51 protein-coding genes and 1 pseudogene (2 of these 52 cut by a window edge) are annotated in these 57,671 nt (G+C 58.3%); 27 read left to right on the top strand and 25 right to left on the bottom strand.

The genetic code is table 11. The annotated features are described in order from the left end of the window. Nucleotides 1–1,825 carry the 5' portion of a recombinase family protein gene (locus J2R78_RS08260; RefSeq protein ID WP_253603835.1) on the bottom strand. Its footprint begins 404 nt before the window's first position, so 1,825 of the gene's 2,229 nt are visible here — the first part of the coding sequence; its start codon is at nucleotides 1,823–1,825; its stop codon lies beyond the left edge, outside the window. Nucleotides 1,826–2,345: 520 nt separating this feature from the next. On the opposite strand from J2R78_RS08260, the gene J2R78_RS44965 reads away from it, so the two are divergent. Together J2R78_RS44965 and J2R78_RS08250 are read left to right on the top strand one after the other, a co-directional pair. Then, complete coding sequence (locus tag J2R78_RS44965; RefSeq protein ID WP_309145039.1) at nucleotides 2,346–3,161, top strand: reverse transcriptase domain-containing protein; 816 nt, start codon at nucleotides 2,346–2,348, stop codon at nucleotides 3,159–3,161. A 7-nt stretch (nucleotides 3,162–3,168) separates the two neighbouring features. Continuing rightward, nucleotides 3,169–3,429 (top strand): hypothetical protein, encoded by a 261-nt coding sequence (locus J2R78_RS08250; RefSeq protein WP_253603830.1) that lies wholly within the window; start codon nucleotides 3,169–3,171, stop codon nucleotides 3,427–3,429. Nucleotides 3,430–3,664: 235 nt separating this feature from the next. Here the strand turns inward: J2R78_RS08250 and J2R78_RS08245 are convergent, their stop codons facing one another. Genes J2R78_RS08245 through J2R78_RS08230 form a run of 4 tightly spaced genes read right to left on the bottom strand, consistent with a single transcriptional unit; the run spans nucleotide 3,665 to nucleotide 6,704 of the window. Then, nucleotides 3,665–5,218, bottom strand: coding sequence for an E2 ligase fold family C protein (locus J2R78_RS08245; RefSeq protein ID WP_253603827.1), 1,554 nt, complete (start codon nucleotides 5,216–5,218; stop codon nucleotides 3,665–3,667). Nucleotides 5,219–5,221: 3 nt separating this feature from the next. Further along, nucleotides 5,222–5,710 (bottom strand): Mov34/MPN/PAD-1 family protein, encoded by a 489-nt coding sequence (locus tag J2R78_RS08240; RefSeq protein ID WP_253603825.1) that lies wholly within the window; start codon nucleotides 5,708–5,710, stop codon nucleotides 5,222–5,224. After that, nucleotides 5,707–6,318 carry a putative metal-binding protein gene (locus J2R78_RS08235; RefSeq protein ID WP_253603821.1) on the bottom strand — a complete coding sequence of 204 codons (612 nt, stop codon included), beginning with the start codon at nucleotides 6,316–6,318 and terminating at the stop codon, nucleotides 5,707–5,709. Before J2R78_RS08235 ends, J2R78_RS08240 begins: the two co-directional genes overlap by 4 nt. Nucleotides 6,319–6,320: 2 nt before the next feature. Next, nucleotides 6,321–6,704, bottom strand: a complete 384-nt coding sequence (locus J2R78_RS08230) for a DUF2604 domain-containing protein (RefSeq protein WP_253603818.1) — start codon at nucleotides 6,702–6,704, stop codon at nucleotides 6,321–6,323. A gap of 218 nt (nucleotides 6,705–6,922) precedes the next feature. On the opposite strand from J2R78_RS08230, the gene J2R78_RS08225 reads away from it, so the two are divergent. Genes J2R78_RS08225 through J2R78_RS08215 form a run of 3 tightly spaced genes read left to right on the top strand, consistent with a single transcriptional unit; the run spans nucleotide 6,923 to nucleotide 8,707 of the window. Beyond that, nucleotides 6,923–7,528: a hypothetical protein gene (locus J2R78_RS08225; protein WP_253603816.1), complete on the top strand. Its 606-nt coding sequence runs from the start codon at nucleotides 6,923–6,925 to the stop codon at nucleotides 7,526–7,528. A gap of 10 nt (nucleotides 7,529–7,538) precedes the next feature. Further along, nucleotides 7,539–7,937: a hypothetical protein gene (locus tag J2R78_RS08220; RefSeq protein ID WP_253603814.1), complete on the top strand. Its 399-nt coding sequence runs from the start codon at nucleotides 7,539–7,541 to the stop codon at nucleotides 7,935–7,937. Further along, nucleotides 7,934–8,707: an ImmA/IrrE family metallo-endopeptidase gene (locus J2R78_RS08215; protein WP_253603812.1), complete on the top strand. Its 774-nt coding sequence runs from the start codon at nucleotides 7,934–7,936 to the stop codon at nucleotides 8,705–8,707. The genes J2R78_RS08220 and J2R78_RS08215 overlap by 4 nt, the downstream gene beginning before the upstream one ends. 331 nt (nucleotides 8,708–9,038) lie before the next feature. Here the strand turns inward: J2R78_RS08215 and J2R78_RS08210 are convergent, their stop codons facing one another. Together J2R78_RS08210 and J2R78_RS08205 are read right to left on the bottom strand one after the other, a co-directional pair. Next, entirely contained in the window at nucleotides 9,039–9,887 is an 849-nt protein-coding gene (locus J2R78_RS08210; RefSeq protein WP_253603810.1) for a sigma-70 family RNA polymerase sigma factor, read from the bottom strand. Between the two features lie 93 nt (nucleotides 9,888–9,980). After that, entirely contained in the window at nucleotides 9,981–10,169 is a 189-nt protein-coding gene (locus tag J2R78_RS08205; RefSeq protein ID WP_253603808.1) for a hypothetical protein, read from the bottom strand. A gap of 355 nt (nucleotides 10,170–10,524) precedes the next feature. Between J2R78_RS08205 and J2R78_RS08200 the strand changes: the two genes are divergently transcribed. Then, nucleotides 10,525–10,752, top strand: coding sequence for a hypothetical protein (locus J2R78_RS08200; RefSeq protein WP_253603806.1), 228 nt, complete (start codon nucleotides 10,525–10,527; stop codon nucleotides 10,750–10,752). Between the two features lie 361 nt (nucleotides 10,753–11,113). Here J2R78_RS08200 and J2R78_RS08195 read toward each other — a convergent pair whose 3' ends face one another. Continuing rightward, a complete protein-coding gene (locus J2R78_RS08195; protein ID WP_253603804.1) occupies nucleotides 11,114–11,320 on the bottom strand; it encodes a hypothetical protein in 207 nt (68 codons plus the stop codon). Nucleotides 11,321–11,327: 7 nt separating this feature from the next. Here J2R78_RS08195 and J2R78_RS08190 point away from each other — a divergent pair, with 7 nt between their 5' ends. Then, entirely contained in the window at nucleotides 11,328–11,690 is a 363-nt protein-coding gene (locus J2R78_RS08190; protein ID WP_253603802.1) for a hypothetical protein, read from the top strand. Nucleotides 11,691–12,202: 512 nt separating this feature from the next. On the opposite strand, the gene J2R78_RS08185 is transcribed toward J2R78_RS08190, so the two are convergent. The 4 genes from J2R78_RS08185 to J2R78_RS08170 form a co-directional block, all read right to left on the bottom strand. Further along, a complete protein-coding gene (locus J2R78_RS08185) occupies nucleotides 12,203–12,559 on the bottom strand; it encodes a hypothetical protein (RefSeq protein ID WP_253636002.1) in 357 nt (118 codons plus the stop codon). A 531-nt stretch (nucleotides 12,560–13,090) separates the two neighbouring features. Then, entirely contained in the window at nucleotides 13,091–13,549 is a 459-nt protein-coding gene (locus J2R78_RS08180) for a Mov34/MPN/PAD-1 family protein (RefSeq protein ID WP_253603798.1), read from the bottom strand. After that, a complete protein-coding gene (locus tag J2R78_RS08175; RefSeq protein ID WP_253603797.1) occupies nucleotides 13,524–15,251 on the bottom strand; it encodes a ThiF family adenylyltransferase in 1,728 nt (575 codons plus the stop codon). The genes J2R78_RS08180 and J2R78_RS08175 overlap by 26 nt, the downstream gene beginning before the upstream one ends. Beyond that, on the bottom strand, nucleotides 15,248–16,465 hold the full coding sequence (locus J2R78_RS08170) for a nucleotidyltransferase (RefSeq protein ID WP_253603795.1): 1,218 nt from the start codon (nucleotides 16,463–16,465) through the stop codon (nucleotides 15,248–15,250). Before J2R78_RS08170 ends, J2R78_RS08175 begins: the two co-directional genes overlap by 4 nt. Nucleotides 16,466–16,573: 108 nt before the next feature. Between J2R78_RS08170 and J2R78_RS08165 the strand changes: the two genes are divergently transcribed. Next, nucleotides 16,574–17,707, top strand: a complete 1,134-nt coding sequence (locus J2R78_RS08165) for an SAVED domain-containing protein (RefSeq protein WP_253603793.1) — start codon at nucleotides 16,574–16,576, stop codon at nucleotides 17,705–17,707. A gap of 187 nt (nucleotides 17,708–17,894) precedes the next feature. Then, a complete protein-coding gene (locus J2R78_RS08160; RefSeq protein ID WP_253603791.1) occupies nucleotides 17,895–20,636 on the top strand; it encodes a hypothetical protein in 2,742 nt (913 codons plus the stop codon). A 373-nt stretch (nucleotides 20,637–21,009) separates the two neighbouring features. On the opposite strand, the gene J2R78_RS08155 is transcribed toward J2R78_RS08160, so the two are convergent. Both J2R78_RS08155 and J2R78_RS08150 read right to left on the bottom strand, forming a co-directional pair. Continuing rightward, a complete protein-coding gene (locus J2R78_RS08155; RefSeq protein WP_253603789.1) occupies nucleotides 21,010–21,384 on the bottom strand; it encodes a type II toxin-antitoxin system HigA family antitoxin in 375 nt (124 codons plus the stop codon). Then, complete coding sequence (locus J2R78_RS08150) at nucleotides 21,384–21,695, bottom strand: type II toxin-antitoxin system HigB family toxin (RefSeq protein ID WP_253603788.1); 312 nt, start codon at nucleotides 21,693–21,695, stop codon at nucleotides 21,384–21,386. Before J2R78_RS08150 ends, J2R78_RS08155 begins: the two co-directional genes overlap by 1 nt. Between J2R78_RS08150 and J2R78_RS45305 the strand changes: the two genes are divergently transcribed. The 5 genes from J2R78_RS45305 (at nucleotide 21,639) to J2R78_RS08125 (ending at nucleotide 25,407) form a co-directional block, all read left to right on the top strand. Beyond that, nucleotides 21,639–22,121, top strand: a complete 483-nt coding sequence (locus tag J2R78_RS45305; RefSeq protein WP_375167001.1) for a Uma2 family endonuclease — start codon at nucleotides 21,639–21,641, stop codon at nucleotides 22,119–22,121. The two genes, J2R78_RS08150 and J2R78_RS45305, sit on opposite strands and share 57 nt — an antisense overlap. Nucleotides 22,122–22,173: 52 nt before the next feature. Further along, nucleotides 22,174–22,455 carry an MFS transporter gene (locus J2R78_RS08140; protein ID WP_253603785.1) on the top strand — a complete coding sequence of 94 codons (282 nt, stop codon included), beginning with the start codon at nucleotides 22,174–22,176 and terminating at the stop codon, nucleotides 22,453–22,455. Nucleotides 22,456–23,531: 1,076 nt separating this feature from the next. Then, a complete protein-coding gene (locus J2R78_RS08135; RefSeq protein ID WP_253603783.1) occupies nucleotides 23,532–24,041 on the top strand; it encodes a hypothetical protein in 510 nt (169 codons plus the stop codon). Between the two features lie 69 nt (nucleotides 24,042–24,110). Then, nucleotides 24,111–24,434 (top strand): hypothetical protein, encoded by a 324-nt coding sequence (locus J2R78_RS08130; RefSeq protein WP_253603778.1) that lies wholly within the window; start codon nucleotides 24,111–24,113, stop codon nucleotides 24,432–24,434. 691 nt (nucleotides 24,435–25,125) lie between these two features. Then, nucleotides 25,126–25,407: a hypothetical protein gene (locus J2R78_RS08125; RefSeq protein WP_253636001.1), complete on the top strand. Its 282-nt coding sequence runs from the start codon at nucleotides 25,126–25,128 to the stop codon at nucleotides 25,405–25,407. Here the strand turns inward: J2R78_RS08125 and J2R78_RS08120 are convergent. The 4 genes from J2R78_RS08120 to J2R78_RS08105 form a co-directional block, all read right to left on the bottom strand. Then, complete coding sequence (locus J2R78_RS08120) at nucleotides 25,404–26,546, bottom strand: hypothetical protein (protein WP_253603774.1); 1,143 nt, start codon at nucleotides 26,544–26,546, stop codon at nucleotides 25,404–25,406. The two genes, J2R78_RS08125 and J2R78_RS08120, sit on opposite strands and share 4 nt — an antisense overlap. 1,538 nt (nucleotides 26,547–28,084) lie before the next feature. After that, nucleotides 28,085–28,669, bottom strand: coding sequence for an aminodeoxychorismate/anthranilate synthase component II (locus tag J2R78_RS08115; RefSeq protein WP_253603773.1), 585 nt, complete (start codon nucleotides 28,667–28,669; stop codon nucleotides 28,085–28,087). After that, complete coding sequence (gene pabB / locus J2R78_RS08110) at nucleotides 28,666–30,060, bottom strand: aminodeoxychorismate synthase component I (RefSeq protein ID WP_253603772.1); 1,395 nt, start codon at nucleotides 30,058–30,060, stop codon at nucleotides 28,666–28,668. Before pabB ends, J2R78_RS08115 begins: the two co-directional genes overlap by 4 nt. A 109-nt stretch (nucleotides 30,061–30,169) precedes the next feature. Continuing rightward, entirely contained in the window at nucleotides 30,170–30,529 is a 360-nt protein-coding gene (locus J2R78_RS08105) for a Dabb family protein (protein ID WP_057019370.1), read from the bottom strand. A 931-nt stretch (nucleotides 30,530–31,460) separates the two neighbouring features. Between J2R78_RS08105 and J2R78_RS08100 the strand changes: the two genes are divergently transcribed. Both J2R78_RS08100 and J2R78_RS08095 read left to right on the top strand, forming a co-directional pair. Further along, nucleotides 31,461–32,129: a dethiobiotin synthase gene (locus tag J2R78_RS08100; protein ID WP_253603769.1), complete on the top strand. Its 669-nt coding sequence runs from the start codon at nucleotides 31,461–31,463 to the stop codon at nucleotides 32,127–32,129. 617 nt (nucleotides 32,130–32,746) lie between these two features. Then, nucleotides 32,747–33,337, top strand: a complete 591-nt coding sequence (locus J2R78_RS08095) for a hypothetical protein (RefSeq protein WP_253603767.1) — start codon at nucleotides 32,747–32,749, stop codon at nucleotides 33,335–33,337. A 568-nt stretch (nucleotides 33,338–33,905) separates the two neighbouring features. Here the strand turns inward: J2R78_RS08095 and J2R78_RS45300 are convergent. Then, nucleotides 33,906–34,067, bottom strand: coding sequence for a hypothetical protein (locus tag J2R78_RS45300; RefSeq protein ID WP_375167113.1), 162 nt, complete (start codon nucleotides 34,065–34,067; stop codon nucleotides 33,906–33,908). A 436-nt stretch (nucleotides 34,068–34,503) separates the two neighbouring features. Between J2R78_RS45300 and J2R78_RS08085 the strand changes: the two genes are divergently transcribed. The 4 genes and pseudogenes from J2R78_RS08085 to J2R78_RS08070 all read left to right on the top strand — a co-directional run. Then, a complete protein-coding gene (locus J2R78_RS08085) occupies nucleotides 34,504–37,758 on the top strand; it encodes an AMP-binding protein (protein WP_253603765.1) in 3,255 nt (1,084 codons plus the stop codon). Between the two features lie 1,160 nt (nucleotides 37,759–38,918). Further along, nucleotides 38,919–40,679 carry an adenylate/guanylate cyclase domain-containing protein gene (locus tag J2R78_RS08080; RefSeq protein WP_253603763.1) on the top strand — a complete coding sequence of 587 codons (1,761 nt, stop codon included), beginning with the start codon at nucleotides 38,919–38,921 and terminating at the stop codon, nucleotides 40,677–40,679. A gap of 1,084 nt (nucleotides 40,680–41,763) precedes the next feature. Continuing rightward, a complete protein-coding gene (locus J2R78_RS08075; RefSeq protein WP_253636000.1) occupies nucleotides 41,764–42,012 on the top strand; it encodes a hypothetical protein in 249 nt (82 codons plus the stop codon). A 326-nt stretch (nucleotides 42,013–42,338) separates the two neighbouring features. Further along, nucleotides 42,339–42,755: pseudogene (locus J2R78_RS08070) on the top strand (DDE-type integrase/transposase/recombinase); the annotation flags it as partial. 427 nt (nucleotides 42,756–43,182) lie between these two features. Here J2R78_RS08070 and J2R78_RS08065 read toward each other — a convergent pair. Both J2R78_RS08065 and J2R78_RS08060 read right to left on the bottom strand, forming a co-directional pair. Continuing rightward, nucleotides 43,183–43,683, bottom strand: a complete 501-nt coding sequence (locus J2R78_RS08065) for a transposase (protein WP_253603759.1) — start codon at nucleotides 43,681–43,683, stop codon at nucleotides 43,183–43,185. A 197-nt stretch (nucleotides 43,684–43,880) separates the two neighbouring features. After that, nucleotides 43,881–44,678: an IclR family transcriptional regulator gene (locus J2R78_RS08060; protein WP_069276422.1), complete on the bottom strand. Its 798-nt coding sequence runs from the start codon at nucleotides 44,676–44,678 to the stop codon at nucleotides 43,881–43,883. A gap of 210 nt (nucleotides 44,679–44,888) precedes the next feature. Between J2R78_RS08060 and J2R78_RS08055 the strand changes: the two genes are divergently transcribed. The 7 genes from J2R78_RS08055 (at nucleotide 44,889) to J2R78_RS45295 (ending at nucleotide 51,660) form a co-directional block, all read left to right on the top strand. Beyond that, the gene (locus J2R78_RS08055; protein WP_253603757.1) at nucleotides 44,889–46,088 is read left to right on the top strand and encodes an aminotransferase class V-fold PLP-dependent enzyme; all 1,200 of its coding nucleotides are present in this window, start codon (nucleotides 44,889–44,891) and stop codon (nucleotides 46,086–46,088) included. A 160-nt stretch (nucleotides 46,089–46,248) separates the two neighbouring features. After that, nucleotides 46,249–47,040: an amino acid ABC transporter permease gene (locus J2R78_RS08050; RefSeq protein ID WP_092089606.1), complete on the top strand. Its 792-nt coding sequence runs from the start codon at nucleotides 46,249–46,251 to the stop codon at nucleotides 47,038–47,040. Continuing rightward, a complete protein-coding gene (locus tag J2R78_RS08045; RefSeq protein WP_253603755.1) occupies nucleotides 47,037–47,732 on the top strand; it encodes an amino acid ABC transporter permease in 696 nt (231 codons plus the stop codon). The genes J2R78_RS08050 and J2R78_RS08045 overlap by 4 nt, the downstream gene beginning before the upstream one ends. Nucleotides 47,733–47,786: 54 nt before the next feature. Continuing rightward, nucleotides 47,787–48,554: an amino acid ABC transporter ATP-binding protein gene (locus tag J2R78_RS08040; RefSeq protein WP_069276425.1), complete on the top strand. Its 768-nt coding sequence runs from the start codon at nucleotides 47,787–47,789 to the stop codon at nucleotides 48,552–48,554. Nucleotides 48,555–48,582: 28 nt separating this feature from the next. Then, nucleotides 48,583–49,476: an amino acid ABC transporter substrate-binding protein gene (locus tag J2R78_RS08035; RefSeq protein ID WP_092089599.1), complete on the top strand. Its 894-nt coding sequence runs from the start codon at nucleotides 48,583–48,585 to the stop codon at nucleotides 49,474–49,476. A gap of 121 nt (nucleotides 49,477–49,597) precedes the next feature. Continuing rightward, nucleotides 49,598–50,950, top strand: a complete 1,353-nt coding sequence (locus tag J2R78_RS08030) for an amidohydrolase family protein (protein ID WP_081334905.1) — start codon at nucleotides 49,598–49,600, stop codon at nucleotides 50,948–50,950. A 590-nt stretch (nucleotides 50,951–51,540) separates the two neighbouring features. Beyond that, a complete protein-coding gene (locus J2R78_RS45295; protein WP_375166999.1) occupies nucleotides 51,541–51,660 on the top strand; it encodes a winged helix-turn-helix transcriptional regulator in 120 nt (39 codons plus the stop codon). A gap of 1,727 nt (nucleotides 51,661–53,387) precedes the next feature. Here the strand turns inward: J2R78_RS45295 and J2R78_RS44710 are convergent. The 4 genes from J2R78_RS44710 to J2R78_RS08010 form a co-directional block, all read right to left on the bottom strand. Next, complete coding sequence (locus J2R78_RS44710) at nucleotides 53,388–53,513, bottom strand: hypothetical protein (protein WP_256558537.1); 126 nt, start codon at nucleotides 53,511–53,513, stop codon at nucleotides 53,388–53,390. 171 nt (nucleotides 53,514–53,684) lie between these two features. After that, nucleotides 53,685–55,769 (bottom strand): DEAD/DEAH box helicase, encoded by a 2,085-nt coding sequence (locus J2R78_RS08020; RefSeq protein ID WP_253603753.1) that lies wholly within the window; start codon nucleotides 55,767–55,769, stop codon nucleotides 53,685–53,687. Then, nucleotides 55,766–56,617 (bottom strand): DUF1837 domain-containing protein, encoded by an 852-nt coding sequence (locus J2R78_RS08015; protein ID WP_069276431.1) that lies wholly within the window; start codon nucleotides 56,615–56,617, stop codon nucleotides 55,766–55,768. The genes J2R78_RS08020 and J2R78_RS08015 overlap by 4 nt, the downstream gene beginning before the upstream one ends. A gap of 684 nt (nucleotides 56,618–57,301) precedes the next feature. Beyond that, nucleotides 57,302–57,671, bottom strand: the 3' end of a protein-coding gene (locus J2R78_RS08010; RefSeq protein ID WP_253603751.1) for a hypothetical protein. It continues 575 nt past the right edge of the window; the window shows 370 of its 945 coding nt (coding positions 576–945); its start codon lies off the right edge, out of view; it ends in the stop codon at nucleotides 57,302–57,304.

Here is a 57,671-nt window from a genome sequence, read left to right as displayed (position 1 = left end):
CCCAGTGCGTCCGCAGGCTCGACACACGATTTGCCGTAAACGACAGTCCTGTGGCCGTTGTACGGCCTTGGCGATTGAGGAGGCCGGCGATCTTGGTGTCGGGATAATGTGCAGCCAGTCGCCGCAGCAGATCGATCGTATCGTCGGCGGTGCGGATCGGCGATGGATGCGAGTGCGGCAATGGGACATTAACTTCACAGAAGAGACCGCCGCGCCAACGCAGCGTCAGGTGAGCGTTGTATTTATCGCGCTCGACTCTCAAGGTGACATCGTCGAGCAACGTGCGGAGCAACTCCTTGCGATCGCGATCGCTCGTCGTGGGAGCGAACCAGATACGCTTGAGGTCTTTACCGAGTGCAAGGATCGCGTCGCGTTCTTCGTGCGTAAGCGAGCGCGGTCGGGCATGTTCGCGGTCCGAGAGTTCGGATTCGGCAGTCTTCAGTTCCAGCAGAGCGCTTTCCCATTCTGCTTCGAGTCCACGCGCGACGAGTCTATTCTCCGGGTCCACGGCGCGATAGCGTCGCTCGGCGCGCTGCGCGTTGTAGCGCGCACGCTCGACGTCGCGACGGAACTGCGCGAGAGTCGTCTCGTGATCGGCGTCGAATTGCTCGATCGCCTGGAGCGAGGCTTCCAAGCCTGCGGGCGCGAGAGCCGCAAGGAACGCTTCGGCGACAGCCGCATCGATCTGCACACCGCCGATGTTGAGGCAGTACTCGCCCCGGCCGTTGACGATGTTCTTGCCGGCGCAGTGATATCCGGGCGCCGACAACCGGCCGCTGTAGTGTACGGCCAGGCGCCGACCGCAGTGTCCGCATACGGCGAGGCCTTGCAGGAGTGCTGCGCCTTCTCTCACGGCACCCCCGCTCTGGTGCGGTCGAGGACGGATGTTCTGCGCCAGGCGCTTCTGGTTCGCCTCGAAGGTGTTCCAATCGATGTATCCGGCATGATGGTCACGAATGAACACCGGCCACTGCTCGCGGTCGCGTTGTCTGATGCGCTTTCGGATTCGACCGCCCGCATCGAGATAGCATGTCTGCTGGGTGCGGCCATACACATAAACGCCGGCATAGAACGGGTTGGTGAGGACCTGGTGGATCTTTGTGTAAGTGGGGGCGACCCAGCGGAGATCGACAAGGCTGTAGGAGTGCAGCGGAAAGCGCAGGCCTTGCGAGCGGAACCACAGCCATACGCGTCGTGCCGAGCCGAATTCGGCAAAGCGGTCGAAGACAGCATGGATCGCGGCTTGCACCGACTCGTCAGGATGCAACAGCACCTCCCCGTCGGCGTCGCCCCGTACCAGACCCACCGGCAGCCCGCGGTGCAGTTCTCCGCGTGCGGCCTTGTTGCGGATGCCACCGAGCAGCCGCGCACGCAGCACATGCAGCTCTGCCTCTGACATCGTACCTTTGAGCCCGAGCACCAGGCGGTCATTGAACAAGCCCGGATGATAAATCCCATCTCCATCACCGATGAGCGTGTGGGTCAGGCCACATAGATCGAGCAGACGGTACCAATCAGCATTATTGCGCGCTAGTCGCGAGACTTCCAAGCCGAGCACGATGCCCACCTGGCCGAGGCCGACCTCCGCGGTCATACGCGCGAAGCCGGTGCGCTCGGAAAGGCCGGAACCGGAAATACCGAGGTCCTCATCGATGACCTTCACCTGATCGCGTCGCCAACCAAGCCGCGCGGCGCGTTCGGCTAACTCGTACTGACGGGCAGTGGACTCGCGATTATGCTCGACCTGCGTCGTACTGGACTGACGCACGTAGACGATTGCGCATCGGCGTAGGTGCTCAGCGGTGATCTTGCTCAGTTCGTTCATCGTTGTGATCTCCGGCAGTGGCGATTGCTCGGGCGATTAGTCGGGCGAGTCGCAGCACGAGATGTGCGCGCTGTTCTTTATCGAGGGCCTCCCATACGGGTACGGCCCCGCGCTGAGGTGGTGGGTCGAGAAAGCTTAGCTGCTGCATAGCCGTCCTCCGATTCCGGTGGCAGGACAGTATGCGCGGCATCCAATTGCCGCAGCAAAGCGTCGACGATCGTCCGGGCGTGCAGCAGCTCGGCGTGGGAAGCCAGGAATGCCGCTCGAGCGCATTGCGGGCTTGCACGCGGTAGATGTTGTGCGATAGGCAGATCTGTCCACGCGGCCGGTACAAGGGCACGGGTACCATCGGGCAGTACAAGCGTCAGATGAAGTTCGCCGCGTCGATGACACCAGCCAAGCACATTAAGCGCAGATCCCTCAAAGGGATGGCGCGACCGAACGACGGTTACCTGATCGGGATAGTCGCCAAGATGATGAGCGCGGTGGTGGGTAGTCTGTCGAGTAGTCTTTTGACTCGATATCGCATGAGCTTTTGCTCAAGGCGATTCGGAAGCACACGGACTGCGCTTGGGTGTTGTTGTACATTGAACGGTGGCTTAAAGCTCCCGTTCAACTGGAAGACGGCACCCTTGAACCCCGTGAGAAGGGCACGCCGCAGGGCTCGGTGGTATCACCGCTGATGGCGAATCTCTTTCTCCACTATACGTTCGACGTGTGGATGCGAAGAAATCATCCGAGCATCCCGTTCGAGCGTTATGCCGATGATATTCTCTGCCATTGCGACAGTGAGCGGCAGGCACAACAACTGAAGGAGGCGCTTGCGAAGCGCTTTGCCGAATGCGGACTGGAGCTTCATCCGGACAAGACGAAGATAGTCTATTGTAAGGATGACGACCGGCGAGGTGATTATCCTGAACAGAAATTCGACTTTTTGGGCTACACGTTTCGTGCCCGTCGGTCGAAGAACCGTTGGGGAAAGCACTTCGTCAACTTCAGCCCCGGTGTCAGCAATGCCGCGACGAAGGCAATCCGACAGGAAATCCGTGCCTGGCAACTACGCTGCCGGGTGGATAAGAGGATCGACGACCTGGCGAGGATGTTCAACCCGATCATTCGAGGCTGGATGAACTACTATGGTCGGTACTACAAATCGGCGCTTTACCCGACACTACGCCATCTCGACCGATGTCTCGCGCGATGGGCGATGTCGAAATACAAACGTCTGCGGCGACATCGAAGACGGGCAGAGCACTGGGTACGGGACATTGCTTGCCGCACCCCCACGCTGTTGGCCCATTGGCCGATGCTGCACAAGACGGCGGCTGGACGGTAAGAGCCGGATGAGCGGAGACGTTCACGTCCGGATCTGTGAGCGCCTGGGGGTGAAACTCCCCCGGGCGACTCGACTCGTCGTGGGCTTCGACAGCAAGGCCGATGCGCAGGAAATGCTCTTGGCCCTCAAGGCGCGGCTGGCCAACTTCGGCCGGACGCTTCATGAGGACAAGACGCGGCTGATCGAGTTTGGCCGGTTCGCGGCCGTCTCACGTCAGCGGCGCGGCGAGCGGCGGCCAGAGACCGTGATGCGCCATTGCGCGATATGACGGGAGCCCTCGACCGGCTCACGATCGGGTCAAGGTCGCGGATTAGAGTGCGCTATCCTCCTCGCGGCCCGAGATCCGGATCGATTTCCTGACCATGAGCACATCTAAACGGTCCAACGCTCGGCCGGCAGATTGCTGCATCGAAAGGACGAGGGACACGCAAGCTTTCGAAGAGACCTAAGCAGATCGCGACATCGAAAGCCACTCGAGAAGATCGCATCGCTGCAACCCATCGTTATCGACCGCTTTTCCTGTTAGTCGTCCGGCCGCCGGCGTATTTTCGTCTGTAAGCCGCAAGGAAGTCCTGATCGCAACAGATGCACCTGCCGGAGGCATCGCGGGCGCGCGGATCGGCCAGAACGGGAGCCAATGGGCGCAATAGGTTGACCCGCGTACTGGTGGACGGCGGTATCGGTAAGCCCGCAGCATGCTTCACGAGATCGGCTGCCAGTCCCAGGCCGGCGAGCGCCGATTGAAACGCCATCGGAACGACTGCCGTGCCGGCGTTGCCGGTGCCTGTCAGACCGATCATCATCCCGCCGCAGATCGCCCTTTGATAGAAGTTGAGCAGTGGCTGACCGACGAACGGCTGCAGATCGGCATAAGGAATGGAGAAGGCGGTCGCGACACGCTGCACGAAGTCCTCCGAGACACGTTCACCTTTCTGTAGAAGGTCGCGGACCTCTTGTCTCGCCTCGGGCAACCTCAGTTCCTCGGCAACCCGTTCGTCTTCGTTCTTGACCAGGCCGGAGGGCAGATAGAGGCAGGCGAGACAAGCTTTGCCGTCGTCGAAGCCGTGTCTCGAAATCCCAAGATCGAGCTCCTGGGTCCATGCATTTACGATCCAGCGCGGCAAAGACGCTTGAAGGCTGATACGGTCTGCGGCGTTGTCGAGCGCGACTGCGACGCGTTCGAAGTTTCGATTCCCGCGCTTGGCGACGAAATCGCCCCATTTCAGCGGATGCGCGGTGATGCGCAGACCTTCCCGCTTCAGCAATTTGCGCGCCAGTTTGGATTTCGGTTTGTCGAGATCCTTCTGCAACGCCATGACGTAGCGCTGTAGGTTCGATAGGTCGACGATGTCGTGGTCTACCGTGTTCAGGGTTCCGACGAGGCCGGGCAGCCGGGCAAGCGCCCACATCGCACCGTGTCCGATCGCGCCGAGACCGGCGAGATATGCATCCCCTAGATTGATACAGTCGGGCAGGTTTGGACCTGAGCCGCTCTCGTGGTTGTAATCGAACAACGAAACGTCGATCTGTCGGTCCAGATCGCCGCACACAAGCTGAGACGCAAACACGAACCGAAACACGTTTGCAGTTGCAAAACAAGCGGCAGCGCCTGCGCCAAACGGATTCGGAGTCGATCCGGATCCGATCGGTGCGCCGCGAGAGAGGCGTGCCCGCCAGCCGTCCGAACCGATGAAAATTTTCGTCATCTCGCCGGCCAGGCCGCTCTTGCCGACAACGATCGCGACCGACGAACCCGAGATGTCAGTCGGCAAGTCTATGCGGTCGTTGATAGCAGCCGCGAGCACAGCCAGCTCCTTCGCGAGGGGCTGGGCTTCCCGTCCGACGCCGGAGATGACCATCGATGGGTATAGGCGTGCCAGGATCCTGACGCACAGGTCCAATGTCGCACGGCCTTCGGGTGACGTGGCTGCCTGCTCATCGAAGTAAAGGCCGACCGTATGCGCAGAGAGGGTCGCGTTGTACGACTCGACATTGAAGTTCGAGAGTACCTGTGACGCGGCCGTTACGGTGCGGTCGAAGAAATTGGCAAAGGCCATTATCTAGTCCTCGATCACGATGGTTCGCGCCGCGCGCGCGGCCGGAATTTCACGCCATCTTCCGGATGCGTCCAGTCGATATGACGCGAAGTGACCGATATCGAGCGGTCCGGCGCCAAAATCGGGCACGACGAGCGAGAAGCAGCCGACCGTCGTGGCGACCGCGAATTCGTCATCGGTGCTAGAGTGATAGGCGCGGCCGGGGTGGCTGTGGATCTGCGCGATCAGCACCAAGCCTTTTTTGTAGAGCCAGACATTGATGCGATGCAGTTCGTCGGCACCAGTGATGACGCAAACGCCGTCGGCGGTACGGATGTGGCGCTGGGCAGGTATGATCGCTTGATCCACCTGAAACACCGATCCGGACTGCCTGCCGGCCCATAGCCCTAAGCCCTCATATCCTTGGCGGCCGACGTCGCGAAGGTGGGCATGGACGAGTTGTGCGTCTCGCCGTTTGACGAGAACCTTCTCCACGTCGGCCAACCGGTTCATTCGGGAATTCCTTGCGCCTGTGGTAGGAGCCCGACGACTTTCGCTTGAATCTGCAGATTGTACGCCGAGAGCGGATCCACTCCGTACACCCAGATCTTCTCCAGAATGAAAACCAAAGAGCCTTCGCCAGAACCCCGGTGCAGCAACCATGAATCCCCCGTGTGCGCTGGATTGTCGTGATATTCCCGGACACCCGGCAAGCAGATGAAGGGAAAATCGTCTGCTTTGTTGGCCTGGATCATTTGCGTTACGGGCAAAGCGCCTTGTTGCACCATCGCTGCAATGGTTTCCGGCGGAACGCCCGGCATCGGTTGGCGCCGCAGCATTTGAAACTGGAGGTCCGAGGCGATTATCTTTTCCCGCGTGAAAGGGTCAACGAAACGCACCGACGGTGGCTGCAGATCGTAGTCAGTGAAGTCGACCACGACCCCGGCGACGATCGGCGCAGGGCGAATCTTCGTCGCTGCGAAGACGACGAAGATTTCAGGAAAATCGGCATCGAGCAGCAGCCATCCCCGCTTACGGTAGGCCGCCTCCATGCGACGGTAGGCCGCGACCTCTCGGTCGAACTTTGCGCGCGAAACCTCTGGATCGACGACTTGTGCCACGGTTAGCCGGCAGCCCCGGCCTTGAGGCTCAGGAAGAGGGTCACTTCTTTGCCGAAGTGATATTCGGCGACGCGCTTCTCCGGATCCAGTAGGGTCCCGGCTTCGTCCTTGATCTCCCAGTTCTCGGGCGGCTGAGCCAAATTCTGGGTTTCTTTCAGGGCCTTCTGCCGGACCTCGGCCAGCTTTTCCTGCGGTTCGGCCTCGACGACGACCGGCTGGCCGTTGACCACCATGGTGATCCGCACGAAATGGCCGTGACCATGATCGTGGTCGTGCTTCTCACGCTCGCGACGCGCCTCTTCCTCGAGTTCGTGCTTCTCGAGATCGTGCTTGATCTTTTCCTCGGACCGAATGACGTCTTCGACGCCCTCGATCTCCTTCTTCAAGAATTCGGCTTCGCGCTCGAGCTGCTCGGCCGATTTATTCCCCGATTCAGACATGTTAACTAACCTTTCCGGGCAATGCCCGCGGGTACGTGGACAGCTGACGCGCTGCCATCTACAACCTCATGCGCTTGCCGGCGCAGATTCGGACTTAAAAATATTGTTGTCCGAATCCGGGTTCGCCGACGCATTAATGAATAGGTTGCCCAACTGGGGGCCTTATGCGGTCCGACGATTCAGAGGAGTGTGGCCCGGACGCCGGCCGCTATACCGCGGCACAGATCCGGGCGGCGCTCGATAGATTGAGCGACGACGACCACCGTCGACTGACGATGGTGGCGCGTCATTTTGCGCCTCGCACGGACATGTCGGAAGACGATTTGAGACAGGAGGCCTTCCTGAGGGTCCTGTCGAGCCGGACCTGCAAGATCGAATTCGGCATCGTGGAATTCCTCGCCGGCACCATCAAAAGCATAGCGTCGGAAACGCCCAGGGCCCGGAAAAGGGCGCGGGAGAACGCCGGGCTGGAACTCGTGTACGTGCCGGAGTACGGCGCCGGCGACACTCCGGAGCCGGCAGACCGGAACACGCCGTCACCCGAAGACCAAGCTTTGGCAGGCATCATGTATACTAAAGAGATCGAGCGAACGGGGCGGTTGGCGTCTGGGGATTACGAACTCGAGCTTCTGGTCGAGGCGCTGGCCGATGGTCAGCGGGGCAAAGACCTCGAAGAGGTGCTTGGCACGGACACGAAAGGGTTGGCCGCTATCCGAAAACGATGGATTCGTAGATTGCAGGTAGGGTTCCCGGACGGCGTACCGCTTTGAGGACACGGCGATGAGCGAAAAAGAGCGTGTCGATCGTCTCGACGAGGCAATAATCGAGGAAATTCTCGGTTTGAATGAAGCGGAAATCTCTAAGCTCGTCGGTGAAGCCGACGTCGTCGCATCGCGCGAAAGCCTCCGCCGTGCGAAAGGAATGGTCGGGAAGCTACGCTTGGCCCGCGCCAAGGCCGATGCGGCGCTTCATGTCGCCGGCGCTCCGACAACGCGCGCGGGAATAAGGACTGATGGCCAACGGGTGCGGTCTTTGCGAAGATCGGATCCCGCCCTGGACAAGAAGATGACTTTGGCCGCGAGAAGCGGAAGCGCGAATGCGGAGGCGGATGCCGCCAGCCTGGATGAGGATCTTGCTGAGCTCGACGCCTGGGAAGCAGAGGATCGAGACCAGCCGTGAGCCGCCGCCTCACACTGCCGGAATTGCTGCTACAAGATTTCGGGATCGACCGACCCGAAGAGATTGATCTCCAGGCCATCGCCTGGGAGCTTGGCGTTCGCATCAACGTACGGGAATTGCATTCTTGCGAAGCCAGGATCGTGGGACGGTGCGACCGTGCGATCATCACGGTCGACGCCAAGGCATCGCCCCGACGAAAGCGATTTTCGATCGCGCACGAACTTGGGCATTGGCATCATCACCGCGGACGATGCCTCATCTGCCGGTCGGACGACATCGGTAACCGTCGACGCTCAGCCACCGACCCCGAAAGGGTCGCCGACGACTACGCATCGGATCTTCTTCTGCCGCGGTATCTGCTCGAGCCTATGCTGAAATCTGTGTCGCGCTTCACCCTCAAGGCCGCGAGAGAAATCGCCGAAGTTTTCGACGCGAGCCTCACGGCCACAATATTGAAGATCGCCGAAACGAACCATTTTCCCATAATGCTGGTGTCCCATTCCCAAAAAGGGCGCGCTTGGTTCCGAAGGGCACCGAGTGTGCCCGAACATTGGTTCCCGAACGATGAATTGGATCACGAGAGCTACGCCTTTGCGGCATTGTTCGGAAAACAGGACGACAAGGGTGGACCAAGACGGATCGGCGCCGACGCCTGGTTCTCTCGGAGAGGAGCGGACGACTTCGACGTCTATGAAGAGACCTTCCGGGTCGCGGACGACCAGATCTGCACGGTATTGCTATTCAAGGATACGAAAATGTTGCGCGAGTGACGTCACCATCGAACGACTGATCTATGTTCGGACATTGAGCTCATCGGGTTACTTGCCTGGAAGGTTTTTCTTCGCTCTCGCCAAACTTCGTGGCCACGAGTGTCATCGATACGATCCGGCAATAGCCGAGATACCGATGAGATCAACTACGCCGCGCCCAGCGCGGACATCGCATTTTTGACTTGTTGTCCCTCGGATTCGGCCCAGGCGGATCTCTTCGATAAGGTCATTATGAGGGACGCCGGAATAGATGCTCACAAAGATCCATGCAGAACTCAATGGCGTCCAGTTCGGACGGGTTCGCCGGTGCGAACCCGTCACTCTAGGCGGGCTAATGAGTGCTCAAGTTCTGGTACTTGGTTTGGATCTGGCCGTGACGCGTGCGCACCCATCTCGTCGAGTTGTTGATCTCTGCTGCGATTGCTTTCTGATCGTGACCCGCAACGAGGCCTTCGAGTACCTGCCTTTGCTTGGAATTGAGAGAATCCTGTAGCTTGCTGATAACGTCTCTGTACTCGACGTTCTGCGAGAGAAGTTGGGTGGGGTCGGCATCCCGCTCATCGATACTTTCGATAGGTGTCCACCGAATGCGTCGCCCCTCGTCGGTGAGCAGGTTTCTCATTGCCTTCAGCACGTAAGCCCGAAGCCTGCCATCCGGCAGGGCGGACAGAGAGGGACACCTGGCCAGAATCTTCATCATCATCTCGCTTGAGACGTCATCGGCTTCCAAGCCGAGATACGGGTAGCGTCGTAGGCGTTTGTCAGCATCCGTGTTCAGGGCTGCGATCAACGCTTTGCTCGCTCGATTGTGCTCGGGCGTGTCGGCCTTTTCGGCACAGAACTCCTTGACGTTCGAACTGATAAACGGATCCACGACGGTTACGTCGTTGTCTTTGCTCCGAGCCCACGTACTCGACATGTCCCCGCCCACGAACACGGATGTGCTCAGCGCCGTACTGTCGAGCAAGGAAAGTCTGCGCTGCGATGCCGTTGCTTGCATCGCTCTTTCCATGGCCGAACTGCCAAAAGAGAGCGAATTTCGGGACGCCACGATCGCGGCTGTATCACGGACGATTGCCCTTGAGACCGCGCGAGCGACGATAAGCGCTTGGGCGGACGCTGTCGTCGTCGTCAGGCCGAGGCAGAGCAAGCAGACAAGAACACGTAGATACTTGCGCATGGGACACCCACTCGATGCTTGAATTGGATTTAGGACGGTTTGTGCCTTGAAAAAGGCCGCCCGCCGGCGGATGAGCTCACGGGCGGCCAAGATTTACGCGCGGTGCGATGTCGGCTTCTTCGGTGGCACGGTCGGGTTCGGCAGGTTCATCGGACCCTGCTTCTTCGGGCAAATCGTGACCGGCTTGTTGTTGACATAGACCTTGCGGCACTCCTGTGCCGTTGCCGCCTGCATGCTGATCGCGACGGCGACACACACGATGCCGATGAGCTTCCCGTTCATTGTGGTTCCTTTCGAACTGCGTCGGCCCGTCCGGCGCGCTCTTCCGGAGCGGCCTTGAGAAGGGCGACATACCCGGTGCACGCAGGGAAGCATCGAAAGCGGAATAGCCTGCTCGAGATTTTTTTGGTTTTGCAGCGCACCACCGATACGGTCCAGAACGAAACCTGGGGCGGAACGGCAAGAATTCGACCTGGCGACCTGAAACAGTTGAAATTCAAACGCTGGTCGGCTTACACGGTCGGACACTTCCAGCAGCGTCAGAGCGGTTGTCGCGGCGCCGAACGGCTCAGCTCACATCCTGCCCGAGGCTGTCGTGTGCTGGTCGCAATGGAATGAATGGACATCGTTTCGAAGCATGAACAGGGAGGTCCGGCAGAACGAGCGCGCCAGCAAGCCGAAGCGCGAAAAGCGCAAGGAGCTGCTGCTGGGACGACTGCCGGTGGCAAAGATCAACAGGGCGGTGGAAATGCAGCTGGCACTCGGGGACGTGGTCTTCAGCGTCGGTGCCCAGGTCCACGCCGAGCGTGTTCACCCAAATGAATTCGGCTATTCGGATTACGGTGTTGAACCTGCGGCCAACTGACGTTTTCCCGAACTGTCGCGCTTGGGCTGGCCGATGCCGACGGGCCGAGCGATGAGCCCGGGTCGCCGGCGCCGGCCGAGCCGTCGCACCGCAATGCCGCCAGGCAGGCGGCCTCCGGGGTCCGCTGCGATCAGCCTCGGATGCGGGCGGCGAACGCCAAGCTTCGCCGCTGTGAGGGCCCGGTGGACCTCCGCCCAACCTTCGGCTTCGGCGGGCAGCGCGAGATCCTTTCCGCAGGCCGTCGCGCCACCCTTCCTCGAAGACCGGGAGGAGGCCTTTGAGCTTTGTGCGCGCGGCTCGCGGCGCGCGATCTCCATGGCGGAGGCACACGCATCGGGGGCCTCGAACGCCAAATTGCCGATCACGGTCGAATAGACGCCAGCGACCTCGACCACGGTGATACCGGCAAGGTTGGCCTTGCGGCGGTGGCCCAGTAGTTGATGGTCCGGTTGAGATCGCGGGCCGGGCGGGTGCTGCGCAGCTTGCCGAGCCCGCCCTCGACGGCAATGGTCGCGGCGCCGAACCTGCGCGCCATGGCGATCGCGCGACCGCAGACCTGAGCCAGCATTTCGGTAATGCTCTCGCGCGAAGTGCCGGGCGTGGCCGTGAGCTCCACCAGCGGCCAATCCAGCGGCTTGCTCGAGCTGGCCGGGATCAGCGGTGTTCTCGACCGCGGCCATGCCGATCCAGCCCGGATTGAGGTCGAGCCCGACCGCCCGCGTAATCAGGCGGGGTGCCGCCCGCCGACGCTCGGGATGTTCGGGCAGATCTTCAGGATCGAGGGTGACGTGCAGCTTCTTATCGTCAATGTCCAGAAGGTGAGATTGATCTTCCTGGCGACGGCGGGTTCAGCCGCCTGCCGCAGCACCTCGCCGGCATTGCCGATCATCTCCGGCAGCTGCACCGTGAAGTTGCGGCGGACCATCGGCCTGCCTTGACCCTGCCGCCCTGGAGCATGGTGAAGGTGCAGCTCCGTCCGTTCGGGCTGAGCTTGAAGTGGCGATTGCCGGCGTACTGCTTGTCGCCGCGAATGGTCATAGGGCGAAGCCGCATGCGCTTCCAATCCTTGGGTTGAAGCAGACCCTTCTGCCGACGCTCCAGGTTCTTACGGCCGCCAAACACCATGCGCCCATCGGGCACTCGCTTGTGCAGGTCCGTCCCGTCCAGGGTGGCGCAGTGGAGCGCCCAGGCGTCAAGCACGCGACCGGCGAACCGGGACTTGACCAGGTCCCGCAGCGGCTTCTGCTTCAAGGGGCGCCGGCCGCGTCGGCGGCATTGGCATAAGCCGTCCGGACCGCCGCCGAGTAGACCCGGCGGCAGTCGTCCAGAAAAGCCGCGTCCTCGGGGGAGCAGCGGTATGGCAGGGAGACGGTCTGTATGCTTTCAGACCGACTCGCGGTGAGAGTCAATAAAGCCGCTCCACGCGGCCGGGGAGAACCCAAGGATTCGGCTACCAGACCGGACGGTCTCCGGGGGCTCGGGCGAAGCCTGAGACCAGATCCGGGTCTCGCTTTGGATAATCGGAAACGACCATCAGATCCCACACCGTAATCTGAATAGCCATGAATTCCTGCTGTGCTTGACCGGCACTCTCTATATCGGGGATGATCACAAGAACCCTGGAATCGAGCTCGTCAGGAACGTGGTCGCGGCCGAAAGCATGGTTCTGGTGGCGATCAACCTCGACCGGGACGAGCAGGGACGCTACCACGTCCTGAGCTTCTATCCGGTGAAAGCCTAGAAGATCGAAAACCGGCGGCAGAAGGGCTTTCTGAAGGTCGCCCCAAACGCTTAGGGGCCCCGCCATCTGACGGAGCCCCAAGTCGTTAGAAGTTCCAATGAAGTTTGCCAGATGCCAACCTGGATCTCTTCACCTTGCGGCTACTTTGCCTCACTGGATGAGCGAGGCGCGTGAGGAGGCCGTTCTCACCTCAAATCACTTCCCACGGAGATAACCCTACAGGGTGTCCCGGTTCTTCCAAGCAGATTCTTTTGAAGGCGAGCCTTTTAGGCTCCTTCGCTAATTGGGAGGTTCCGAATAGTTTTCAATGGGCTAATATGTTTTGCTTCCGGTCCGCAGTGCTGGAACCGGCGAGATGTCAGCGGAATGGAGCAAGAGCGCGGCCGGCCATACGTTCAACGCCGACGTGTTGCGTCTCGATACGTTTCACTATCGGGACGCCTGGAGATGGTGTGTTACAGACGCCAGCGACGATGTGGTAGCGCAGGGCGTCACCGACAACGAAAAGGACGCCAAGGCTAAAGCGGTCGCATGGGCACGCGAGCGCCTCACCTCGGCCTTGCGGCGGCTTCCCGAACGGATGCCTCCATACGGCTATCACGTGGTGAGTACCACATGGGCAGGCGGTCCACGACGGATGAACATGTAAGCGGCTGCCTCGAGGAGGAGGACGCACCTCAGTCTGACGATCATCAGAGCAGAAAAGTCTATGTCCCTCTCCCCATCAACCAGACTTTGCATGGACACCATATCCTCCTGGCTCGGGCTTACCGGGAAGCTCGGATGCGAATGCCATTCACCAAGATAGTTGAAGCGCCTGAAGTCAGATCCCGTCTTTCGGAAGAAGGTTTCAAGAGCCTCAGCGTGATGGTCAGGGCTGCGGACGAAATGAGCGGCCGTTCCGGTCGTTGCGTCGACTGAAAAATCGACGACACGGAAATGATCTGGTGCGATTTGCTCGCCCATCAGAATACCGCCGATCTCGCGACTTCCGGCTCGCCTTAGGCATTTGCGGAAGCGCGCCCGGTGGTCACTCGGAAGACTGATCGTGACCATTGAATGCCGAGGGCAAGAGTTCACGAAGCAATTCGAGGCTCTCGGCGGCCGACGCGGAGTCTCGCTCCGTTTTCCAAGGTTTAGAGCCGGTGAGCTGAATGGGCCAGGTCTCGAATGGGGCGGAGAAGAGCCAAGCCCGGCTAAGGCCGATCGCATAAGCCGGCGCGGGGAACGCGCTTTCGTCAGGGCGAACAAGAACGTCCGTTGCGAAACGCGTAAGGTGTCCGGCGACGATGGAAACTTCAGCATCGTCGGCCACGAGCGGCGACGCACCATCTCCCGCTGCCGTCGCATAGGGTGCGGCAAGACCCGCGAGCGGAGCAGGAATGCCATGCGCTTCGCACCAGCCGTTGATCTGGTTGCGAGCTGTCTGGGGCTCAGGTTCGTGACCCGATCGAACGCGTGCCACGAGGCCGCCAATCCCGCCGGCAAACACCTCTCCCCATATGAGAGGTTTCAGACTCTCCCTGGCGACGGCGGCGCAAAAGTTGAAACAGTGCGCATCGGCGGTTGCGTCGATAATCAGGTCACAGGCACGCAAAGCCGACATGACGGAGTCGGTGGAATCCGCACTTTCCTGTCCACCCAACGCAACGCGCCGCACCGTGATGTTGATTGCTCCTGCAATGTCCGTGAGCCGGGCCTTGAGCGCATCGACTTTATGGGCACCGACCGCTGCAGCGCCGAGCTCATTTCGGACGATGTTGGCCGCAAACAGAACGTCGTCGTCGACAAGCGTGAACTGGCGCACCCCCGAGCGCACCAGCATCGCGGCGACCTTGGACCCCAAGGAGCCGCATCCGACGATGCCGACGCTTTTCCCCGCGAGAACAGCATAGCTGTCCGGGAGCCGAGTGCCGGCGCCGACGTCGAGGATCCGCGAGCGTCCGAAGTAGCGCTTCTGACTGCTATCATAGGCATAAAAGTGCGCTATGTCGGTTCCGGATACTAACACCAGGTCCATTTCGCCAGTCGGGGCCAATACCTGCTCACGGATCGTCGCGAACCCGAGATCACCGAGGAGGGTTGCTATGCCGTCTTGGGTCGCAGCCGGCAACGGTGTTCCGACCGGAAGTCGAATGGCATAGCCTCGCTTGATCGTCTCGCGGATTCCTTGCGGCCAGGCGCGCACGTCCATGGCGCCGTCGATCTCGGCGATCGTGACGGTGAACGTCTCAGCATGGTACTTTTCCGCCACGCCGATCTCGACTGATTGGCCAGGTTCGATCGCGTTTAGGCGAGCTGCGATCGCCGAAGTGAGCAGGAAGCGGAAGTACGAGCCGCGGACGCTTTGACCGATTGAGATAGAGTGAGCCGACGGCAATTCCGGTCCATCGCCATCGCGTTCACCGGCGATCAGCCGATGAGCGCTTTCGATCATCATGGCTCCAGTGATCGTGGTTTCCCAGTTGTCCGCGCGAAATTCCAAGCAGAGGTTTCCGCCAGCACCGTATTGATGGCTCGACAATCGACCTCCATCGCGCGGGACGACGATGGGCGGAGCGTTGGGGTGAAATTCCGCATAGGTCATCGTGAGCGGAACGCCGTGGCCGCCGTGGTCGATCTCGAAGTCGACGGCAAGCGCGGCACCATCCGAAAGGTACCAGCGCAAATTCTTGAGCCAGCTCACCCGCTCGGCTAGCTCGGCGACGCTCTGGCGCTCGGCTCGAGCCCGTCCCGGATTTTCGAGCCACCAGATCATCCTACGCTGCCGAACCCCTGCGGCTTCGTCGGAACGCGGCTCCTATCGGGAAAGGACAGACCTGCACTCGCCGGCGCCACCGATGCGGTTTTCAGCAGCGTGGGGCGTGTCGGAGGCCGGCGGCGGCGCGCTGCCCGGTCGGCGAGGGAGCCGCCGACACCGCGGCCCACGGTTTCGGTGATCAGGTTCCTGTCGCTCGAACGGGCGGCTCGAGCGAATTCTGTCCTGGCCTTCTCCAACCACTCGAAAAATGCCTTGGCGCGCTCCGGATGCTCTGCCCATTTGTCGGCGAAATTCTCCAACGGGTCGGTCGGGTTCGGAATCCAATACTGGTTGTTGTGCCAGAGGATATGCTTGTCCATGCCCGACAGGATCGCGACCAGAGCCTGACCTATCGTCTCCTCGCCATTGTAGGAATGTGCCGCGAGGGTGGTGATGATCACCGATATCGGCCGTTCGTCTTTGCGTTGCTCGAAGCTGTGATCGCGGTGACGCTTGAGGATCATGATCGCTGCCTGCAAAGGCGTGCGCACCTTATAGTCGGGGATCGCTTCGACACTGGCCCGTGTGCTCTCCGCCAGCATGCGCTTACGCCGTTCGAGAGCGGCGGCCATCCGGCTTTTGAACCACTCGCTGTAGCCTTTGGGGTTCGATCGCGGCCAATCCTCCGTGACCGCAGTGTAGGTCTGGCATTCATTGTCGGTGATGGCGATCGCGCTGGCGGTCCAGCGCGCATCGAGGCCCCGGGCTTCCAGGAGGAAGCGGGCGCTTTGACCATTAGGGACTGAAGGCACCACGTCCATGTGGAACTGAGCGCCGTCGGCATAATCCAGAACCCAGCAACGACGGCCCTCGCGCAGCGGTTTGTTCATGCTTTGCGCTTTGCGATACGCTTCGATCTCTGCGCCGAGCAGGATCTTCAACTGCTGCTGGCTGAGCGCTGCCTTGGACAGCTTTTGAAATTCGCAGACTGAGTCGATGTCGTACTCCTCGGCCTCGTTCGCAGGACGGATCGTGGTGCCGAGCCGAAAGGACCCCTGCACGTAGACTTTCGGTTCGTATTGCCGAACGCTCGAAGCATCGCGATGAAGCCAATCCCCCAGAGACTTGTAGCTTCGCTCTGCCTGCTCGTAACGGCTGGGCGGCACGCTCAGCTCTTCGGCAAGGTCTTCCAGGAACTCTTCACTCTCGCGGGTAAGCGTCTGCTGGTCCACAGGCGGCCTCCAAGTACGCCCAAGACCCGCATGTGGATTGTCAAACTGCGCGGTTGAGCTCTGAGGATAAAACGTGAACTCTATACCGAGTCGGACCGGAACTTCATCATGGCAAAAACGCAAATCCCCCACAAAATTCAGACCGCTCTCTGGGCCAAGGCCGGAGGCCGGTGCGAGTACCGGGGATGCAATGAGGAACTGATCGGCGACCTGATGGTTGGTCGCGAGGATGGGAAGTTCGGCTTTATAGCTCACATCGTTGCCGATAGCGCCGACGGACCACGCGGGGACCTAGTCCGCTCGTCCGCGCTCGCAAAGGATCTGAACAACCTAATGCTGCTCTGTGCGAAGCATCACAAGGGCGTGGATGTCGATTATCTCGCGGATCATCCGGAGGCCATCCTTCTCGAGATGAAGGCGGAGCACGAGGATCGAATTGCGATTGTCACCGGAATGGCGCCGGAGCGCGCCGCGCACGTACTCCGGTTTGCCGCCGATATCGGCCAGCGGGACGCGCTCGTTTCGACCCGCTCGATCTTCATGGCCATGCCACCCGACAGGCACCCCGCCGAAGGACGAACGATCGATATCGAGTTGGCCGGGTGTGAGTATGCTGATCACGAAGCGAGCTACTGGACTGTCCAGCAGGATAATCTCCGCCGCGTCTTTGCTCGTAAGGTGAAGGAGCGCATTGAGCAGAGAGAGATCAAGCAGCTCAGTGTCTTTGCCTTGGCGCCGCAGCCGCTGCTCATCCAGTTAGGGCATCTATTGGGAGACATCGTCCCCGTCACAGTCCACCAGCGCTATCGCGAGCCCGCGACCTGGCGCTGGCAGCCCAACCAACCGGCGATAAGCTTCCGCGTGGAGGAATACTCGGGGCCGGCAGCCGCAAGAGTGGCGCTCAAGCTGGCGCTAAGCGCCACGATGACAGATGATCGAATTCGCGCCGTGCTCGGTGATGATGCTGCTATCTGGTCCTTGACGGCGGAAAACCCGCATAACGACATTATGCGGCGCCCCGAGGATCTCGGGGAGTTCAAGCGTCATCTTCGGCGTCTGTTCGATCGGATCAAGGCGGTTCACGGCGAACGCGCCACGATCAACGTTTTTCCGGCGCTCCCAACGTCGGCGGCGGTTGAGGTTGGAAGGGTGCTGATGCCGAAGGCCGATTTGCCGCTGCATATCTATGACCAAAACCGTTCCGTCGGCGGGTTCATCCCGACCCTTAAAATTGGCGAGTAGCGCTAAGCGGACTGCCGCTCCGTGTTTAGCGATATTGCTCGCTCGGGGGCGTTTGCGGCGCACAAAATTGGCTGCTTTACGCGCGGTCATTGCCGCCTTCTACTTATTGATGATTCCAATCCCCACTACGTAGGGTTGATCTTCGCTACGTCCGGTCGATTCCTCCCGCCTCACAAACTCATTCAGTATGTCGCAATCCAAAGAACTATTCATCAACAGCGTTCGACAGGTGCGGGTCCAAGGACAATCTCTGATACCCACTGTCGTTCTCTATAAAGAGAAGAAAACGTGGGTCGGTTTCGATGCGCTGGAGAACAGCGATCAGGTAAGTGAGCTGCGCGAAGATTTCAAGGTTCAGATCGGCAACGATGATCCGATCAAACTGGCACAATCACGCAGCGGTTCGTCTTCGGGTCAGGGGCGCTCGACCCTTGGAATTGCCAAAGACTTCATGGATGCGGTCGTCGCGCAAGCGATGGATACGATCCGCTTGCAAGGGTACGAAGCACCTTCCCGAATCCTCGTGGCCGAACCGCTCTCCCTGATCGGAACATCAGACCGGCTTGACCACGAGGATTGGCTAAAAAACTACCGTGGCAGCATTCGGCGCATTCTCGGCGGCAAGTTCGCCGAGATCGATTTCATGCCGGAGCCGTTCGCCGTCTTTCAGTATTATCGCTATGGCGTGAAGCATCCTCTCGTTGCGCAACGCGCAAGACAGATTGCTCTTGTGTTCGATTTCGGGGGAGGAACATTCGATGCCTCCATCATCGAAACGACGATCGCGGGCGATATCAGTCAAAGTGGTCGAAATTCGAAACCCTTGGCCGCGCGCTCCCTGCCTGTCGGTGGATTCGTGATAAATCACGCCATCGCGCGAGAGCTGCTGTTCCGCGGAATGGATCGCTCCATCGATAAAAGTGCAGTCAATCGAGCTTTGGAGGTTTTTCCTCAGCTAAAGAATGCCGATGACGAAACCTTGGCTGGAGTCCGCTCTGACCAGGCAGCTTTTGTGCGAAATTACCGACGCGTCTTGCGGTCTGTGGAGCAGGCAAAACTAACCGTTTCATCTGGAATCACATCATGGAAACTGGACGCGAACCTTACGTCGTCTCCAGCTTGCGTCGTCGACATTCCGCAGAAGCCGTTGCAGGAATCGTCGACCTGGATTCCCATCCGCTTCGAGCCGACCGAGTTTAGGTCGATCTTTTCGGAAAGGATCTGGAAGCAAAAGCTTCTTCCAGAGATCCAGTCTGTGCTCAAACGAGCAGAGCAGGAGCTAGGTGGTCGGCCGATTACCGTCGTATTGCTGTCCGGCGGATCATCCAACATTGGCTGGCTCAAACCGCTGATCGAGCGGGATCTTTCCTCGCAACTCGATCAAGCTGAGATATTGGAGCTGAGTGAAAACTTCCAGGAGATCGTTTCCAAGGGATTGGCGGTCGAGTGCGCGCGCCGGTATTACACTCAGGGCCAAGGTGACTTTCGCGCGATCACCTATAACCGTCTGTGTCTCGGCTTGAACCCGAACAATCACGGCCTCGAAGTCAAGAAGTTCTCGCCTGACAGTCCGGAACTCGAGGGCATCGATACCGACCTGGGCGTCCTTCTTCCCTCCTCAACGAGCTTGCGTAGCCTGATCAATAGACCTCTGCGCTGGAAGGTCCGATTGAGCAAGGCGCCAAGCCAGTCTCTCGAATACTTCTTCATGCGGTCCTCGTTCGATCCCGAAGAAGCGGGCGCTAGGCACAATCTAGATACCCGGATCGCGACGCCGAAAGGTGCGGTCTTTGGCAGCGGCATCGGAATTGAACTTTTGGTTCGGGAAGACGGTACGGCAGAGCCGTCATTCATCTATGGTCGCGGTTCACAGGGACAACAATCGGTCGTAAAGGGGAGGCCCTTTTATGTCGATATGACCTACGCCGCCCAGGAAGCGGGCGGAGAGACTTACCTGGGCTTCGATTTCGGCACCAGCACTTCGTCACTTTGCTACGTCAACGCCGGCGACATTCGGGTCTACGCCGATCGGGCGATGGACCGAACCTGGATGACGTTGAACGACCTCATCGACGTTCTGCCCTATCCGACTGCCTATCCCCTTCGCAGGTTTCTCTCTGAAACGACGCCCGATCAAATGGACCGTTGGGGCAGGGAAGCCCTCGAGGCCGCACTGGGACTGGCGGCATACGTCGCTTATGCTGAGCATTGCACTCATGGCGGGCCGCAAGGAACGCTGTTCAAGGCGCTCCGGCAGCGATCGGCCGGGCCACTTTGGGACATGTTCAAGCGCTGCGCGTCAATGACTGGCCCCAAGTGGATTTTTGCCAAAGAGCTGCTCGCCCTTACTCAGGAACCTCATCTCACCGAGCTAAATCACGCTGTCTCGCAGCTCGCTCAAACCAAGCATGGCAAGCGAGCCGACGGGTTAGACTATTCAAGAACCCTCGAGAGAGTTGGAAATGTCTTGGCAAAATGTTTCAACGGGAAGCTGTTCGGCTACTTCGAGGACGCAAGGCGGAAACCGTTCAGCACGAAGACCTTCCAAGGCATTTTTCGCAACGCGAGAGGTAGCTCCCCGCCCTTCATCGACGTTTACGAATACGAAGGTATGGAGGATTTTCCGCAGGAGTTTGTCTTTGTGCTCGACGTTGCGAATGGTGCAGGCTTGAGCTTGTTTCCTCTCGTCGTGCGCGGTATCGATCAGGCGCGATCGCACCACGAAGAGCCGGACTTTTTTGTCTACGATATCGCTCGGCAGGGTGGCAAAGAAATTGCGTTCAGAGCGATTCAGGAAAAGGCGGAAGTGGTCTTAACCGCTGAAGGGCATCTTGGCGAGCTGTTTTCCGCAACGGCAAGTTTGCTTCAGAACGATTCAAGATCGGTGGCTATTTCTGGCGTTAAGCTGCGAAACCGAATCGTGGAGTAAAAGTTCGACTATCCGTAACTATCGTTGAATTCTCGACTGGTCAGCTACCCGAGCGAAATGCTCGGGCTCCGGTCGCCATTCGCCTTCCGCTGTTCTTTGCCACCACCCATGACTTGCAAAGGGCCTGCGACGGGGACTTCGATGATGCGGGGCGTCAACTTCAACCCCTCAGCAGCACAGGAAGTCGGCCGAGTCCTTGCCGGAGAGCCATCTTTCGTCGCCGACGTCGCGTTGCGGCGCCGATCGAATTGCGTCCCCCCAATCCCCCTGCAAGTCGTTGGAATCGCATGCGCTGAATTTCTCGCGTCGATGGGAATGTTGACGGCTGCCGAGCAAAGTACGTTCCCTATCGAAAGTCATGGTCCCGATTGACCTAAGCCGCAACACTTCCGCTCGCGGAAATCAGCAAATCCGCCGGAATATTGAAGCGTTCGCGCAGACGCTTCACCATCGTCATGCTCAATTCGCGCTTGCCGGACATAACCTCACTGACGCGACTCGCAGTGCCCAGAAGCGGCACAAGATCAGCGCGCGTCAAACCATGTTGTTCCACAAGATAGGTCAGCAAATCGGGCAACGGCGGCGCTTTGCGCGGCCAGCGCGCGCGTTCATACGCCTCGATAAGGCGAGCCTGAGCTACCATGCGCGCTCGATCGGCAGTCTCGTTAGATTGCATCAGCTTGCCGACAAGCGCCTTGGCCGCCTCATGATCGGCCTGGTTCTGGATAATTATCAATGTCGCCTTCATCACACCGTCTCCGCGTCCACCTTGTCATAGTCTTCATGACTGCCGAAAAAGCGGATCATCAACACGCCATCACGATATTGAACCATGGCGATCAGGCGGTAGTCATTGGCCTTGACGTTGAACACCACACGTCCGCCTTTCAGGATGCTCGCCTTGGGATGCGATCGCTTCACCTGTTGCGGCGTCCGCCAGTCCGAAGCCTCCGCAATCGCCAGCCATGCCCTGTATTGAGCGCGCGCCGCATCGATGCCCTGATGACCAGAGCGCTCGGCAAAATAGCGCTCAACAATGTCCGTGCCGATCACCAGCATGAAAGGATACTACCGTGGATTTTCCAAAAATGGAAGATGGTATTTCCATTTTTGGGAAGATCATGTCGCTCGCCAATAACAAGATCGTCTTGCACTCGGGCTAATTCACGGTTCGTTCAGTTCGTACTTTCGCGGCGAAGCCAAAGCCCGCCGCGCATCTGCAGCAACGTCCAGTCCGCCTTCGTTCCGGCCGGGAAGAAGAAAGGGTGTCGCTCAACGTCGAGCGACACGGCCGTTCTGACCGGTCCGGACACGATCCGATATCCCGACGTCATGGTGGATTGTGGCCCGCTCAATGCGTCCGCAATGACGGCCTTCAAGCCGAACTTGATCGTCGAGGTCTCCTCGCCGGGCACCGCCGTCTTCGATTACCAGGATAAGCTGCGCGAATACCAAGGCTTGAAGAGCGTCGACCCGGTTATTTAGATCGAATCCGAAATTGCGTTTCACCGGCGTCTAGAAGACGGAAAGTGGACCGATGAGAAGTTCGAGGAATTTGACGTCGCCATTCCGCTTCCGACCTTGCTCTTTACGCCGCGCTCTATGCTGCATTCGGGTAGCATCGCCATTCTGGCCAAAATTTCTCGAGACGAGAACGTTGACGCCTCAGCAGATCGGCTCAATCCTGGCTGCTGCAATGTTGGTGCGCCTTGTTTCAGGCCCGTGTGTAGGAAGGCTCGCCGATGCCCTGGGCTCGTTGCGCATCGCGCTCGCAAGCTATGCTGCGTTGGCTGGAGCAGCAGTTGCGTTCGGGTCGTGACGCAAAGGATAAGGAGCGCGGTGCAGATCACGGCGAGGAAGGTCCCGGCCGAAATCTCGGTGGGCCGGTGCGGAAGTGCGGCAAGCGGGACAGCAAATCTCATCGACACCTCGAGCCTCGCAGCATCAACTTGTGCCTGTGAGCTTCGTTCTTGAAAGGGGGCCCCGCACGATTGACCTGTAGTCCGTCAGGAAGAAATCGGCGTGGAAAATGAGATTCCGAGCCGCATCGATTGCAGGTTCAGCCGGCCTTCCCAGACGGCGCTTCGCTTCAGAGCGCCGGACACTTCCCTAGCGCCGCGCTGCCGTCACATCGCGGTTCACTATCTTCAGCTCCTAGGTCCGCTCAGATCTCGCACTGTCAGAAGCCGATGTGGAGCAACAGTGAACCGTCTGCAAAAGTTCGTGGAGCAAGGACCCTATGGCGATGGGACAGGCCGGACCGCATACGGCTTCCGGATGCGACGTCCGGCAAAGTTCTTCAGCAAGCCGTCGAAGCCGGGTGCGTTGCATGCGTGAAAGCCGTGGGGGGAGGGGTCAGTCGACGCGCTGCCGCGCCCCCTCTTCCATCTCGCAAAACCCCTTGTTTTAAGGCCGCTTTGCTCGGTTGAAGGAGTCTGCGACTCTCCTCCACAACGCTGAGCGCTGTCGCTCTCACCAGGCACCGTTGTCAATCGCTGCGAGATGTCGTTTCTCGCCACGGGAAAGATGTGCCTATGAATAAGTTAGTAGTGAGCTTGTGGGGAGTGAGCGTCAGCGCGGAGGGGTTTTGGGCCATCATCGGTGCGCTCGTCATCGTCGGTATCGTTGCTGCCGTTGTGGTGTGGGGCCGGGTTAAGCCGCCTTCGGCATCAACCCGGCCAGCTCGGCTTTGCACTCGGCGGCGAACTTCCGCAGTGCTCGACGGTGACGCTGTCGAAGACGGGCAGGCAAAGCCAAGAAGCCGGAGATGCAGGCGGCTGCGAAGGCGAGGTGGGGCCGGACCTCGGCGAAGACGAAGCTGACGCCAGTTGGGCTGGTGCATTTGCACTGGATACGGATTTGTTTAAAAGATAGCCACGCGCAAGCGGGTGGCACATGTTCGACATCACAAACTGCCGGGATTTCTATCTCAAGCTCGTCGCTGAGTATGAGGACTTTTTGAAAGATCCCGTCTCGGCGCGTGTCGCGATCAATTTTGCCCTGACCGCATACCATCTGTCGGAATGGGTCTGGAAGGAATGGCTGGCGGCAGATAAGGCCTTACAAGCCAAGCTGGGTTTCATGCCAAAAGAACAGCTGAAAGAGTGGGTGTGCAGGCACAATCCACTCCTGGCGGATATGCGCAGCATCGCCAACGGCAGTAAGCACTTCAAGCCAGAGAACTTTGGGCTGACTGCGGTCGGCAATGATTACGTTGAACCCGACTATGTTGAATCGGGATATTTCGAGGCAACGTCGCTGCTGATCATAACGATACAGGCAACGGGTCCTGAGTGGACCGACTTCCGGAGCGTGGCTGAGAAGGTCGTGTTCTTTTGGCGAGAGTTCCTGATCTCATATAGCCAATACAGGGACCTTCCTGCGCCCAATCCATCGGGTTACTAAACGGCGTCGGCCTTCAGCATCTCGACCTTGGCTTCGGCCTGGCGCACTTCGGCCATTGCGACAACAAGAGTGGCTTCATTCCATGCAGCGTCGCGCCTGCGGCATAACGGTAGCAAGCTCGCGGGCTTGGATGACTGGAGTGCCCCACAGCTTCGCCAGCCAGTGCTAATGGTGCGGACTAAGACCGTCACCCCCCAAAAATACTTCGTCGGCAAGATGGCGAACGTGAAGCGCGGCTCACTCTACCGCATCTTCCGGCGTCGCAAGAACAAGCTCGGCTTCACCTTCGATGAGATGGAAGCGCGGCGGCTACAGCAAGGTCGGCACCTTCCTGAGCAGCCAATCGACCGTGCGGAAGATGAGCGCATGTTCGAGCGCACCGGCAAGGGATGACGCAGATCATCATGAGCGGGCCTATTCGCCCGCTGACGGAGGCGGAGGTTGCCTTCGCAAATGCTGCCCTGAGAATTTTAAAGGTTGGGCGGCGTTCCGAGTCGTTGATGCGATTTACATCCGATGGGCTGACTTATCCCGACGCGATGAAGCTGATGGGACTGTCTTGGTCTCTTGCAGGCAACTCAAGGCATTGGATAATTGGCGCGTTGTGGGCTGGAGGCGAGGGACGAAGAACTTCGTGTTTGCCCAGGAAGATGTCTTGCGAAGCGCCGCCTGACCAAAACGTAAGAGAAAGTATGGAAATGAACCCCACAGACGAATGCCCAATCATCAGAGCCGTGGCTGCACCATCGCCATCCTAGCAGCGACGTGCCGGGCTATCTTCGAAATCAGGGGCGCGCCGCCTTCACCGCAAATTAATACCCGGTGCTGAAGCCAGCGACTTATGAGAGCGAATCCAACGGTATAGGACAGGGGCGGTACTCGCGTTCCGCCCCTTGTCGTTCATGTCTAAGTGCTCACTTTTCGGGGTATATTGCACGTGTTCGGGTGCTGCTGATTCAAAACCTTAAGGGGTTCGAATCTAGGGATTCGGAACGTACGAGGAACAGGATTGCGCTGAGAGTATATTTAGGCGCAACCATCTCGCAGTAGAGCTTCGGTAGGCTCCCTCGGGAGGGGAATGAATATGAGCAAAAAGCTACCCGAAAGGGTGGAGGGTGGTGCTCGTCCTGAATCTAAGAAGAGCGCCAAGGTCGAAAGCGAGAAGCCGTCTGATTTGGTTGAGATCGCCAAGCAGAACGGTGATTTTTGTAAGAACTACGGCAAGTTCTGGGGTGGTCTGCTCCTACTGTCCGTCATCAATGCGGCTGCAGGTCGTCGACCCCTTCTGTGGGGCGGGCTGCTTTCTGCTGGGACCGTGGCTGGTGGGCTGCTTGTGAAATATGGCGTGCCGATTTTCGGGGGCTAAATCTTGGGGATGTTAAAAGCTAGCACCGTCAGTATCAGTTCGCGGTCCGGATCATTCTTGCTTCGGAACACGTAACGACGACGCGTTTCGCCCTCTTTGCGCTCTTCTCTTTTGAAATTTGGATGTATTTCGACGCTCTTCCAAAGCTCGCCCAGCACGTAGGAATAATCTTTGAGCCTGCTAAACATAATCAAGCAAGACTTCGTATCTCTCCACGTCAAATATCCCAGCAACTGGTCTATAGCTTCCTGGGCCGCCTTTTGACCGCCCCAAAACTTACATTCCGCGATGAAGACGTTCCGATCCTCGATGCGGATTAGAATGTCGGTCTTTCCCTCGCTATTAAATGCCTCAGCGGTCCCTATGCCTTCATAATGGCCATTCAAGGGGATCAAGAAGTGCTGCCGCATGTTTTCTTCATCGAGATGGACAAATGATTCTGGGCTGCGCTCCATCACCTTTGCCATGGCCTCGATGATACCGAGGATATGCTGGTAATCACCTTCGACCAATTCCGGCTCTGAAACGAATGCCTGTCGCTTTGCCGACGATAGTGATGGGGGCGCTGGCTTGCGTTGGATCTGCGGCGCCTTATGGCTCGACGGATAGGGCAGTACCGGCTTCATGTTCAGGCCAATCGAAGCGGCCATGTTGCGCGCGTGAAGGAGCTTCTTCTTCCGCGCTGCAATTGCTTCCAGCGCGTTCTGCCTCAGTCTCGCGTTGAACGGCTCAACGCTCTTTCTCTGCCACCCGAGATATTTTTCGATTTCGGCGAGATTATTTTCGAATGCGTCGCGCACCTGCTGGGCGACCAGCTCCCTGCCTTTTACGATAAGAATAAGCTTGTTTCCGGATGTTACCTGTCCAATGGGAGCCGGCGACGTGAACGCGTCAGGTTGATAGTTGAAGTACCGACCCTCTCCCTCGAACGGAATGGTCAGTGAGATTTCCATTCCAGGTACGTTGATGGTGCGTCCGTAGTCCTTGGCGACCTGCATTGTTTCGCGCGGCTCGCTCAGGACTTCTTGGTCTCTCCGGAGAATGGGGAGATTGATAGAGAAATGTGCGACGATGATGGCTGCCAGGCTTCTGTAGAATATCCTCGGGGTCAAAGCTGTTGACTTGATTGGAAGCGTCACGTCCTCGCTGGTCTATAAGGTTGCTTAGGCGCTCGGACGAAAACAGGTAATCGGGCATTGGCTGGCTCGTTGTTGCGGAAACGAGTCATCTGAATCATACTGCACGCAACAGGTGTGATACAGCTTCCCGAATAAAGACAGAGTGGCAACCGGCGGGCAGACCGAAAGGCGCTGCAGCTTGGGTGTGCGTGTCCGTAATCTTCTCGGCGGCACCGATAAGCTCCCGCCAGTGATTACCCGGACTATTCGCACCGCGGTGGGTGAGGAGGTGCGACCGGCCGGACCGGGTATGCCGTCAAGATTATCCATCGCAACATGCGTTCCGAGTCGGACGCGTCCTCTGCCCGCGACTTCAAAAACTGCGGCATTTCCTCCTAGGGTTGGGAGGGTGATGTTTGACGTGCTTGTTTCGTTTCTGAGCGGGAAGCAAGTGCTTGATGATTGCGAGCACGGCCTAATTGCTGCCCTGGGACGAAGCTTCTTTGCCCCAGCAATAAGGCTGACCGTACTCTTGAGATGTGCGCCATTATCAATGGGTCCCAAATTGGTCGTGGACCAATCGACCGCGCGAATGAGCGCACTCAATTCGCTCCCGCGCGGCAGGAAGTCCTGCTCGATTCGCCCACGGACGCGTGCCGCTGTTTCTCGCTTGGTCAGCCAAATCGGACTCAGCACCGCCTCTTTGGCCACTGAAAAGTGTCCTCCAAAGCCCACGCAGCCCTCCACATCAAAAACGTAGACGTGACTCGTATTTCGGCGGACACTCTAAGGGATCGCAAGGAGACACGTCACTTCGCTTGCAGCTATTTTTAATGATGGGAAGACGTGGGGGAGGGTGCAAGATGTGCAACTGGCGGAAGGGAGCTTTCGAACCCACGGTACCCTGCGCGCTAATCTGCGCCGCATCTCGTCAATGGCAGATAGGAGAGGAGACCACCCCTATCTCAACTCTCATGTTCCGTGCTGCGTTTCAGTTCACGATTAATGCGATCTTTGATCCGATAGACCGCAAGAGGTTGTAACGTCGTTCGGGTCTTGCACGATCGCCTTGGCATTGACCTCAAAAGTGTAGCGCTACTCGCCCGGTATGCACGCTTCTATGCTTCTATGTTGCGTGAATACTTTTCGACCCCGATGACATTTGTCCCCATCGCGGAGCCGCAGATTGATCTATGATCTCAATCATGAGAGCGTTGATCGATAGCGAAGAGAACCGCCGATCCCACAGGACCGGCGGCCAAGTCAAGGGAGGAAACGCCCGTTAGGGCAGCGGTACCGAAAGTACCGCCTAGGCTCCGCCAATCTCTTGGCGGATCTCGAATAAACGTTTTCGCTAAGAAGCTAGAAGATGATCCTGATTTACCGAATGGAGGTGCTGCGACTAGCCCGACGCGGCTCCGAGTAATTCAATTGAGGCGGCACCAAAAGAGAAAGTTACGTACGTATCGTACCAACTGAGCTATTTCCGCTTTCACGTTGCATCTTGTGCGACTCTGCCAAGCGAAATGCGCGGTTCGCCATCGACGAAATCCCAGGTCTCACGGTCGGAAACTGGCCGCCAGTCGCAAGAAATTCCTAAGCAACACGTTCCCCTGTTGAGTAAGTACTGACTCCGGGTGGAATTGCACGCCATAGGTTGGGTGATGCCGATGTGACAAAGCCATAATCTCACCTTCATCTGAGCGGGCTGTCACCATGAGATCCTGTGGTTCTGACAGATCGAGTTCGACCGCTAGAGAATGGTACCGCCCAACACAAAGTGGAGATGGGAGTTCCTCGAACAACCCACGACCGCTGTGCGTTATGGGTGAGGCTTGGCCGTGCATGGGACGATGTGCGCGCACGACGCGTCCCCCGAAAACGCTCCCAATACACTGGTGGCCGAGACAGATGCCAAGGATTGGGACACAACCCGAAAGTTCGCGGACAACCGCGGTGGATATACCGGCATCCATGGGAGTGCAGGGACCGGGAGATATGACGATTGCGCGCGGCTGGAGCGCAGCGAGTTCAGTGACGCTGATCGCATCACTTCGGACCACTTGCGTCTGTGCCCCAAGCTTGCGGAAATAGCGCGCAATGTTGAATACGAAGGAATCGTAGTTGTCGATGATGACAATCAAAATGCACCGTATGGATCGGCATCAAAGGCCTCGAACAATCGTTTTGCCTTGGCAAGTGTCTCCTCATATTCGGCTTCCGGATTCGACATCGCCGTTATTCCACCGCCTGCATGAAATGTAGCCAGGTCATCTTCGATCACGACGGTGCGGATCGCAATGTTCGTGTCCATGTGTCCATTGAATCCGATGAAGCCGATCGCCCCGTAATAGACCTCTCGCGCCACTTTCTCGATGTCCGCAATGATCTCCATTGCTCGCACCTTTGGAGCGCCAGTGACGGAGCCGCCGGGAAAGCAGGCGCGAAGTAGACTGACAGCGTCTTGCTCTGCAGCAAGCGCGCCTCTCACCACCGAGACAAGATGGTGCACTGAGGCATAGGTTTCGAGGTTACACAGTGCTGAAACTTCGACCGAATCGTCTGTGCAAACGCGTGACAGATCGTTGCGCAACAGGTCGACGATCATAATGTTCTCGGCGCGATCCTTCTCGGACGCGAGAAGGAGCTCGGCACGGTGCAGATCTTCGGCGGAATCAGCGGAGCGCGCGATTGTGCCCTTGATCGGTCGTGTTTCGACCTGCCGTCCGTCAAGTCTCAGAAATCGCTCAGGAGAGCTCGACGCAATCGTCAGCGTGTCATAGTGCAGGAGAGCTGCAAACGGGGCCGGGTTCAAAGACCGAAGCTGGCAATAAAAGGTGAGCGGATCGAACAAGGGCGACACTTCGGCACTGAAGCGTTGCGCGATGTTCGCTTGGAATATATCTCCCGCCAGGATCAAATCGACGACGCGCTGAACGGCCGCTATGAAATCGTCACGGCTAAAATTCGAATGCCATCGCCCTGCGGTGCTGGGTATTATGATCCGCGGCGGCTTTGGCCTGGCAAGCAGTGCTGCAAACTCGTCGGCGCGACGACGCGCGTGCTCGGCTCGTCGAGTGGGGTCCTGCTCCGGCCAGCCGGTCGAGACGATCCAGCACTTCTGGTCCCGGTGATCGAAGCTGACCACCACGTCGTAAAAGTGCAATATTGATTGCGGCAACCGTAGACCCGCAATTGACGGTGCCGGCAGCCGCTCCAGTGTTCGGTTTAGATCGTAGGCAATGAAGCCGGCTGCGCCGCCCTGGAATGGGGGGAGATCGGGGCGATACGCTTCTTTGTATCTGGCAAGGAGGTCGCGGAGAACCTCCCATGGGTCCCCTATAATTGCCTCGCCGTTCCAACTTGCCTGTCCATCAGCGACTAAGTAGGTGCTGAACGGCTCGCAGGCCAGATATGAGTAACGGCCGAGCAGCTCATGCTTTGCGGCGCTGTCGAGAAAGGTAAGCTGTGGCCGCTGCGCAAGACATCGCAGCGCCTTGACGGGCTCAATCCACTGCAACTCGCGGACGTGCATGGCTGTCTGCTACGACAACCGGCAGGTTGTGAGGCCTGCGCCGCTTGATGCCCTCCGAAGGAGGGGTATTTCCGTGCCGCACGTACAAGACATGCGGCTGATCATCAAGCTACTCACGGCCGGCTGGTCCACTACGCCGAGCGACTTGCGTTAGCCCTGCTGTTCCAGCGAAATGCACGTCTTTCGACAGCTCATAGTCAGCGGCAAAGCGCAACTCCCGGAGCGGCCGTACGCATCGGATCGCTTCTCGATACAAGTCGTGCGTCTTGTACGCAGCGAGATCCGTCTCGCTGTCGAATTCACCATACACAACGACATCAATATCATTGCCGAGCTGGTCGCTCTTGCGGTTGCGGGCAATCTCGAGCCGGCGTGCATATGGGATTGAGGTGAGAACCGATAGACCTTCGACGACTTGGTCGATATCGGCTTTTTTTTTGGCTGTGAAGAAGACGATATGACGGATCATGGTGGCCGTAAACGTGACGCCGCAACTTGACCACTTGTTATATCGGGATCTAGCTCAAGGCAATGCCGAACGCATCGACAGCCGGAGCGGTCTTTGACGCTGTACGATGCCGCGACTGTGCAGCAGACCTTCCTGATATATGTCAGCGGAATCTGACAATTGCCGTGCGCAATGCTCTGGATACGGCTTACGTAGGTGAGGCGTGATCGACGTGCGCGCTCTAAGCCCTTGTAAAGGCGGTGCAGGCCCTCAAAGTCGGACATTGCCGGGACCGGTGCCGTTCAAAAAGAGGCCTCGGTGCATACGAAGCCGCCAGCGAGGCGTCGACGTCTTGTTTGGCAGGATCATCCTGGTCGATTATGCGACATCGGCCGAGCCTGCTCGCGCTTCGGCGGAAGCTCGCACAACGTCTAGAACGCAAAATCACCCTCGTTGCAGCTCATATGCCTCGATCGCTGTTTCCTGGCCGAACGAATCCGCGCTCATTCGATCGACCACACCACGTGAAGCCAGTCATCAATCGTACAGCTTCGCTCGAAGCGTACCGTTCTGCGTCTATTAGGATACATCCGACGGCGCGTGAATGCCTCCGTCCGATCTGGACAGTATTTGCGCGCCGATAACAATCTTAACCTGCGACAACGCATCAAACGCAACTCTGGGAGGGCGCAATGGCGCGCGCCACAGCCGTCTATGGTTCAACCTAACAGTCGGTATCCAGAAGTCTTTCAGAGCGGGTGCAGCGGACACCTATCGCGGCGCTTGCATAACTTGCTGCCGTTAGCCTTGAGGGAGCGATGCACGCAGCAGGGTCGCTAGCAGCCGTTTGCTCGAACCGGGAGGTGAGGGCACCATGCGTTCAACGTATTACGAAGAGTAAGCGGTCCTGTCGACCGGCGTCCGCTTTGGTCGCTGTAAAATGGAGAATGAGGTGCGTACAACGCTGGACAAGAGGTCAAGCTCGACGAGCCAGCAGCGGATAGTGGTCACGGGTACCGGCGCCGGCGTTGGAAAGACTGTGTTCTGCGCAGGGCTCGTCAATCTACTTGGCGCGAAGTTTTGGAAGCCGATACAAGCCGGCCTCGAAGGAGAAACGGACACTGAGCGCGTCGCTCGGCTTGCAAGTCTTTCGCCAGATCGCATCGTGCCTGAGCGGTACCGACTGCAAACGGCCGGTTGGCCCCACTGTTCCGCGGACGTTGACGAGGTTCGCATCAACGCGGATTCGTTGGACGTGCCCGACACTGAAGGGCAGCCGCTCGTGATCGAGGGGATCGGCGGGCTAATGGAGCCGCTCAATTGCGGCTCGCTTTACATTGACGTCTTGGAGAAATGGCGGCTTCCAGTCGTGTTCTGCGCGAGCACAACCGTTGGCAGCATCAATTGTTCGCTGCTCTCTATAGAGGCGCTCCGCAAGCGCCAGATCGACATTCTTGGAATCGCTTTCGTTGGCGAAAAGAATTCGGATGCGGTGAGAGCCATTTGCGAGATTGGACGGGTGCGGTGGCTAGGGCGGCTGCCCTGGATTGCGCCTCTGGCGGCAGATACGCTGCAAGCTGCGTTCAAAGCATCCTTCTGGCGGGATGATTTCAAGTCATGACACGCGGTGCGCATGGTAAGGCGCCTTCTCGCAGCCAGCTCCCAAACGAGCGGTTCGCCTGAACGCGAGGCTTGGCCCCCAGCAGGCAGGAAAGGTCCGGTTGCCTTCGCATAATCGTCGAGAGGAGCGGCAAGCCGAGATCGTGTCTTGCTGTATTCTTTGCAAACCCAGCAACTGAGTTTGTTGAAGTTGGTGGTCCTCGATAGTCACACCGGTTCGTGGTTGCTGCCCTGGTAACGGCATCGTTTCAGGTTGTACTCGGCGGCGTCACGGTGATTGTCGTTGTGCATTCTAGCGGGCATAGGATTGAAGCGCTGTACGTCGGCGGATCAAGACTGCAAGGGCAAATGTCCGCGGCCGCCTTTTGGGAAGATGTAGCCCCGCAGATATTCTGGGAAAGCTAGAGAGATCGTCAAGTCGCAGACTGCCGGGCTTCAGAGTGGAGAAAGCGGGCGCATCTGCTGTGATTTCCCGAAGACGGTCAGCTTCTCGAAAGCAAAGCTTGCGACCATGCGAACGCGATCTCTCGATCACAATGCTGCCAGTGAACGGACTGGTCATGAACCGAGCGAAGAAACTGGCGGATGCAGCCTATATTCTCATAGGAGGAGGACTATATGGATATGAATCCGATCAACGGTGCCGGAGCGCATGGGTCCCCAGACCTCGAGGAATTGAATGAAGCGGATCAGGATATGCTCAGGCAATTCTTCAGTGAAGCCGGCTCATCGTCGTCTGCGGCCCCAGAGGAGACGGTCTATGATGTATCGCACGCTGCTCCGCGGGAATTCCGGCACCGCACCGAAGCACGACCTATGCCAGAGCGAATGGCTGATACATTGAGCCATTTGGGTCTTGTTCCGGATGCAGACCAGCCGACCATGACCTACGATATTCGGGGACACCGGTACACAGCTGCCTTGGACCCGTCTGGCCATGTTCGCCTCATTCACAACCCGCCGGAGGCCCAAGTGCTTGGAGCCGGCCGAGCGGGAGCGCCAGATTTCGGAGCGTTCTTCATTGAGGCTCGGGACCATGGCGCTGTTGTCCCGGAGCAATGGGCCCCATTGGCCTTAATTGAAAAGCTGCGCGACGAAGGACTCATGCCTAGCCCAAACCACCCGACAACCATTTCTCTCAATGGCAAGCTCTACAATGCCGAGTTGGCGGAAGGAGGGTTCGTAAGGCTTACGCGGCGGCAAGTGTGAAACTGTTGTCGATAGCTGAGCAAAGTCGGTGAGCTAGGGCTCGTCTGCTTGAACTACGTGGACAGTTCACCGCTTGTCGGTGAATTGTCCGCGTTTCAGAGGGCGTCGCATTCTCCCGACCGCTGGCACATTCGAAGCATCAAAACTGCCAGACTTGAGGACTCGACTGCGGAGCCTCCATGGCGGTCTGGCTGACGTCCTGGACCCAGCAGCGCCGTATAGCGATGCTGCGCTCGCGATCTGACATTCGCAACCGTGTTGAGCCGACCGCGGCCCCGGCCCTCGGCCACGGCACAGGCCCGCTATTCATTCTCATTCATCTTTGAACGAGGTGATGTTTTCGAGCCTTCGTCCCGTCCGGCGCCGCAAGCGCGCATCTAGCGGTGATTCGACTCATTGTGAACCGCCGCTCGACGGGTGGCCGCGGCAAGCGCGCCGTCCGGAGTTTTAGCTCCGGGAACTTGACATCGAAGGCATCAACGATACCGACGAGGCGCCGCTGCGAGTAGATCTGGCTTCATCAAGGCCTCTCAAACGCGGTCCGGAACTGGCCCCTTTGCGTCACGAACTATCCCCACCCGCGGTTCGTGATGTCGCTTGAATGTTGCGTCGGCGGCCGACGGGAAGGCCCGAGGCGAGCCGACCGAAGGACCGTCAGCGGCGGGCGGCTGATGAGGCACCTGTTTCGCTCGGCTCGGAGCCGGTAGCTGTCGCCGCGAATAGCCAGCACGTGACTTTGGTGCAAGAGCCGCTCGAAGATCGCAGGTGGCGACCACCGGATCGGCGAAAACCGTGCTTCATTCGGTAACGCTCGGTTCGGCGTGTTAGCATAGCGCGGTTGATCAGCCAAAGGTGTTACGCCGCGGCGGAGCTTCGTTCTGTCTATTTGATTCCAGCTTTCGCCTTGGCCTGGCTGGTGGCGAACGCCGGAACTGCCGTGGCTCAGCCGGACGGCGGCCAAGCATACTGCTATAGTGGTTGTGCTTTGTAAGATGCTGCCTGTCGGGCAACTTGCCTCTAGCGCAGCCGAGCGGCTCCCCGTCGAGCGCCTCCCGCGGAGCGCCGACGACGCCACCACTTATTCCCGTCTTCGATGGGGCCGGCGCGCTGGAAAAGACGTCAATAGGGCTGGCACACGGAGCGACATTGACCAGGGGAGGCCGGCATTGTCGAACATCATCAAGGAATTGCGGAAGAGTACCGCACGCAAGAGCGCCGGCAGACGCGTCTTTCCCTGCATTCGAGATCTCTTGGCCGACCATGCGCAACATGCGCCGGAGCGCCACGCCATTCTGGCCCCGGAACGCCTCCCGATGACGTATGGTGCGCTGTGGACGCAGGCAAAGGCCGTGGTTTTCGGCTTGCGAAACGTCGGCGTGCGCCGAACTGACAGGGTCGCGGTGGTTTTGGCGGACGGACCAGAGGCTGCAGTAGCGGCGATCACCGTCGCAGCTGGCGCGGTTTGCGTACCTCTCAATCCCGGCTTCACCTGTGATGAATACCAGCGTTATTTCGGCGAATTGCACCTGGCGGCGCTCATGACGCACGCTGACTTGAATTCGGCCTGCCGACGCGCCGCCAGCATCCAGGGCGTGCCCGTGATCGACGCATCGATGCGGCCCGACCAGGCGGCCGGCGCGTTCAGTGTTGCCGATCGGGCGCCGCAAGGGCTGCCTGACGATGAGTTTGCGTCCAGCGCTGACGACGCATTCATCCTGATGACATCCGGCAGTACGTCGCGGCCCAAAACGGTTCCTCTGACCCATGCGAGCGTCTGCCTGTCAGCCGGCAATGTTGGCGCCGCCCTGGAGCTTGAGGCTCGCGACCGCTTGCTGAGTGTGCTGCCCCTCTTTCATGGGCATGGCTTGATCTCGGGACTTCTGGCCGCGCTTGCGGCGGGCTCCAGCGTAGTCTGTCCTGCCGGCTTCGATGCAAGAGCGTTCTTCGGCTGGCTGACGGAGTTTCAACCGACCTGGTACACGGCGGTACCGGCCATCCATCGCGCTATATTGGAGGCCGCGGATTGCCACAAGCAGGGTGCGCTGCGATCCTCCTTGCGGCTCGTTCGTTCGGCTTCGACCTCTTTGTCATCGGAGGTGCTCGAGCGACTGGAAGCGTTATTTGGTGTTCCCGTTATCGACACCTATGGCATGACGGAAGCCGCCACCCAAATCGCCGCAAATCCCTTGCAGCGGCGCAAGCGCGGTTCAGTCGGCCGGCCAGCCGGCCCCGAGATTGCGATACTGGACAGTGCAGGTCGCCGCTTGCCGTTCGGCAAACGTGGGGAGATCGCGCTGCGAGGCCCCACCATAACGAGAGGATACGATAATGACGCCGCCGCTACCGCGTCGGCCTTTCAGGGCAGCTGGTTCCGGACCGGCGACCTCGGATACCTCGACGCCGATCGGTATCTGTTCATCGTCGGTCGCATCAAGGAGATCATCCATAAGGGCGGGCAGAAGGTTGCCCCCGCCGAGGTAGAGGGCGCCTTGCTGAGCCACCCGGATGTGATCGAAGCCGCTGTTTTCGCTGTTCCCCATGAGCGACTAGGCGCGGACGTCGCCGCCGCTATCGTGCTGCGCCAGGACGCAAATGTGAGCCCGCACAGTCTGCGGGACTTTGCCCGATCGCGCCTTGCCGCCTTCAAGGTCCCGGGCCTCATCCTGATTGTGCCACAGATCCCGCAAGGTGCCGGCGGGAAGATCAAGCGCAACGAACTTGCGGCCCGCTTTTCAAAGACTTGCTTGTTGCAGGACGGCGGCGAGGCAGTCGCCCCCCGCTCGGAATTGGAGCGTCAACTGGCCGGCTTTTGGAAGGACATCCTGGGCATCGATCAGATCAGCGCTGACCAGGATGTCTTCGCGCTCGGGGTGGATTCACTTGCCATGACGCAGATGATTTTGCGTGTGGAAGAGCACTTCGGCACCACGCTGTCGATCGAGGATATCTTCAGTTCGCCTACCGTTGCGGCTCTTGGACTTCGTATCGCATCATCAAAAGATGGCGGCGGCCCGGTAGCGCGCAGGCACGATCCGCTTACGGAAATCACGCACGCTGATGCAGATGGCCCGCAGCCGGTGTCCATCGTTCAGGAGCGTATGCTGCGCATCGAGCGAAAACTGCCCGGATTACCACAGTTCAACCTGCCGTTCGCTTATCGATTGCAGGGCCAACTCAGCATTCCTGCGCTTGAGCGGAGCCTTGGTGAGCTCGTGCACCGGCACGACATGCTGCGCACGGCGTTTATCTGGCAAAGTGAGGTTCCTCTCGCTCACGTCGCGCCAGAGGTCGATGTCGGATCGATCCTCGTCGTAAAGGATTATGCAGACTTGGCGCACACCGCAGACGCACAGGCCAAGAAACTTGTGCTGGCAAGGGTGAAGTTGGAAGCTGAGCAGCGCTCGTTGGAACCGATCGACCTGAACGATGCGCCATTATTCCGGGCCTATGTCTTTCGGCTCGACGCCTGCGACCACGTTTTACTTCTGGTCATGCACGACATCATCATTGATGGCTGGTCGATGGCAATCTTCATGGAAGAGCTTTTGAAGATCTATGCCAGCTCGATTGCCGGCGCAAAGGCGCAGCTGCCCGAGCCATCGTTTCAATTTTCAGACTTCGTTCGCTGGCAGCGTTTGTGGTCCAGCACCGAGGAAGCAAACAGGCAGCTGGCTTACTGGACGCGGCACCTCGACAAAGCCTCACCTCCCTTTGTGACTCCGAAAGGCAGCGTAGCAGGAGAATTGAGCTCGCGCGTTCTCCAGGAACCATTTCAAATTTCGAACAATCTGCTGACGCGGCTGAACGCCATGAGCCGTGATCGGGGCGTAACTCTGTTCATGAGTTTGCTTGCCGGCTTCAAGACCCTGCTATTGCTCCGGAGCGAACGGAACGACATTTGCGTTGCGACCTTGATGGCCAATCGCTCTCAACTCAGGACAGAACGCGTGATCGGTCCATTCGCGAATACAGCGATCATCCGCACCCAACTTGATGCTGATCTAACCTTTATTGAAGCCCTTGATCGGGTGCGCAAGGCCGTCTTGGACGCTCATGCCAGACAAGAGCTCCCGTTCGATATCATTGCCGGCCGATTAGCGGAAGCAACCGGCTTGTGCCCAGCATCACTCGTTCAGGTCTATTTCGTTCTCCAGGTCGCGTTCCGCCGAGCGCTCCAGGCGCCCGATCTGACGGTTCTGCCATTCGGCTATCAGGAAGAACGCTCAGCCATGCCGATCGACCGCGCTTGGCTGTCGATGACCATCAAGGACACGCCGCTGGGAATGAGCGGCATATGCGGACGCAAAGAAGACTTGTTCGCGCCAAACACCATTCAGAACTGGATTGCCGATTACATCACAATTTTGGCCAATGCGGCCGCGCGCCCCAACAAGCAGCTTGGCCGATTGATTGATCCTTGAAACGATCAGGTCAGTCGCACCGAGCCGGTGAAAGAAAAGTGCAACGCTTTGTGCCGATGCCCTACCACGCGCAAGGCCACCCAAAATTCGTCCGATCCGAGTATCATCCAGCTTGATTATCCACTAGAAATTGTCGACAATTCAGCCGTGTATCGGACAAGGGATTGTCAAATCTAGTTTCTGCCACTTGGAGGCGGCGATGTGTAGATTTGCAGTGGATCTCATTGACTTCGAGAAATTGACCGCGGCGCAGAAGAAAGCACTCTTAAAGGACTTGCAGAAGCGCAGGGACGCCCTGCAAGCGCAGCTGGAGGGTGTCAATGAATCGCTAAAGGGTGTCAACCAAGCGCTCAAGACCGTCCAGAAAGGATCAAAGCGCCGTTAATGCCCGGGGCCATCAGCGCCCGACAAAACTGCAGTGGTCTGCTTGCTTCATTCATGCAGGGCTCCGTGGTCGGGGCGTCGGGCAGCGCTAAAACTTTGGCTTTCCGTTACGGAAAACGTGGTGGAGCGCTTGAGGAGTGAACGCGAAACGCAACTCATTTCGAGCCCAGTGTATTAAGCCCTAGTGACGTCATGCCGACCCCTTGGGACGGCAACGTCAAGATGAATTGGCAGCAGCTTTATGCATTGACGAGCGGCGATTATCTCTCATGGATCGTTCGTGCCTCGGCATCGACAGCATACAAGTTCGGATCCGACGTTTTGTCGTTTGCGCGCCTCTCGCCAGCTGGCAGAAAGTCTCGGAACATCAGGCGACCTCGTCCGCTGATATTGACGGCGGCGCAAAGATGCCGGTCCCACAGTCCTCCATCCCGCCGCCCGTGGGAAACCTATTGTGGAAGCCCGAGAAGAGGGAAGAACAATCGCAAGCCAAACTTGCCCGAAGGATGCCGGGCCGGCAAAAGGAGGTCGAAGCCGCAAACTGCAATCATGTAAATCTTGCGATTATTGACCCGCATTTCGGACGTGCTCATCGCACCTGCGAATCTTGCAGGCGCGACATCAAAGCAGGCAAATCTATACCTACGATATTGCAGATCTCCCGCGGTCTGGTAACGCCTGACGGACAGCAATGTTCGGAGCCCGATAGACACCTCCTGCTTCCGACAATAGACTCCTAATTAAAGACCGGTCAGATCCGATCAGGGCGAGCTTTTATGGCCGCAGACCGCGTGGAACGGCGACTGAGTGCTATTTTCGTGGCCGATGTGGCTGGCTACAGCCGCCTAATGGGTGCTGATGAGGAGGGCACGCACGCCCGGCTGAACGAGCATCTGTCCGCACTCATCTACCCCGAGATTGAAAAGCATGCCGGGCGCCTCATCAGAAGCGCCGGCGATGGAATCTTGGTGGAGTTCGCGAGCGTGGTTAGCGCGATGCGATGCGCCATCGCGATACAGCGTGGCATGATCACCCGAAACACCGATGTGCGAATGGAGCAAAGGATCGAGTTCCGCATCGGCATCAATGCCGGCGACATCATGATAGATGAGGGCGACATCTTCGGGGATGGGGTAAATGTCGCGGCTCGGCTCGAGGCGCTCTGCGAGCCGGGCGGCATCTGCGTGTCGAAACGCGTACGAGAGGATACGCAAGATAAGCTTGACGTCGAATTCGAGGATCGTGGCGAGCATCAACTGAAGAACATTGCCCGGCCGGTGCGGGTCTATCGCGTGTCATTCGGCAATGCTCCGCCGCGACCACCACTTACACTTCCCGAGAAGCCCTCGGTCGCTGTCCTGGCTTTTGAGAACATGAGTCGCGACCCGGAGCAAGAGTACTTCGCGGATGGAATCTCTGAAGACATTATCACCGAATTGTCTCGCTTCTCCGACTTGTTCGTAATCGCCCGCAATTCGAGCTTTCGATACAAGGGCAAAGCGGTTGATTTACGTCAGGTGGGTCAAGAGCTCGGCGTGCGCTACGTTCTGGAGGGCAGCGTTCGTCGGGGCAATGACCGGGTTCGGATCACGGCGCAATTGATTGATGCTGCAAGTGGCGTCCATCGCTGGGCCGAGCGGTATGATCAAAAGTTACAGGATGTATTTACGATCCAGGACGACGTCGCGCGGACGATCGCCGCAATTCTGGTCGCCCATGTGAACATGGCGGAAGCCGAACGTACCTTGCTCAAGCCGCCCGCGACTTGGCAGGCCTACGATCACTACATGCGTGCAGCTGCGGCTTGGATATCCTTCCAGTCCTCCTGGCAAATGGCAGAACTGTTGCGGACGCGAGGGCATCTCGCCGATTCGCTGGCCCTCGATCCGAACTATGCACGTTGCTATGCAATGCTGGCCAGCACTCACAGGGTGGCTTGGCTCAATCCCTTGAACGATGAATATTTGAGCCCCACTATCCTTGACCTGGCTATCAAATTGGCACGCACGGCGATTGCGCACAATCCGGGCTTGCCCGAAGCCTACGCTGAATTGGGCTACAACGTCATCCGCAAGCGTGACTTCGATGCAGCAACCGCCGCCGCCGAAAGAGCGCTGGCGCTAAACCCCAATTTCGCGGACTACCGCCTTGCGCAAATATTCTACTCGGTAGGGGACCCGGCCAGAGCTATTGCCATCGCCAAGTTGCAAATGCGCCTTGATCCATTCCATCCGCATTTTGCGCCGTTGATGGCTGGCGTAGCTCACTACCACCTCAAAGAGTATAACGATGCCCAACATTGGTTGGCTGAAGCGGTCGGACGGGCTCCCAATCACCAGTATGGCCACGCATTCCTGGCCGCGACATACGCTCAGCTGGGACGAACGGAAGATGCTCGTGCAGAGGCAAGCGAGGTTCTGCGCCTGAATCCAAGATACAGTATTGGCGGCACCCAGAAGCAAGTGTCCATTCTCAAACGCGCCGAAGACTTGGAGCACCTGGTTGACGGGCTACGAAAGGCCGGCCTTCCATTATAGTCGTTGGCGAATGGGTTGCGGCAAGCAGCCGCCATCTAGCGCCGTGGTCGCTCTGTCGCTCGCAGGTCTCCAACCGAATTCATTTGAGCTCCGGCCGGCCATTGCCAAATCCGCGGCAGAATCAGCCAAACCAACCAGGCGATCGAGCTCTTCGTGCGGCACATGAGGGCGGTTCTCGGCCTGTCCAACGAGAAGCGGGCCAACCGCCAGGATGTGCATTCGATCGGCCTGATGCCAACCGTCGCTTCCGACCAGTGTCGCGGCGGTCGTGGCGGTCAGGGATATTCTGCGAGCCGAAGCCCTAGAGCGGAGCTGAACGCAGGTAGACTTAGACTTTCATTTCGCTGGATCGAAGGCTTACCTCGAGAGATCATCGACACTTGATCGTACCATCCGCCAGTGCCCGCCTTATTTGTTCTGCCCGTTCCTTGGACAGCTTTTCGGCCAAGCTGTGGTCCCTTAAAAGCGCCGGCCCCTTGCGCTCCCGATCGTAAACCATCCAGCCGGAGGTCCCCATTCGAACGAGGAACCTAGACTGTTGCGGAGGTAATTCGTGGTTCAATAATTCCTCCTTCATTGCCTGCTACGTGCAAGTCGCGCCAGTGTCCCAGGGAAAGACGATACTCGTGTCAGGAAAATACGCTCCGCGCTTTATTCCTGAACCGAGACACTAAAATTCCCAGCAACGAACGTACTGCACGGCCCGTGCCACTGGCCGAGTCATATTCGATAGCGCGTTCGTGGTATCCCTGCAGATGGGCATGCAAACGCCTCGTGAAATTGATCACCTCTCCCGAGTCTAGCCGGCCCATGCATCCGGTGGCTGTGTCCTGTAGGCCGGCAGAACTGGTCCGGTGCTGACCGGATCGGCCCGGAAGAGTTGCCCGATCAGCTAGCCGAAGATTGTCGCTGCGATCCTCAATCCAGAGCGGCAGCAGGTCCGAAAAGCCTCGCCCTTCGCTCCCGCGAGCCTTGGTCTATGACTTGTCTCGTCATCAAGTGCGCGTGAGATGTGAGGCCGTTCACACGTGATGATTGCGAGATGACTTAGGCGGGCGTAGCAGCTTCGGTCTTGGAGACCATGATGTCATTAGTCAGCAACGAAAGCTGGTCGGGAACAGCTACAGCGTCGATGCTCGGCATTCTCATTGTCGTCGCGCTTGTCTTTGCACTCGTTGGTTATTTGGAGTGGTCCTCAAATGCCAATCTGAGCGAATTCATCAGCCGGACCGAGGTCGTGGCGGCTGCCTCAACTCCGATCCTACCGCTCAATGGACCAACAGCTTGCGAGCTCGGCAGGAGGTTGCCGGCGCTCTCCGTACCTCTCGAGTGAAGCCGTCGAGAAGATCGCGCAATCAATGGCCGAGACAGTACGCCGTCGCGCTTGAAGACAGCGTGGCGGCAATGCGCGATTGGAGGTCCACGGACGCGATTAAAGGCACAGGATATTATGGAGCCATAAATTTCGGATGGGCCATCGATTCTGATGCCGTCCGCCTTTAACAGCCTCACACACTGATCGCCGCCAGCCTTTCGCCATTTTTAGCCACGTGCGATCCGAGATTGCAATTTAATGTCTTTAACCAACCAGCCCGATTGGCGGTCTCCTCCTGAGGCCGACCATGATCCGAACCTTGGGGATCGCGGCGCTCGCGCTGCCGGGAGGGATCTCTGACCAACCACAAAAAGCTCTTCCGGCTCTATCGGGAAGAGAGGTTGACGGTGCGCCGCCGCGGTGGCCGCAAGCGGGCGATCGGGATCAGGCGCCGATGCTGGTTCCGATGACGCCGAACGACCCATGCGCTCGACTTTGTGTCGGATCAGCTGACCGACGGCCGCCGCCTCCGCAATGACCGTCGTCAATGATTGTACCCGTGAGTGCCTGGCGCTGGTGGCCATACCTCGCTCTCCGGCGTCCGTGTGGCGCGGGAACTGGACCGGCTGATGATCGAGCGCGGCAAGCGCAGGATGGTGGTCAGCGACTACGGCAGCGAACTCACCAGCAGCGCAATCGTGGTATGGGCCGATCAGAGCGGTGTCGAATGGCGGCACTACGTCGCGCCGGGCAAGCCCATGTAGAACGCCTTCATCCAGAGTGATAGACGGCCCCGCGGATGCAAGGGATTTCAGCGATACCGGTCGGGTGCGTTCATGTCCGGCCTGTTAGTGCGACCGAAGCCATGGCCGCTGGCCCTGATGGAGATCGCGGATCGAGGCCTCATCAACGGGTCGCGCTTGCTGCGCTTAAAGCTCTTCGGGCTTGCTCGATCCCCCAGCTCCGCCGCAGTCCATATGCTGTCATTTGCCCTCACACCATAAGGTGGCCAATATACGCGGAATGTCAGGCCGCGAGCTTAGGCCGATAGAATTCCCCGGTGGTCATCATCGCCCCAGGCGATCCGGGCCAACTGGTTGGCAACTGCGACAGCGACGACTATGGTCGCCGTCGTTCAAGCAGAGCTTCGATCCAGCCACGTCCGACCCGTGAGCGTGCCTTCGGATACTAAACGACGTTGCGAGCTCCGATGACAAGCAGGTGCTTGAGATAGGCGTCGCCCTGCTTTGTGATGCGGCCGAGCCGATCCTTCCCGCCGGCGGAATTCTGCTTAGGCGTCAGGCCAAGCCAGGCCGCAAACTCCCGCCCTGAGCGGAACATGGTTGGATCCGAAACGGTCGCGGCGATCGCTGTGGCCGTGATCGGGCCGATACCAGGGATTGACGAGAGCAACTTCGCCATCGGGGGCGTCCACGGGAGCTCCGGGAGCTCCCGCTCGATGGCTTCGACCTGCTGGTCCAATTCCTGTAGTTGAGTGACAAACCCAGGCAGTGCCATGCGGGCATTGGCTGGTAGAGTCAGTTCCTCGTCATCTAGCAGTGCCACCAGGCCATCCACCCTTTGCCGGCCTTGCCCAACAATGATCCCGAACTCAGCAAAGGGCGTTCGAATAGCGCAAGCCGCCATGGTGCGCTGCCGAACTAGTAGACCTCTCGCACGATGAAGCATCAGGAGGCCTTGGTTCTCGATGCTCTTGATCGGAACGAACGCATGTTGGGACGGGTGACCGCCTCGCAGACCGCGGCCGCGTCAGCCGCGTCGTTCTTAGCTCCCCGTCGCACATAAGGGTTGACGTAGGCCGTTCGTTTCCGAGAGATCCATGCTTTCTCCTGGCCAGAAAGAGCGAAGCCGAAGGATCCATTTCCTCAAGTATCCTCAAGCGTTTCGTCCTCGCTGTCGGTTTGAAGGATGGTTTGCGACAGGAGCACCGCGGCCCTTTGGAGTGGAGGAATGAACCGGTCAAGCTCTGCAAAGCTGACTCGCGCCGCGGGCACCGAGACGCCAAGACAGGCTATCAGCTCCCGGTCCGGAGAAACGATAGGGACCGCGCAGCCGACGACGCCTTTCACGTATTCCTCATTGGTCTTGGCCCACCCATGATGGCGCGTCTCCTCGAGAATCTTCAGAAGCGTCTCGCAATCGATGACGGTGTTATCAGTGTACTGGGTCAGAGCGAGTGAGCGGCATAACTTTTCACGCGCCCTCTTGGGTAATCGGCTCATGTAGATCTTTCCGGTCGAGGTGCAGTGAAGTGGAGCCGCCTCGCCGGGATTGAATTGAAGCCCCTGTGGTTGCGACACGCGTACACTGTCAACGTAAGTGACGAGGTTGTCGCGCACGACGCCGATCTCGCACTGTTCGCCGATCTCGCCAGCAACTGCGCGCAGCACCGCATGGCGCCGCGCCGTGCGAAAAGCCGCGCCGATGACTCTGGCGGACAGCATCACCAGCTGATTGCCTACCACGTAGCGCTTCGATCCAAGCGCTTTCTGAAGAAGGCCGCGTTCTTCCAGATTTCCGACAAGTCGATGCGCCGTCGGAACGGGTAACGAAAGGGCGTTCGCGATCTCAATGACCGAGACGGCCTTTGTCTGATTAGCGACATGGCCAACTATGGCGAACGCTCGGTCGAGGGGGCCAGCAGTCTTTTTTTGGTCGGCCAATCGCAATCTCCTTAGCCAACCAAATTATCATTTTTCGGAACTATTGCTACTGAAATATGAAAAATGGCTTGGACGAGGCGCTGGTTTGCTCATATCATTGGCGTCGCTGGTCGTTGATCGGTTTTTGTGCAATCCGCAGGCTCGGATTGGATGGCGATCAAGCCCAGGAAATTTGGGCAGTACGGGCGACGCGTTTGAAAGGGAGTGGGAATGTCTCGTCATTACGACGTGGAAGCTGTACGCAAGGAGTTCCCTGCAGCCGAAAGGATGGTCTACCTCGACTCCGGTTTTCAGGCGCCGCTCGCCCGTCCCGTAATGGCCGCCATCGAAACCTTTCTTCGTGAAGGCTTGGAGACCGCCGGACCGAAGAGCGTGTGGCTCGATCGCGTTGAGCAAACGCGTGCCAAAGTAGCCCGTTTCCTCGGGGTGTCGGCCGACGAAATTGCCTTCACGAAGAACACATCGGAAAGCATGAACATTGCGGCGAACGCGTTGCCTCTGCGGGCCGGTGATAGCGTTTTGATGATCCATGGCGATCATCCAAACAACACCTATGCTTTCCTCAATTTGAAGAAGAAGGGCGTCCGGATTGACTTCCTTCCCATGACGGATGTCGTAAATGCCGACGCTTTCCTTCCCCACATTGACGACACGACCCGCGCGATTTCGTTGTCGCACGTTACCTTCCACGCCGGACATCGCTTCGATATCGAGAGTATCGGCGCTCTCTGCGCGGACAAGAAGCTCTACTTCGTCGTCGACGTCATGCAGGCAATTGGGGTCGTTCCGATCGATGCGAAGGCCATCAAAGCAACCTTCGTGGGCTCCGGAAGTCACAAGGGATTGCTCGTCCCTCAAGGTCTCGGACTGCTCTATTGGGACCAGACGCAGAAGGAACTGGAGCCCGCCTATCTTGCCGCTGCCAGTTTGGCGGAGATTCCCCATGACCTTATCGCTCGTCCCGACCGCTTGGCGTCGTCTCCCACCGCGCGACGCTTCGAGTTAGGTAACTTCAACCTTCCTGCAATTCATGCGCTCGGAGCCTCGCTTGACATGATCGAGCAGATCGGGGTGAAGAACATTCAGAACCATTGCTTCGATTTAGGTAATCATCTGCTCGCCCAGCTTGACGAACTCGGCGTCGGTCTCATCGGTCCGCGTCAGCGGCAACATCGATCGCCTCACATCTACGTCGTCGGTCTTCCTGCGACAGAATGGCTCAGCTACTTCGAAGAGAATAGCGTGCGCGTTTCCCCCGAGCGTGACGGCATCCGTATATCGTTCGGCATGTTCAACACGATCGACGATGTGGATCGCTTAGTGCATCTCATTCGCCGACGGCTGCCAAAAAGTCATTCAAGGCTGCGTAGGAGCAGGCATGGGAGCAGTTGGAGGAAAAGCGCTGCCTGATCCAGCCAAAGCGCGAAGATAATGGCCTCTCGCTTGCCGATACGCTGAAGGAGAGGATCGTGCATTCAGCTGACGCGGTCGATTAGCACCGGCACAACGCGCACGATGAGCGACCATGCCGAGCGTGGTCGTCGTGCGCAACCCAATCGTGAGGTTCGCGATGTTCACAGTTCTTCTTGAAAAGACCGTGGATGGCCAGCGTTACATCGACTGGCTTGTTTCGGGTCTCGGTTGGACGTTGGCGCTTGCCTTATTCGGCTGGTGCATTGCATTCGCAATCGGAGTTATCGTCGGCATAGGTCGAACTGTGCAGAACCCCTTCTTCCGGGCCTTAGCTCGATTGTACGTTGAGATCTTCCGAAACATCCCCGTTCTCGTGCAGATGTTTCTCTGGTACTTCGTCCTGCCCGAGCTTCTTCCAACGACGATGGGCGACTGGATAAAGCAGATACCTCCGCCTTGGGGATCTTTCTTTCCGGCCTTGTGGTGTCTGGGCCTCTACACCGCCGCGCGCATCGCAGAACAGGTTCGTGCAGGCATCGAAGCCTTGCCCAATGGGCAAGGCGAAGCGGCCGCCGCACTCGGTCTAAGCGGTTATCTAACCTATCGCCATATCATCTTGCCGCAGGCACTTCGCCTTATCGTGCCAAGCCTGACAAGCGAGGTGATGGGCATCTACAAGAATACGTCCGTTGCTCTGACCATCGGCTTGATGGAGCTGACCGCTCAGGCGCGCCAAATCAGCGATGCTACGTTCCAAACCTTCACAGCATTCGGTGCCGCCACACTCATCTATCTTGCTTTGGCTTTGATCGCCTACCAGACGATGATGCTCATCGACAAAGCGGTGCGCATTCCCGGTACCGCACCGGGCAGGGAAGCCGTCAGGTCAGATTTTGACGATATGAAGCTGGAAAGCCCCCTGCCTGGCAGTATGGAGGTCGTGAAATGAGCAGCCTCGATTTCTCGATCATCATGCAGGCATGGCCTTATCTATGGTCAGGATTGCTGTTCTCGCTTTCCTTGACGGCAGCCGCCTTCGTGGTTGGGATGTGTCTTGGAACGCTCTTCGCCCTCGTGCAGCACTTTAAGCTCCGCATTCTGAGCCAGCTCGTCCGTAGCTATGTCGCCCTGATGCGATCGATTCCGCTCATTCTAGTCCTGTTTTGGTTCTTCTTCTTGGTGCCCATCGTTCTGGGGCACCTGTCAGGCAACGGTCGCCCGGTTCCAGTCGGTGCCACCTATACAGCGTTCATCACGTTCGGCCTGTTCGAAGCCGCCTACTATTCGGAAATCATCCGTGTCGGATTGCGCGCAGTGAACAAAGGACAATTCGAGGCTTGCCAGGCGCTCGCCCTGTCGACATTCGATACGTACCGTCATGTCGTCCTTCCGCAGGTGTTTCGGGTCGCAAGCCCGATCGTACTGAGTCAGACCATTATCCTGTTTCAGGATACGTCTCTTGTTTACGTTCTATCGCTCACTGATCTCCTTGGTGCGGCTTCGAAGCTTGCACAGCTCAATGGTCGTCTCGTCGAGATGTACCTCGCAGTGGCCGTTGTTTATCTCATCATAAGCTGCGCCGCGTCCCAATTCGTCGCCTCGCTCCGAAAGAAGTACGCGATCGCGGGCGCCCGCCGCTAATCAATCATAATCCGATGGCCCGTCATTCCCTGAGGCTACAACCTGGAGATCAGCATGCAGCAAGAGCGCACAGTTAGCCCAGCTGACCCGTTCCCGATGGTTGTCGTCGAGCACCTCGTCAAGCGGTTCGGCAGCTTCAATGCCCTGAGCGACCTCAACCTCAAAGTCGCAAAAGGAGAAAAGATTGTACTCTGCGGACCATCGGGTTCCGGGAAATCGACTCTCATCCGCTGCATCAATCATATCGAAAAGCACGATTCCGGACGTATAGTCGTCGATGGGATCGAACTGACAGGCCGGATTTGCGACATCAACAACGTTCGCTCTGAAGTCGGCATGGTCTTTCAGAGCTTTAACCTGTTTCCGCATCTCTCAGTGCTCGAAAATTGCATGCTGGCTCCGATGAAGGTCAGGGGCCTTGCTCAGCCTGAGGCGCATGAACGGTCGATGGCGCTGTTGAGGAAAGTCAGGATCCATGATCAGGCTAACAAATATCCCGCGCAGTTGTCGGGCGGCCAGCAGCAACGTGTCGCGATAGCCCGTGCCCTGTGCATGCAGCCCAAGATCATGCTCTTCGACGAGCCGACCTCTGCCCTCGATCCGGAAATGGTGAAGGAGGTGCTCGAAACCATAATTGAGCTCGCGCAGGATGGGATGACGATGGTCTGCGTCACGCACGAAATGGGTTTTGCGCGCGAAGTTGCGGATCGAGTGGTCTTCATGGATCGCGGCTCAATCGTGGAAGAGGGCGATCCGAATACCTTCTTTCGCGCGCCGAACACGGAACGTGCGAAGGCGTTCCTCAGTCAGATCATTCACTAGGCGAGTCTCATCGAACAAAGGAATTTCCATGTCCAGAGTGTTTGCACTGCGTTCCGCGACTGCGATCATCGTGCTTTCCGTCTCCGCGGCCCAGGCGGGGCCAACGCTCGACAGCATCAAGTCGAAAAAGGCGATCACCATTGGCTATCGCGAAGCGTCGATCCCCTTTTCCTACCTCGGCGGGGACCAGAAGCCCGTCGGTTTTTCCCTGGATCTGTGTGCGCACGTCGTCGATCGACTGAAGGCCGATCTCGGCACACCAGACCTTCAGATCAAGCTCACGCCGGTCAATTCGTCCAACCGTATCCCGCTTATCCAGAACGGCACAATCGATATTGAGTGCGGCGGCACGGCCAGTAGCAAGCAGCGTTTGGAACAGGTCTCATTCAGTGTTGCAACCTTCGCCAGCCAAACGGCTTGGCTCGCAAAGGTGTCGAGCGGGCTCAAGACGCCTAAAGATCTGAAAGGGAAGACCGTCGTTGTAACTCAGGGGTCCGATGCTCTCGGCATTGCCAAAGGCATTTCGCAGGATGACGGTCTCAACCTTACTATCGCGCAAGCCAAAGACCATGCCGAATCATTGCTATTACTGACCACCGGCCGTGCGGCGGCATGGGTGGAGGCCGACATTCTATTGGCCGGTATGAAGGCGGATTATTCGAACCCCGCTGACCTCGCCTTTCTAAAAGCCAACTACGGTACGATCTATTATTATGGTCTGATGTTCTCGAAAGATGATCCCGACTTTAAGAAGGTGGTCGACGACGTTCTCTCTAAGCTCATGGCTTCCGGCGAGTTCACGAAGATCTACGACAAATGGTTCATGGCTACGATCCCGCCAAAGAACATCAATCTCAACTTCCCCATGACCGACGCTCTCAAAGAGCGCGTTGCTCATCCTAGTGACGTCGTAAATAATTGATCTGACCAGCCGCGACCCTGAGGGCGCCGCCGGCCGACATCAGACGTACAGCGTGGTCTAACGCGAGCGACGATCGCGAATGCGAACCCAAGCGACTGTCTTTACCTAAAAGGAGGCCAAGATGAGTAGAGCTGCGATTGGCTGGGAGACAATGACGGACTCCGATCGACAAGTCGCACAATGGGTCGAGGAGACGCCGTTTGTCGATACCCACGAACATCTGATCGAGGAAAGCCAGCGCCTTTCCGGAGCAATCCATCCACGAACATTGCCATGCAACGACTGGGCCTATCTATTCAGATCCTATGCTGCCGAGGATCTGGTAGTTGCAGGGCTGCCAGCGACCGACCTACGAGCGTTTCTGGGGCCGGACCTTACGAGCCAGGAAAAATATCGGTTGATCGCGCCCTATTGGGAACGTATCCGCCACACCGGCTACGCCCAGGCGCTGCGCCATACGTTTCGTGGCATTTACGGTGAAGAGGACCTGACCGCCGAAAGCCTGCCCCGCATCGCCGAGAAATACCGTGAAACTGTTCAGCCAGGTTTTTACGCACGGATTCTGGAGCTGGCAAACATCAAAGGCTGTCACGTCAATTCGCTCCAGCGCATCTTTATGGAGACCGAGCAGCCAGGGCTGCTCGACCACGACATAAGCATTCTTCAATTGTGCCGGTGTAGTGCTGCTGACTTTGCGTGGGTGGAAGCCGAAACGGGCAGACGCCCGACCACGCTCGATGAATGGCTCGAGGTTATTGACTTTTATTTTGCAACATACGGCGCCAAAGCCGTGGCTGTAAAATCGCAAATTGCCTATTCGCGTGCTCTCGATTTCGAGCCGGTCACCAAAGCGCATGCCGCAAGACTATTCCCCCACCATGCCGACAGAATAGGCGCTTTGCACGCCCTGGGTCCTGAGGACCTCAAGGCGCTGCAAGACTATCTGTTCCGCTATTGCGTCGGCAAGGCTGGCGAGTACGGCTTGCCCGTCAAACTGCATACCGGCGTTTTGGCTGGCTACGGCGTGATGCAACTCGCCCGTACTCGCAGCAATGCCGCTGACGTCTGCCGTCTGCTGCAGGACTTTCCCGAAACCCGATTCGTGCTCATGCATATTGGCTACCCATATGAGCACGAGTTTATTGCATTGGCCAAACATTATCCTAACGCGGCGATTGACATGTGCTGGGCATGGATCATCAATCCGGTGGCGGGCGTTCGCTTCTTGAAGGAGTTTTTGATGGCGGTTCCGTCCAACAAGATCTTCACCTTCGGCGGCGACTATGTCGCTGTCGAGCCAATTTATGGCCATGCGTGCGTTGCGCGCCGTGGAATCGCACGAGCTCTCTCGCAATTGGTCGCCGAAGGCTGGATCGCGCTCGAGGACGCCCGCGGCCTCATTGACCGGATCATGCGCGGCAACGCGCTTCAGTTCTTTCAGGATGCGCATAGGGAGGATACGACGCAGCGGTGAGCGGCGGACAACCGCTCTTGAAAGTTCGTGGACGTCCCCGACCGTCAATGATGCGACGGTGGTGGGCGCGCCCAGCGCATCGAGTATGATTAAGCGGCCAGAGCCGCTTTCCCGTGATTGGCGCCTTGATGCACGGACAGTCAGGTAAGCAAAGAAGGCGGAGTCGACACCCATCGATCATGAGCGGCGACCCCTTGAAGCCCTGCCGGTCAAGCGCCGCGACCAGCTAATTGATGGCGAGTCCGTCAACCTCGAAACTTGGTCTGCCCGCTCCATCCTGACGAACTAAGAGCGGCAGTGCTCGAAGCTTTCGCAGCCCACTTCACGAACGGCATCGGCAGCAAGGGGAGTCCTGCATTTACATAGGAAGCAATTCGAGTTGGAGCGGAAATGCGGCCGGAATAGCTACGAGCGCCCACAAGCCGGCGCCTTATGATGAAGATTGCACGCCCGCAGCCAGTAGTTGCACGCGATTGACCCGTAAAGGGTGCGCGGAAAATCATCTATGTCCTCGTGCCATTGGACGCTTCTCTTCGCCCACGCATTGGATTTGGCGGTGAAGTTCACCTCAGGGCTGGAGCTGTTGTGAAATGCAATATGATCGGATAGGCGGTCGCATCCTCGAAATAGTGCAAAAGAACAATCGTCTGACGTCCGAGGTGATCGGCGAAACAGCGGGTATTCCGCAACCGCGTGTCAACGCCGATTGAAGAGGCTGCGCTCGGATGGCCGTCATCGAGGCCGATATCTCGATCGTTTCGCCGAAGGCCGTTGGAAGACCCGTCCAAATGCTTGTACTGGTGACAATCGAGCGGGGCCGTTTTGATATCATTGATAGGTTTAAGAAGGCGTCAAATCGGCCAGCTGAAGTCGTCAATGGCTTTTACGTCACCGGTGATGCTGACTTTATTCTATACGCTACCGCCGCCACGAAACCGGCGCCATGCTGGTCACATCGAACCGCAGCGTTGCCGAATGAGGCACCGTGTTCGCTGATCCGAGGTTGCTGTCGACTCTGGAGCTGCTCTTGCACCACAGCGACGTGATCAATATCCGCTGCAAACGGCTGCTGGCTGTGCGCCAAGCGAAAGAGCGGCCTCATTGGGGCCGGCCACTGATGGCAGTCCGCTGGCTCTGCCTCCCTCCGTCGCGTCAGCGGCGTGGCATTTCCAGAACCAAACAATTCGGAGAACGTCTTGCCAACTTGTGGCGGAAGAGGGAGAACAGCGCCTGCTACCAAATGATCCGCGGAGCCGAACTCACGCAGCGCGAGATAGCTCAGAAACTCGGCCGCACCGCTACCGCTGTTGGCTCGTGTTTTCTTGGCACGTCAGCGAATGCTCAGAAATCCACTTTGTCGCGTCATGCTCCGTGACAAACCCCTTGATGACTTCGGTTTCGCCGTCGGCCCACAGAATATCGATCCTCCAGCCGGAGCCGGGGTTTTTACAAGCCATGAAAGCTGGTCGTTGCTCGATCATTGCGTGACTATGCGCCGAGGGGGGCCAGGTTCAATCAGTAATCCTGCCTTACTTCGCTCTTTTTGGGCTTTCCCGGGCCTGTCGGCGCCGCTTTCCTGCTCGGCTGCTCTTCAAACAGCTGGCGGATCCGATTGATCCCCTTCATCGGCGGCAGCAAGAATATCCGCAGCGCTGAGCGAGGAGGCGCGCCTCTAGCTGTCCGATCGCAGGCTTGTCGCATGCATGCACTACGTGGCCTTTTGGGACCGCACTCGACCTGCCTCGGGGCGTCATCCCTCGATAATTAGGTGGCCGAGGAACGCATTGCAGGCACGTTCAGCTTCAGCGAATGCTCCGAAGGGCGATCCGGGAACCTGAGCCGCGGGCTTATTCAGAAAGTCTGGGCGATATGACGCAACAAAGCCCGGTTCTCCACGCAAGCCAGGTCCGCTTCGGCTCTCGTTGCTGATAACGAAATGGGTTCATTTCCGGTTCCGCGGTATCGCACCTTCTGTGAATTCCTCGGATCTTGACGAGGGGTCGCTTACGGCTGGCGAGCTCACCTTAAACTGGCGGCACCGTCGGCAGATTGCTGATTGCATCGCTGGCGCATTCGCCTTGGCTTTCGCCGCACTGCCACTGGAAGGGGCGATGACCAGCCGGCGGATTGCTCCGGCGCGGCCGAGCAAGTCGGCTTGGTTGCGCGCGCCGATAGTCGAGATTTTGTGGTGCATCATGGACCATGCGCGCTGTAACAGCCTCGCTCTCTATAGGCGGATGCGCGCCCCAATTTTTACGCCATGTGTTCTCGAGGGCATGAATTTTGATGTCATTGAAAAGACAAGCCGAGCAACTGCTTAGGACACTGGCTCGGCTCTAACCCGGACCATTAGGACGCTGATCGAAATCGCCAGGTCTAAGTCCAACGACAGGCATACCCCGGCAGCACTTCTCCGACTTGGTGGCGCGGTAGCCCGTTACTTCTTCTGCGGCTGGCGCATCTTCAATCTTCGCACCGTGGCCGGCTGCATCAGCTGCGTGCGGCGCAGCTGATGTGAGAGACCGATCTGATCGGAGACGAAAAAAGCGTGTCCGAGCGCCACGGAAATTTCCTACACTGCCTATGATCCCAGCAGAGGACGCCAAGCTTTGAGGTGCTGCGGCATGTATCCTCTTAGCGCTCGAGCGTCGCGCCAGTATCGGTGAGCGGTAAAAGGCTCGTTAGTGCGCGCCAAAGTCGCTCGTGGGGCACCCAATGGCCGAACCGGGCTGCCTCAAACGGCTAGTGCATCAAGCACCCACTGCTTCTCGAGCGGGGTAAGCCGATCGCGGCTGCTGCGCGCCTCCTGGATCAATCGCCGACGCAAACTGTCGATCGTATCGTTGCGCGCAAGGAAGCGCTCCGATATCTGTACCGGTACTCCCTGTTCGTCGAGGTTCTTGAGGACTTCCATTCGAAACCAGCGAGGCATCTCGGCAACAAACAGGCCGTAATTGGTTTTCGGCTGAATACGCTTGGCAAAGAGCTCAATCACCGAGAACAGTTGCGGCAACCCGTATTCGCAGGAGCGGAGAAAACGGAAAACGTTGTCCTGGCCGCGCGGGGCGCCACGATATGAGCTGCTGTGCCAGCGAAAGAACCCCCGCAACGTCCCGTGAGTACGCAAGTTTGTCAAATAGACAGCGAGCTGTGCCGCACTGCGAACACCAAATTCGTTCGCGTTCCGAACGCCGCAAATGATTCGACATACGGCGAGAATGTCATCGTATTTTGGTGATCCGCTCCAGTGCACGCGGGCCCCTTGACGCGACGCAATCTGGGTTTGCTGTTTGAGGGCTGCCGCATCTTCGAGGCCGACGGATGACGCAAGACGGAGCTCATCAGACGACAGTCCCATCGTGCGGGCGAGTTCCGCGACACGGTCGCTTATGGCAGGGGAGCTGTCCTCGTCGGAGATGTGAACGACGAGTTCGTCAGGTGCCTGGTCAAGATCGCCGAAGAGCGGGGGTTCAACCTCGATGGCTTCCTGGTCCGGTGGCGCGTGGAAAAGATACACGGCGCCGACGTGATGCTGACCGAGCCTGCCGGCGCGGCCGCGAATGTTCGAGAAGGTAAAAAAGTCGTAGTCCTTTCGGGCGATTTGCTTGTCGTAGATGAGCACGGACTTCGCCGCTGTATTCACTCCCTCGATCAGTGTCGAGGTGCAGATCAGGATCGGTAACTCGCCGCGGTTGAACATTCGAACGAATTGAGAGGCCAATGACCGCGGTATACGTCCATGGTGCACGGCTACGCCGGCGGCAACAGCTTCGCTCAGCTCCCAGCCCTCGCCAAAATTGTCGTCGATCCATGCCGACATGTCGCCAAGCTTTGCGAAACTGCTCTCTTGCGTGAGCGTGGTCGCAAGCTGATTTGCGCGGTCGGGCGAGGAAATGAAGACAAGCGATGGCCAATTGCTTGAGCTCTTGAGCTCCGCTGTCAAGCGCTCTTCCTTGTTCTTGATCCGGGTCAGATCGAACGTATCGACCGCGACCGTTGAGAAGCGCGTATGGAGGAACTCGAACTTCCAGCGGTTATCTGCCGAGTAGCGAACCGTCTCGATGTTGGGGCCGAGAAAGAAGAACTGCTTGGAGCGTCGCAAGAGTTGATAAACCGCTGCGTTCAATGTCGAGCTGCGGTCGTCCTGGCGGGTCGGGTCGAGCTTGTAGAACTCGTCCACGACTGCCAGATCGATTGTGCCCAAATCCTTGCGGTTGATCAGACGTTCCTGCGTGCCGAGGAAAATTACGCTTCCATCGGCAGGAGCCTCTTGCGAGTGATACATGATCAATGCGAACTTGCCGCCAAATCGTCGCTCTATTCTTCGGCGGAATTCGTCAAGCAGGGCGATGGTCGGGAGAACGATGGCGACCCGCTTATAGCGGCCGGTGGCGAGAAGAGCGTCAATCAACAGGCTCTTTCCAAAGCTCGTCGGCGCACTCAAGACGAGGTTGTTACCCGATAGAAGCGTGTTTAATGCCGCTATCTGTTCTCTATGGAACGTGATTCCATCCAGTTCATCGGAAGTGACTGCGTCCGCAACTGCCGCATCGCGGTAGTCCGCGGCGTCCTTGTCGATGTAGTTCCATAGTCCCACGGCGCGGGCCAAGGCGCTGAAGACCTCGCGGTAGGAAGCCAGCTCCGGCCTTGTTTCCAGGAGGTTCGCAAGGCGAGGGACCACGGTGAGAACACCGGGATCGTCGACATCAAGTGTTTGAATGTCCCGAGCGGTTTCCTGAAGGATGGAAAATACACGCTCCTTGAGCGCAGAACCGTGAAGGCCCTCGATCTCGTGCCACTGCTGTGGGGTAACTGTCATTGCAGCCCCTTCAACTTGTCATCGAATGCGGTGACAAAGCCATCCTTGTCGGCTAGCGGCACGTACAGCAGAACCATGCGTATGCTTTTGGTCAGCCCGGACCTGGCAAGTCGCGCGCTAATCGCCTCGAATTCCTTTTCGAGCGCGGCCTTATAGGCGTCGGTGATTTGCGTTGCACCGGCGCATGCCTTGCTGTTGGAGAGAATGCCGATGACGAACACTCCGCACGAAATGAATTTGTCGAGGCTCGTTTGAGGCTCGAAGAGCTCCATCAACTCATCGTACCGCGGCGTGGTTTTTGGTATTTGAGGCCCGAGAAGAAGCTTTTGCTCCTTCAGAAATCCTTGCTCCAGATGTTCCGTCACCGACTTCAGAGCCTCGGTGATGGCGTCCATGGTGTCCAAATATAGCTTTGACTCGCCGAGCCAAAGTTCAACCCCGCCGGCTTGAGGAAAGCGGGCGTGCACCATGTCGAATGCCTTCACCACGTCATTCGAGGCGCTCTTGTAAAAAACGCGGTTCGAAATTGGCGTGGTATTAAAATACTCACGGCAAATCGCGTGAAGCGCGATTTCGCCGGCTTCACCGCGCCTTGCGTACTTTTCGCTTGTGTAGACCCGAACAGCCGCCTGCTTCAGCTTCACATACATATTGGCATGCGTGATCGCGAGCTCATCTTCAGGCAAGGCATATTCGGGAAGCCACTCGAGCAGATGCTCCGCGAATGGAGTGCAGCGCCAGGCCTTCAGCTCGAAACCCGCACAACAGATGGCGTCGACGGGATTTGCGCCATCAAGAAAATAAAGCCTTTCGAGAAAGCGCTTGGGTTTAAAATTATATGCAGTCAAACCAAGGCACCCTTGCCCAGCAATCAAATATGTTCAAAAAGGTTGTGCGGATCTAACGGTCGCGTGCTGGGCGTGCCCCGCGACTTACGGCCTAGGGACGAGTAGAGATGTACGATGTCATAGGGCAGGTTTGCTTCGTTCTTCTATATAGTTGCGCAGCTTTTCGGCGTTCTGCCAGATGGTTCGTGATCCAGGTTCTTTTCGCTAAACTTATTCGCCCAGCCGACTCAGCCTGCGTGCGAATATCTGCGCTGCCTGCTGCCGCTCCGCAACGGCGCGGTGACGCTGAACGCGGCCCGACGGTTTAGACTAGGCAGTCGCGAACCCTACTGCGTTGGCTCAATCGAGCAGCCACAATTGCACGGATACGAGCCGATGGCCGAGCCACTCCAGCGGAGATCGATTGTGCCGAGACCCTTCAAGCCTCGATCCTCAGTACGACGATCGTCCTGTACTGGCTTCGGAAAGCCGATCAGCCATCCGGCCTTCTGCAATTTTGCGATGGACGGTGCTAGCGGATGCTTATAGCTGTTCTTGTTTCCAAAAGACATTGCAGCGCGGGCCGTCGATAGGTTTGGCTTTGCGGGCGCCTTGCCCGGAGCCCGTCCGCCATGGTGGGATACGACCAATGACGTGATCGACCGCACTGAGCGCTTCAAGGACGGGATGTCGGAGTATCCGGCGTCACCGGGCAGCAAGATTGGATCGTCCTGGTGGTTTGGCCCATTGACCCATACGGCGATCCCGGAACGATTGAAGTTCCCTGTCGATCCCGTGCAGCGCTCGAGCTCGATCGCTCCCTTCTTCAGAATGCCTTTTCCATTCCAGATCAACAGGTTTCCATTTTGAGCAATGCTGCTCGCCATAGCGGATTGCGGGCCGGGTCCTATCCTCTGAAAAGGGGCGATCCAGGTTCTGTTGAGCGCTGTCGTAAACTTGTTGGCGGCATGAAAGTGATCGTAGTGCCAATGAGTAAGCACCACCACGTTCGTCCTTAAGACATATCCCGGTCATTGCAGCCGGCCATGTGCCGGTGTCCGCCAGAACGCCCGCT

It is taken from the genome of Bradyrhizobium sp. USDA 4538 (assembly GCF_024171045.1).
GTDB lineage: Bacteria > Pseudomonadota > Alphaproteobacteria > Rhizobiales > Xanthobacteraceae > Bradyrhizobium > Bradyrhizobium australafricanum.
The sequence above is the reverse complement of the archived record's forward strand: the minus strand, read 5'-3'. Positions and strand labels throughout refer to the sequence as shown.

Excerpts from the sequence above, each read along its gene's own strand:
- J2R78_RS08250 (WP_253603830.1), top strand. The coding sequence starts at position 3,169 with ATGAGCGGAGACGTTCACGTCCGGATCTGTGAGCGCCTGGGGGTGAAA.
- J2R78_RS08245 (WP_253603827.1), bottom strand. The coding sequence starts at position 5,218 with ATGGCCTTTGCCAATTTCTTCGACCGCACCGTAACGGCCGCGTCACAG.
- J2R78_RS08240 (WP_253603825.1), bottom strand. The coding sequence starts at position 5,710 with ATGAACCGGTTGGCCGACGTGGAGAAGGTTCTCGTCAAACGGCGAGAC.
- J2R78_RS08225 (WP_253603816.1), top strand. The coding sequence starts at position 6,923 with ATGCGGTCCGACGATTCAGAGGAGTGTGGCCCGGACGCCGGCCGCTAT.
- J2R78_RS08220 (WP_253603814.1), top strand. The coding sequence starts at position 7,539 with ATGAGCGAAAAAGAGCGTGTCGATCGTCTCGACGAGGCAATAATCGAG.
- J2R78_RS08210 (WP_253603810.1), bottom strand. The coding sequence starts at position 9,887 with ATGCGCAAGTATCTACGTGTTCTTGTCTGCTTGCTCTGCCTCGGCCTG.
- J2R78_RS08205 (WP_253603808.1), bottom strand. The coding sequence starts at position 10,169 with ATGAACGGGAAGCTCATCGGCATCGTGTGTGTCGCCGTCGCGATCAGC.
- J2R78_RS08200 (WP_253603806.1), top strand. The coding sequence starts at position 10,525 with ATGAACAGGGAGGTCCGGCAGAACGAGCGCGCCAGCAAGCCGAAGCGC.
- J2R78_RS08195 (WP_253603804.1), bottom strand. The coding sequence starts at position 11,320 with ATGCTGGCTCAGGTCTGCGGTCGCGCGATCGCCATGGCGCGCAGGTTC.
- J2R78_RS08190 (WP_253603802.1), top strand. The coding sequence starts at position 11,328 with ATGCTCTCGCGCGAAGTGCCGGGCGTGGCCGTGAGCTCCACCAGCGGC.
- J2R78_RS08185 (WP_253636002.1), bottom strand. The coding sequence starts at position 12,559 with ATGGCGGGGCCCCTAAGCGTTTGGGGCGACCTTCAGAAAGCCCTTCTG.
- J2R78_RS08180 (WP_253603798.1), bottom strand. The coding sequence starts at position 13,549 with ATGGTCACGATCAGTCTTCCGAGTGACCACCGGGCGCGCTTCCGCAAA.
- J2R78_RS08175 (WP_253603797.1), bottom strand. The coding sequence starts at position 15,251 with ATGATCTGGTGGCTCGAAAATCCGGGACGGGCTCGAGCCGAGCGCCAG.
- J2R78_RS08165 (WP_253603793.1), top strand. The coding sequence starts at position 16,574 with ATGGCAAAAACGCAAATCCCCCACAAAATTCAGACCGCTCTCTGGGCC.
- J2R78_RS08160 (WP_253603791.1), top strand. The coding sequence starts at position 17,895 with ATGTCGCAATCCAAAGAACTATTCATCAACAGCGTTCGACAGGTGCGG.
- J2R78_RS08155 (WP_253603789.1), bottom strand. The coding sequence starts at position 21,384 with ATGAAGGCGACATTGATAATTATCCAGAACCAGGCCGATCATGAGGCG.
- J2R78_RS45305 (WP_375167001.1), top strand. The coding sequence starts at position 21,639 with ATGACCAGAGCGCTCGGCAAAATAGCGCTCAACAATGTCCGTGCCGAT.
- J2R78_RS08150 (WP_253603788.1), bottom strand. The coding sequence starts at position 21,695 with ATGCTGGTGATCGGCACGGACATTGTTGAGCGCTATTTTGCCGAGCGC.
- J2R78_RS08140 (WP_253603785.1), top strand. The coding sequence starts at position 22,174 with ATGAGAAGTTCGAGGAATTTGACGTCGCCATTCCGCTTCCGACCTTGC.
- J2R78_RS08135 (WP_253603783.1), top strand. The coding sequence starts at position 23,532 with ATGTTCGACATCACAAACTGCCGGGATTTCTATCTCAAGCTCGTCGCT.
- J2R78_RS08125 (WP_253636001.1), top strand. The coding sequence starts at position 25,126 with ATGAGCAAAAAGCTACCCGAAAGGGTGGAGGGTGGTGCTCGTCCTGAA.
- pabB (WP_253603772.1), bottom strand. The coding sequence starts at position 30,060 with ATGCACGTCCGCGAGTTGCAGTGGATTGAGCCCGTCAAGGCGCTGCGA.
- J2R78_RS08105 (WP_057019370.1), bottom strand. The coding sequence starts at position 30,529 with ATGATCCGTCATATCGTCTTCTTCACAGCCAAAAAAAAAGCCGATATC.
- J2R78_RS08095 (WP_253603767.1), top strand. The coding sequence starts at position 32,747 with ATGGATATGAATCCGATCAACGGTGCCGGAGCGCATGGGTCCCCAGAC.
- J2R78_RS08080 (WP_253603763.1), top strand. The coding sequence starts at position 38,919 with ATGGCCGCAGACCGCGTGGAACGGCGACTGAGTGCTATTTTCGTGGCC.
- J2R78_RS08075 (WP_253636000.1), top strand. The coding sequence starts at position 41,764 with ATGTCATTAGTCAGCAACGAAAGCTGGTCGGGAACAGCTACAGCGTCG.
- J2R78_RS08065 (WP_253603759.1), bottom strand. The coding sequence starts at position 43,683 with ATGCTTCATCGTGCGAGAGGTCTACTAGTTCGGCAGCGCACCATGGCG.
- J2R78_RS08055 (WP_253603757.1), top strand. The coding sequence starts at position 44,889 with ATGTCTCGTCATTACGACGTGGAAGCTGTACGCAAGGAGTTCCCTGCA.
- J2R78_RS08050 (WP_092089606.1), top strand. The coding sequence starts at position 46,249 with ATGTTCACAGTTCTTCTTGAAAAGACCGTGGATGGCCAGCGTTACATC.
- J2R78_RS08045 (WP_253603755.1), top strand. The coding sequence starts at position 47,037 with ATGAGCAGCCTCGATTTCTCGATCATCATGCAGGCATGGCCTTATCTA.
- J2R78_RS08040 (WP_069276425.1), top strand. The coding sequence starts at position 47,787 with ATGCAGCAAGAGCGCACAGTTAGCCCAGCTGACCCGTTCCCGATGGTT.
- J2R78_RS08035 (WP_092089599.1), top strand. The coding sequence starts at position 48,583 with ATGTCCAGAGTGTTTGCACTGCGTTCCGCGACTGCGATCATCGTGCTT.
- J2R78_RS08030 (WP_081334905.1), top strand. The coding sequence starts at position 49,598 with ATGAGTAGAGCTGCGATTGGCTGGGAGACAATGACGGACTCCGATCGA.
- J2R78_RS45295 (WP_375166999.1), top strand. The coding sequence starts at position 51,541 with ATGCAATATGATCGGATAGGCGGTCGCATCCTCGAAATAGTGCAAAAG.
- J2R78_RS08020 (WP_253603753.1), bottom strand. The coding sequence starts at position 55,769 with ATGACAGTTACCCCACAGCAGTGGCACGAGATCGAGGGCCTTCACGGT.